The organism is Aeromonas sp. S41-2, from assembly GCF_027705845.1.
In the GTDB taxonomy this organism is placed as follows: domain Bacteria; phylum Pseudomonadota; class Gammaproteobacteria; order Enterobacterales; family Aeromonadaceae; genus Aeromonas; species Aeromonas hydrophila.
In genome coordinates this window covers 1-46172 of the sequence record NZ_JAPDCG010000016.1, presented here as the reverse complement: position 1 = coordinate 46172, position 46172 = coordinate 1, and the positions used below count along the sequence as shown (strand labels likewise).

Annotated in this window: 48 protein-coding genes; 27 read left to right on the top strand and 21 right to left on the bottom strand. The window is 63.0% G+C overall.

Translation table 11 applies throughout. From position 1 onward, the window contains the following. Positions 1-137 precede the first annotated feature (137 nt). Complete coding sequence (locus OKC44_RS21380) at positions 138-2714, bottom strand: bifunctional acetate--CoA ligase family protein/GNAT family N-acetyltransferase (RefSeq protein ID WP_270814993.1); 2577 nt, start codon at positions 2712-2714, stop codon at positions 138-140. Positions 2715-2786: 72 nt separating this feature from the next. Continuing rightward, on the bottom strand, positions 2787-2978 hold the full coding sequence (locus tag OKC44_RS21375) for a hypothetical protein (protein ID WP_270814991.1): 192 nt from the start codon (positions 2976-2978) through the stop codon (positions 2787-2789). 169 nt (positions 2979-3147) lie between these two features. Between OKC44_RS21375 and OKC44_RS21370 the strand changes: the two genes are divergently transcribed. Next, the gene (locus OKC44_RS21370) at positions 3148-4020 is read left to right on the top strand and encodes a substrate-binding periplasmic protein (protein WP_270814990.1); all 873 of its coding nucleotides are present in this window, start codon (positions 3148-3150) and stop codon (positions 4018-4020) included. Here the strand turns inward: OKC44_RS21370 and ilvY are convergent. After that, positions 4009-4902, bottom strand: coding sequence for an HTH-type transcriptional activator IlvY (ilvY, locus tag OKC44_RS21365; RefSeq protein ID WP_016349000.1), 894 nt, complete (start codon positions 4900-4902; stop codon positions 4009-4011). The genes OKC44_RS21370 and ilvY overlap by 12 nt on opposite strands. A gap of 209 nt (positions 4903-5111) precedes the next feature. On the opposite strand from ilvY, the gene ilvC reads away from it, so the two are divergent. Next, the gene (ilvC, locus tag OKC44_RS21360) at positions 5112-6593 is read left to right on the top strand and encodes a ketol-acid reductoisomerase (protein ID WP_029305272.1); all 1482 of its coding nucleotides are present in this window, start codon (positions 5112-5114) and stop codon (positions 6591-6593) included. Between the two features lie 148 nt (positions 6594-6741). Here the strand turns inward: ilvC and pgi are convergent, their stop codons facing one another. Further along, the gene (pgi, locus tag OKC44_RS21355; protein WP_270814986.1) at positions 6742-8391 is read right to left on the bottom strand and encodes a glucose-6-phosphate isomerase; all 1650 of its coding nucleotides are present in this window, start codon (positions 8389-8391) and stop codon (positions 6742-6744) included. Between the two features lie 416 nt (positions 8392-8807). On the opposite strand from pgi, the gene OKC44_RS21350 reads away from it, so the two are divergent. Continuing rightward, a complete protein-coding gene (locus tag OKC44_RS21350) occupies positions 8808-8996 on the top strand; it encodes a holin (protein WP_005323764.1) in 189 nt (62 codons plus the stop codon). A 125-nt stretch (positions 8997-9121) separates the two neighbouring features. Here the strand turns inward: OKC44_RS21350 and OKC44_RS21345 are convergent, their stop codons facing one another. The 4 genes from OKC44_RS21345 to coaBC form a co-directional block, all read right to left on the bottom strand. After that, on the bottom strand, positions 9122-9958 hold the full coding sequence (locus OKC44_RS21345) for a mechanosensitive ion channel domain-containing protein (protein WP_011704177.1): 837 nt from the start codon (positions 9956-9958) through the stop codon (positions 9122-9124). Positions 9959-10144: 186 nt separating this feature from the next. Further along, positions 10145-10741, bottom strand: a complete 597-nt coding sequence (slmA, locus tag OKC44_RS21340) for a nucleoid occlusion factor SlmA (protein ID WP_011704178.1) — start codon at positions 10739-10741, stop codon at positions 10145-10147. A gap of 68 nt (positions 10742-10809) precedes the next feature. Next, the gene (gene dut, locus OKC44_RS21335) at positions 10810-11268 is read right to left on the bottom strand and encodes a dUTP diphosphatase (protein ID WP_016349004.1); all 459 of its coding nucleotides are present in this window, start codon (positions 11266-11268) and stop codon (positions 10810-10812) included. A 40-nt stretch (positions 11269-11308) separates the two neighbouring features. Further along, positions 11309-12511, bottom strand: a complete 1203-nt coding sequence (gene coaBC, locus OKC44_RS21330; protein WP_101616877.1) for a bifunctional phosphopantothenoylcysteine decarboxylase/phosphopantothenate--cysteine ligase CoaBC — start codon at positions 12509-12511, stop codon at positions 11309-11311. Between the two features lie 147 nt (positions 12512-12658). Between coaBC and radC the strand changes: the two genes are divergently transcribed. From radC to OKC44_RS21300, 6 genes are all read left to right on the top strand, one after another. Then, the gene (gene radC / locus OKC44_RS21325; RefSeq protein WP_011704181.1) at positions 12659-13333 is read left to right on the top strand and encodes a RadC family protein; all 675 of its coding nucleotides are present in this window, start codon (positions 12659-12661) and stop codon (positions 13331-13333) included. Positions 13334-13469: 136 nt separating this feature from the next. Beyond that, positions 13470-13706, top strand: coding sequence for a 50S ribosomal protein L28 (gene rpmB / locus OKC44_RS21320; RefSeq protein WP_005307492.1), 237 nt, complete (start codon positions 13470-13472; stop codon positions 13704-13706). 11 nt (positions 13707-13717) lie between these two features. After that, positions 13718-13885 (top strand): 50S ribosomal protein L33, encoded by a 168-nt coding sequence (gene rpmG / locus OKC44_RS21315; RefSeq protein ID WP_005307500.1) that lies wholly within the window; start codon positions 13718-13720, stop codon positions 13883-13885. A gap of 93 nt (positions 13886-13978) precedes the next feature. Beyond that, positions 13979-14434 (top strand): hypothetical protein, encoded by a 456-nt coding sequence (locus OKC44_RS21310; RefSeq protein ID WP_011704182.1) that lies wholly within the window; start codon positions 13979-13981, stop codon positions 14432-14434. A gap of 30 nt (positions 14435-14464) precedes the next feature. Beyond that, on the top strand, positions 14465-15277 hold the full coding sequence (gene mutM, locus OKC44_RS21305; RefSeq protein ID WP_270814982.1) for a bifunctional DNA-formamidopyrimidine glycosylase/DNA-(apurinic or apyrimidinic site) lyase: 813 nt from the start codon (positions 14465-14467) through the stop codon (positions 15275-15277). Positions 15278-15455: 178 nt separating this feature from the next. Next, positions 15456-16337: a VirK/YbjX family protein gene (locus tag OKC44_RS21300; RefSeq protein WP_270814980.1), complete on the top strand. Its 882-nt coding sequence runs from the start codon at positions 15456-15458 to the stop codon at positions 16335-16337. Positions 16338-16390: 53 nt separating this feature from the next. Here OKC44_RS21300 and coaD read toward each other — a convergent pair whose 3' ends face one another. After that, positions 16391-16873: a pantetheine-phosphate adenylyltransferase gene (gene coaD, locus OKC44_RS21295; protein WP_011704185.1), complete on the bottom strand. Its 483-nt coding sequence runs from the start codon at positions 16871-16873 to the stop codon at positions 16391-16393. Positions 16874-17096: 223 nt separating this feature from the next. Between coaD and OKC44_RS21290 the strand changes: the two genes are divergently transcribed. Beyond that, positions 17097-18140 (top strand): glycosyltransferase family 9 protein, encoded by a 1044-nt coding sequence (locus OKC44_RS21290; protein ID WP_017411134.1) that lies wholly within the window; start codon positions 17097-17099, stop codon positions 18138-18140. A 69-nt stretch (positions 18141-18209) separates the two neighbouring features. Here OKC44_RS21290 and OKC44_RS21285 read toward each other — a convergent pair whose 3' ends face one another. Continuing rightward, complete coding sequence (locus tag OKC44_RS21285) at positions 18210-18998, bottom strand: glycosyltransferase family 2 protein (protein ID WP_270814978.1); 789 nt, start codon at positions 18996-18998, stop codon at positions 18210-18212. A gap of 241 nt (positions 18999-19239) precedes the next feature. On the opposite strand from OKC44_RS21285, the gene waaF reads away from it, so the two are divergent. Together waaF and waaA are read left to right on the top strand one after the other, a co-directional pair. Further along, positions 19240-20355 carry a lipopolysaccharide heptosyltransferase II gene (waaF, locus tag OKC44_RS21280; RefSeq protein ID WP_016349010.1) on the top strand — a complete coding sequence of 372 codons (1116 nt, stop codon included), beginning with the start codon at positions 19240-19242 and terminating at the stop codon, positions 20353-20355. A 1-nt stretch (position 20356) separates the two neighbouring features. Beyond that, the gene (waaA, locus tag OKC44_RS21275) at positions 20357-21622 is read left to right on the top strand and encodes a lipid IV(A) 3-deoxy-D-manno-octulosonic acid transferase (RefSeq protein WP_270814975.1); all 1266 of its coding nucleotides are present in this window, start codon (positions 20357-20359) and stop codon (positions 21620-21622) included. A gap of 66 nt (positions 21623-21688) precedes the next feature. Here the strand turns inward: waaA and OKC44_RS21270 are convergent, their stop codons facing one another. From OKC44_RS21270 to OKC44_RS21260, 3 genes are read right to left on the bottom strand one after another with little or no spacing between them, the layout of a single operon-like run. Further along, complete coding sequence (locus OKC44_RS21270) at positions 21689-22945, bottom strand: PTS ascorbate transporter subunit IIC (RefSeq protein WP_011704190.1); 1257 nt, start codon at positions 22943-22945, stop codon at positions 21689-21691. Between the two features lie 60 nt (positions 22946-23005). After that, a complete protein-coding gene (locus tag OKC44_RS21265) occupies positions 23006-23293 on the bottom strand; it encodes a PTS sugar transporter subunit IIB (RefSeq protein WP_016349013.1) in 288 nt (95 codons plus the stop codon). 32 nt (positions 23294-23325) lie between these two features. After that, positions 23326-23769, bottom strand: a complete 444-nt coding sequence (locus tag OKC44_RS21260; RefSeq protein ID WP_270814973.1) for a PTS sugar transporter subunit IIA — start codon at positions 23767-23769, stop codon at positions 23326-23328. 252 nt (positions 23770-24021) lie between these two features. On the opposite strand from OKC44_RS21260, the gene OKC44_RS21255 reads away from it, so the two are divergent. From OKC44_RS21255 to OKC44_RS21240, 4 genes are all read left to right on the top strand, one after another. Further along, a complete protein-coding gene (locus OKC44_RS21255) occupies positions 24022-25044 on the top strand; it encodes a LacI family DNA-binding transcriptional regulator (protein WP_024946139.1) in 1023 nt (340 codons plus the stop codon). Positions 25045-25073: 29 nt separating this feature from the next. Continuing rightward, on the top strand, positions 25074-26054 hold the full coding sequence (gene acuI, locus OKC44_RS21250; RefSeq protein ID WP_270814971.1) for an acrylyl-CoA reductase (NADPH): 981 nt from the start codon (positions 25074-25076) through the stop codon (positions 26052-26054). A 74-nt stretch (positions 26055-26128) separates the two neighbouring features. Further along, positions 26129-26251: a hypothetical protein gene (locus OKC44_RS21245; protein ID WP_016349017.1), complete on the top strand. Its 123-nt coding sequence runs from the start codon at positions 26129-26131 to the stop codon at positions 26249-26251. Between the two features lie 129 nt (positions 26252-26380). Next, on the top strand, positions 26381-26722 hold the full coding sequence (locus OKC44_RS21240) for a DUF2799 domain-containing protein (RefSeq protein WP_011704195.1): 342 nt from the start codon (positions 26381-26383) through the stop codon (positions 26720-26722). 13 nt (positions 26723-26735) lie between these two features. Here the strand turns inward: OKC44_RS21240 and OKC44_RS21235 are convergent, their stop codons facing one another. Further along, a complete protein-coding gene (locus OKC44_RS21235) occupies positions 26736-26906 on the bottom strand; it encodes a hypothetical protein (RefSeq protein ID WP_005307551.1) in 171 nt (56 codons plus the stop codon). Positions 26907-27011: 105 nt separating this feature from the next. After that, on the bottom strand, positions 27012-27446 hold the full coding sequence (locus tag OKC44_RS21230; protein ID WP_042067278.1) for a flagellar basal body-associated FliL family protein: 435 nt from the start codon (positions 27444-27446) through the stop codon (positions 27012-27014). A 145-nt stretch (positions 27447-27591) separates the two neighbouring features. On the opposite strand from OKC44_RS21230, the gene OKC44_RS21225 reads away from it, so the two are divergent. Both OKC44_RS21225 and ubiA read left to right on the top strand, forming a co-directional pair. After that, the gene (locus OKC44_RS21225; RefSeq protein WP_029302639.1) at positions 27592-28128 is read left to right on the top strand and encodes a chorismate--pyruvate lyase family protein; all 537 of its coding nucleotides are present in this window, start codon (positions 27592-27594) and stop codon (positions 28126-28128) included. Continuing rightward, positions 28125-28988 carry a 4-hydroxybenzoate octaprenyltransferase gene (gene ubiA, locus OKC44_RS21220; RefSeq protein WP_270814968.1) on the top strand — a complete coding sequence of 288 codons (864 nt, stop codon included), beginning with the start codon at positions 28125-28127 and terminating at the stop codon, positions 28986-28988. Before OKC44_RS21225 ends, ubiA begins: the two co-directional genes overlap by 4 nt. A 65-nt stretch (positions 28989-29053) precedes the next feature. Here the strand turns inward: ubiA and plsB are convergent, their stop codons facing one another. Further along, the gene (plsB, locus tag OKC44_RS21215; RefSeq protein WP_011704200.1) at positions 29054-31477 is read right to left on the bottom strand and encodes a glycerol-3-phosphate 1-O-acyltransferase PlsB; all 2424 of its coding nucleotides are present in this window, start codon (positions 31475-31477) and stop codon (positions 29054-29056) included. A gap of 204 nt (positions 31478-31681) precedes the next feature. Between plsB and lexA the strand changes: the two genes are divergently transcribed. From lexA to dinF, 4 genes are all read left to right on the top strand, one after another. Next, positions 31682-32305 carry a transcriptional repressor LexA gene (gene lexA, locus OKC44_RS21210; RefSeq protein ID WP_011704201.1) on the top strand — a complete coding sequence of 208 codons (624 nt, stop codon included), beginning with the start codon at positions 31682-31684 and terminating at the stop codon, positions 32303-32305. A gap of 439 nt (positions 32306-32744) precedes the next feature. Next, positions 32745-33032, top strand: coding sequence for a hypothetical protein (locus tag OKC44_RS21205; RefSeq protein ID WP_011704202.1), 288 nt, complete (start codon positions 32745-32747; stop codon positions 33030-33032). Positions 33033-33253: 221 nt separating this feature from the next. After that, on the top strand, positions 33254-33880 hold the full coding sequence (locus OKC44_RS21200; RefSeq protein WP_270814966.1) for an SCO family protein: 627 nt from the start codon (positions 33254-33256) through the stop codon (positions 33878-33880). Positions 33881-33902: 22 nt separating this feature from the next. Beyond that, a complete protein-coding gene (gene dinF, locus OKC44_RS21195; protein ID WP_270814964.1) occupies positions 33903-35288 on the top strand; it encodes an MATE family efflux transporter DinF in 1386 nt (461 codons plus the stop codon). 28 nt (positions 35289-35316) lie between these two features. On the opposite strand, the gene trmL is transcribed toward dinF, so the two are convergent. The 3 genes from trmL to OKC44_RS21180 form a co-directional block, all read right to left on the bottom strand. Then, positions 35317-35787 carry a tRNA (uridine(34)/cytosine(34)/5-carboxymethylaminomethyluridine(34)-2'-O)-methyltransferase TrmL gene (gene trmL, locus OKC44_RS21190; RefSeq protein ID WP_252377627.1) on the bottom strand — a complete coding sequence of 157 codons (471 nt, stop codon included), beginning with the start codon at positions 35785-35787 and terminating at the stop codon, positions 35317-35319. 68 nt (positions 35788-35855) lie between these two features. Beyond that, complete coding sequence (locus tag OKC44_RS21185; protein ID WP_270814962.1) at positions 35856-37211, bottom strand: ATP-binding protein; 1356 nt, start codon at positions 37209-37211, stop codon at positions 35856-35858. After that, entirely contained in the window at positions 37208-37903 is a 696-nt protein-coding gene (locus OKC44_RS21180; RefSeq protein ID WP_073348609.1) for a response regulator, read from the bottom strand. The genes OKC44_RS21185 and OKC44_RS21180 overlap by 4 nt, the downstream gene beginning before the upstream one ends. Positions 37904-37989: 86 nt before the next feature. Here OKC44_RS21180 and fieF point away from each other — a divergent pair, with 86 nt between their 5' ends. From fieF to OKC44_RS21160, 4 genes are all read left to right on the top strand, one after another. Next, complete coding sequence (gene fieF / locus OKC44_RS21175; protein ID WP_016349026.1) at positions 37990-38901, top strand: cation efflux pump FieF; 912 nt, start codon at positions 37990-37992, stop codon at positions 38899-38901. An 8-nt stretch (positions 38902-38909) separates the two neighbouring features. Further along, a complete protein-coding gene (cysE, locus tag OKC44_RS21170; protein WP_011704210.1) occupies positions 38910-39689 on the top strand; it encodes a serine O-acetyltransferase in 780 nt (259 codons plus the stop codon). Positions 39690-39710: 21 nt separating this feature from the next. Next, complete coding sequence (locus tag OKC44_RS21165) at positions 39711-40991, top strand: hypothetical protein (RefSeq protein ID WP_206819118.1); 1281 nt, start codon at positions 39711-39713, stop codon at positions 40989-40991. Positions 40992-41237: 246 nt separating this feature from the next. Further along, positions 41238-41447 carry a cell division protein ZapB gene (locus OKC44_RS21160; RefSeq protein ID WP_016349028.1) on the top strand — a complete coding sequence of 70 codons (210 nt, stop codon included), beginning with the start codon at positions 41238-41240 and terminating at the stop codon, positions 41445-41447. Between the two features lie 72 nt (positions 41448-41519). Here OKC44_RS21160 and elbB read toward each other — a convergent pair whose 3' ends face one another. Continuing rightward, positions 41520-42170, bottom strand: coding sequence for an isoprenoid biosynthesis glyoxalase ElbB (elbB, locus tag OKC44_RS21155; RefSeq protein ID WP_219311883.1), 651 nt, complete (start codon positions 42168-42170; stop codon positions 41520-41522). A 400-nt stretch (positions 42171-42570) separates the two neighbouring features. Between elbB and polA the strand changes: the two genes are divergently transcribed. Beyond that, positions 42571-45324, top strand: a complete 2754-nt coding sequence (polA, locus tag OKC44_RS21150; protein WP_270814957.1) for a DNA polymerase I — start codon at positions 42571-42573, stop codon at positions 45322-45324. Positions 45325-45409: 85 nt separating this feature from the next. Here polA and OKC44_RS21145 read toward each other — a convergent pair whose 3' ends face one another. After that, positions 45410-45952: a gamma carbonic anhydrase family protein gene (locus tag OKC44_RS21145; protein WP_201914990.1), complete on the bottom strand. Its 543-nt coding sequence runs from the start codon at positions 45950-45952 to the stop codon at positions 45410-45412. Positions 45953-46172: the final 220 nt, after the last annotated feature.

The window sequence follows — 46172 nt, the reverse complement described above, 5'->3', positions numbered from 1 at the left end:
CGATGGTAGTGTGGCATTCGCCATGCGAGAGTAGGACACTGCCAGGCACCCAACACGAGAAACCCCGCTCATCTGAGCGGGGTTTTTTATTTTACAAAATCGGCGATTTATGGTCATAAACTGCTGATTTCTCTGCTTTATGCTTGCTCCTGACTGGCGCAGGGCAGTTCCATGTTGACCACCCCATCTTCCAGCTGGATATCGATCTTGAAGCCAAGCCGTTTGGCCAGGTTGATCATGCCGCGGTTGCTGGGCATGGTCATGCCCGACAGCTGGCCAATGCCACGCTCTCTAGCATAGCGCACTATCTTCTCCATCATCAGCTTGCCAAGTCCCAGCCCTTTCAGGTCGGAGCGCACCAGGATGGCAAACTCTGCATCAGACAGGTCCGGGCTGGAAATGGCTCGAACTACCCCCAGGATCTGCTGGTCGAACGGACCATCCTGCCCCACGGCGACAAACGCCATCTCCCGGTCGTAATCGATCTGGGTCATGCGGGCCAGCTCTTCATGTCCCAGCTCCCCCACGTCGGCGAAGAAGCGCTTGTATCTATCTTCATCCGATACCTTGAGTACAAACTGCTTGTGAGCCGGTTCATCCTCCGGCCGGATCGGGCGCAATAGCACATGGCTCTGATCTTTGAGCCAGGCCCCCTCTTCCAGCTCGGTGGGATAGGGGCGGATAGCCAGTCTGCAGCGGCCTTCTTCAGCAGGTTGCAGAGTCAGGCTGGCATCCAGCACCACCATTTCGGCGCCGCAGGCCTGCAGTGGGTGCAGATCCAGTTGCTGGATCTCGGGGAAGGCGAGCAGCAACTCCGACAATTGGCACAACACCTGGCCGAGGGCATCGATATCGAGTTGCTCCGGACTGGCCTGCTCGCGGATCTTGCGGCTCTTGAGCGCTCCAATGATCTGGTAGCGCGCCAGCGCCTGGTTCAGCGGCGGCAGGGCCGCCATCATCTCCTGCGGCTCGGCCCCTGACTCGCCGAGCAGGATAACGGGGCCGAATACGGGGTCTTGTTGCAGTCGGATCCGCAGTTCCAATCCGCCGCTGCGGCGCGCCATGCGCTGCACCAGCAGGCCTTCGATACGGGCGCCGGGATCGTGCTGCCTGACCCGATCCAGAATGGCGTCCGCAGCCTGGGCGACTTCGGCCGAGGTACGCAGGTTGAGCATGACGCCGTGTACTGCCGACTTGTGGAGGATGTCTGGTGAACGCAGCTTGACTGCCACCGGGTAGCCGATCTGCTCCGCGGTGAGGGTTGCCTCGATGGCATCGGAGACGATCCAGGTCGGCAGCGTGGAGAGCCCCGCGGCCTGCAGAATGGGGTGTGCCAGATGGGTGTCGAGGGTGAGCTGTTTGCGTTCCAGCGCTTGTCTGATCAACTGCTGGCACAGCTCTAGGTTGAGCTTGTCACCCTGCAGGGAGGCGGGGGTTTCCATCAGCTGCTTCTGGTTGCGCCGGTATTCCACCATGTGCATAAAGGCGGCGACCGCGCTCTCCGGGGTGCGGTAGGTGGGGAAGCCTGCCTCGCTGAACAGACGACGCCCCTCCTGGGCCGAATATTCTCCCGCCCAGTTGGTCAGGATATTGAAGCGTCTGGCCCTGGGGTGCTGTTTGACGTAGTCGATCAGGCTGCGCGCCAAGGCGGCGCCACGGGCGGTGAGCGAAGGGGCATGGATGAGCAGGATGGCGTCAGCCTCATCCCCTTGCAGCAGGTCGTCGAGAGCCTGCTGATAGTCATTGATGTCGGCATCGCTGCCGATGTCGCGAGGCGGCATCGCCAGCTTGCCGCCCCGCTCCAGCAACTTGTCGATCGCCATGTTGGCCAAGCCACGGCCATTGGAAATGATGGCGAGCCGCTCTCCCTTGAGAGTCAGGGAGTGACTCAGGGTCTCGACGGCGGCAAACAGTTCGTGGGTATCCCGCACCCGCAGCATGCCGGCCCTGCGGATGGCGGCGTCATAGACGTTGTCGAGCCCGTTGTCCGGCTCATGGCGGCCGCTCTTGAGCACCAGGATGGGCTTGTTGCGGGCGGCGGCACGGGCGGCCGAGAGAAAATGGCGGGCGTCCTGCAGCTTGTCCATGTAGAGCAGGATGGCGCGAGTTACGCTGTCGCGAGAGAGCTGATCCAGCAGCTGGCCGAAGTTGATGTCGCAGTGATCGCCAAGGGAGATGAAGGCCGAGAAGCCGAGTTCATGCTGTTTGGCCCAATCCAGGATGGTGGTGCTGACGGCGGCCGACTGGGAGAGAAAGGCAACCTGACCAGGCTTGGCGGCAATCGGCGAGAAGCTGGCATTGATGCCTTGACCCGGCAGCAGCATCCCCATGCTGTTGGGGCCGAGCAGGCGGATGCCGTATTGCCGGCTGAGCTGTTGCAGCTGCTCCCGCTCCGGCGCAGTGAAGTCTGCCGCCAGTATGATGGCGGCGCCCGTCCCCCGTTTGCCAAGCGCTTCGATGAGGGTCAATACCCGTTCCCGCCGGGTACAGACGATGGCGAGATCCGGGGCCAGCGGCAGGCTGTCGATATCGGCATAGGCCAGCACGCCGGCAATGGCCTTGCTGTGTGGGCTGACTGGCAGGATGGGGCCCTTGAACTGGCCGGCGAGCAGGTGTCTTATCACCACGTGACCCGCCTTCTGCGGGTCGGTCGAGGCACCGATGACGGCGATTGACTGGGGTTTGAAGAGCCGATCCAGGCCGCTTGGTTTCATGGGCACTCCCGTGGGTGGCGGATGGTGCCAGTGTAATACGCTTTCAGCGCCGGTTCTGTGACCGGTTGCGGATCACTGCCTGGTCAGGGCGCTGGCTCGCAGGTAAAACCTCAGCTCACCCTGGATCTGGCGTACCGCTGCCAGATGGCGCTCCTGCAGATAGATATCCTGCTCCTGATCGAGCTGTGTTTGCGGTACGCCCAGGCTCTGCAGGTACTCATCGAACAGCAGCGAGCTGTTGATTTCGATCAGATGGGGCATCATGGCGCGGCTCCTTGTTCTATTCAGGCTGAGCATTCAGTCTAGTCGGTGAATCGCTCCTCAGACTGACCATTGTCAGATTTGACACGAAGTGGCTCACACATCTGCGGCGTCCTGCATCAAGGGGGCCAGGCCTGAGGTTATAGTGAATGGATGGCGGGGGAGGTGCGCGATGATCAGGAGCTGGTTGTGTTGCGTCATGTTGTTGGCCGGCAGCGTGCTGGCGGGAGAGGTGCCCATCAGGGCCTGGAACCTGCTGCTGGACCATCCCAATCCCGCTGTGGCTGGTCTGCTGCGGCTCTCGCTCGATCTGACCGTGCCGGAATACGGTCCCTATCGGCTGATTGCCAGCCCGCCGATGGAGCAGGGACGGGCGGTCAAGGAGTTGCAAAGCGGCGAGCTGGTGCAGATCGGGGTGTTTGCTCCCGACGAGGAGCGCGAACGTACCCTGCTGGCTATCCATGTTCCGCTGGCAAAAGGGCTGCTGGGCTGGCGGGTATGCCTCATCCGGCAGGGGGATGAGGGGCGGTTCGCCAACATACGATCGCTGGCCGACTGGCAGCAGGCCGGGCTTCGCATCGGCCAGCACAGATCCTGGCCTGATACCCGTCTGCTCAAGGAGAACGGCCTCAACGTGGTGGTTGGCAGCCTCTACGATGCCCTGTTCAACATGCTGCGCAAGCAGCGCTTCGACTGCTTCCTGCGCTCGGTCATCGAGATCGAGGAGGAGCTCAAGCAACACCCTGAGCTGGCCATCGAGCCGCACCTGGTGTTTCGCTATCCGCTGGCGCTGCTGTTCTTCGTCTCGCCCAAGTACCCGGAACTGGCCAAGCGCATCGAGCTGGGTCTGCAGCGAGCCCGTCAGTCCGGTGACTATGAGCGGGTATTCGAGGCGGGTTTTGGCAGCACCATCCGGCGGCTGCAGCTCGATCGGCGGGTGATGCTGGAGCTGAGCAACCCCGATCTGCCGCCCGGCAGCCGCACCATGATGCAGGATCCCTCGCTCATCTATGCTCCGGCGCTGCCCGCCGTGTCAGCGCAGTGAGCCCTGGCCCCGCGCCGTATCCCAGAAGGCACGGATCAGCGGCTCTTCCAGCCGCTTCTTGAGCACGGCGATGCCGACATCGAACGGCTTGAGCGCCGGCTTGGGTTCGACGATGCGCACCTTTTCGCCCATGGGGCTGTGGTCGATCACCGCCGCTGGCACCAGCCCCACCCCGAAGCCGAGCGCCACCATGGCGACAATCCCCTCGTTGCCCGCCACCTCCGCATAGATGTTGGGGGCGATCCCCTTGTTGCGCAGCCACTGATCGCAGCGTTTGCGGGCCAGCCCCTGCTCCGAGAGGATCAGCGGCAGCCGTTCCCAGTCTGGCTCTCCCTGGGAGAACCACTGGCTCTGCTGCGGTGCGGTGCGGGGGGCGATAAACACCAGCGGCACCTGCTGCAGGCTGGCAAACTCCAGCTTGGAGGAGAGGGCATCGGGGCGGGCGGCGATGGCCAGATCGGCCTCGTCGGCCAGGATTTTGTCCACCGCCAGCGCCGGGTCGCCGGTCTCCAGCTTGATCTCCAGCTGGGGATAACGGCGGCGAAAGCGCTCAAGTACTTCGGGCAGCAGGAAGTAGCTGGCGGTGACGGAGCAGAACACTCGCAGCCGACCCTGCAGCGGCTCGTCGCTGCGCTTGAGTTCCTGCTTGAGCTGGCGCCACTCCTGCAGCAGGGCTCCGCCGAATTCGCGCAGCTTCTCGCCCGCCGGGGTGAGCCGCACCGAGCGGTTGTCCCGCTCGAACAGCACGCAGCCGGTCTCCTGCTCCAGCCGCTGGATGGCGCGGCTGAGGGTGGAGGGGCTGACCGCCATGGCATCGGCGCTCTTGCCGAAGTGGAGGGAGTCGGCGAGGTGGAGAAACAGCTCGAGATTGCGAAGGTCCATCTTTCAACTCCTGGTGCGGCATCTCTACTCGAGAGCCTGGGCATCTGCCATCTGGCGCTAGATCCTGCCGGCGATGATGAAGGGTTAACGTTTCAATTATTGCAACGTACTGTTCCGAATATATCAGTTCAGGCAATAAGTGTCCCGCGCTATAGTGGTTTCGACAACGCCGCCATCCGGCATGGAATCAATCGAACGGAGCAATCACCATGGCTAACTATTTCAACACCTTGAACCTGCGTCAGCAGTTGGCCCAGCTGGGCAAGTGTCGTTTCATGCAGCGCGAAGAGTTCGCGGACGGCTGCAACGTGCTGAAGGGCAAGAAGGTGGTGATTGTGGGCTGTGGTGCCCAGGGTCTGAACCAGGGCCTGAACATGCGCGACTCCGGGCTGGATATCTCCTACGCCCTGCGCAAGGCCGCCATCACAGAGAAGCGCGCCTCCTGGCAGAAGGCCACCGACAACGGCTTCGCGGTCGGCACCTATGAAGAGCTGATCCCGACCGCCGATCTGGTGCTGAACCTGACCCCGGACAAGCAGCACTCCGACGTGGTGAAAACCGTGATGCCGCTGATGAAGCAGGGCGCCGCGCTGGGCTACTCCCACGGTTTCAACGTGGTGGAAGAGGGTCAGCAGATCCGCTCCGACATCACGGTCGTGATGGTGGCGCCGAAGTGCCCGGGTACCGAAGTGCGTGAAGAGTACAAACGCGGTTTCGGCGTACCGACCCTGATCGCCGTTCACCCGGAGAACGACCCCAAGGGTGAAGGCATGGCCATCGCCAAGGCGTGGGCCTCTGCCACCGGTGGCGACCGTGCCGGGGTGCTGGAGTCCTCCTTCGTGGCGGAAGTGAAATCTGACCTGATGGGCGAGCAGACCATCCTCTGCGGCATGCTGCAGGCCGGTTCCCTGCTCTGCTACGACAAGCTGGTTGCCGAAGGGACCGACAAGGCCTATGCCGGCAAGTTGATCCAGTTCGGTTGGGAGACCATCACCGAAGCCCTGAAGCAGGGGGGTATCAGCCTGATGATGGACCGTCTGTCCAACCCGGCCAAGCTGCGCGCCTTCGAACTCTCCGAGCAGCTCAAGACCCTGATGCGCCCGCTGTTCGAGAAGCACATGGACGACATCATCGCCGGTGAGTTCTCCCGCGGCATGATGGCCGACTGGGCCGAAGACGATGCCAAGCTGTTCGGCTGGCGCGAAGAGACCGGCAAGTCCGCCTTCGAAAACGCGCCGGCGTTTGCAGGCAAGATTGCCGAGCAGGAGTACTTCGACAATGGCGTGGTGATGGTGGCCATGGTCAAGGCGGGTGTCGAGCTGGCGTTCGAAACCATGGTGGCCTCCGGCATCTATGAAGAGTCTGCCTACTACGAATCCCTGCACGAGCTGCCGCTGATCGCCAACACCGTTGCCCGCAAGCGTCTGTACGAGATGAACGTGGTCATCTCCGACACCGCCGAGTACGGCAACTACCTGTTCGCCAACGCTGCCGTGCCGTTGCTGCGCGAGCACTTCATGCCGACCCTGAAAGCGGGCGACCTGGGTGCCAGCAAGGCGGATGAGCAGAGCGTCGACAACCTGGCACTGCTGGCAGCTAATGAGGCGACCCGCAACCACCCCATCGAAGCGATCGGTCAAGTACTGCGCGGTTATATGAAAGACATGAAACGCATCGCCGTCGGCGGTTAAGCCGGCATAAGGCAGGATGATGAAGGGGCGGGGGTGACGATCCCCGTCGCCGGCCGGGCTGGACACCCGACCGGCCCGCCAGAAAACCCGGCCATAAAAAAGCCCCGCTCATCGAGCGGGGCTTTTGCATTCAGAAAGGCCGGCTAAATCAGGCTTTCCACGCTTTCCAGGTGTTGATCAGACCGTTGGTGGAGCAGTCGTGGCTGGTGACAGCCGCATCGGTGTTAAGCTCCGGCAGGATCTTGTTGGCCAGCTGCTTGCCCAGCTCCACGCCCCACTGGTCGAAGCTGAAGATGTTCCAGATTGCGCCCTGTACGAAGATCTTGTGCTCGTACATGGCAATCAAAGAGCCAAGCGTTTTCGGGGTCAGGCTCTTGAACAGGATGGAGTTGGTCGGGCGGTTGCCTTCGAACACCTTGAACGGCACCAGATCCTTGACCTGCTCCAGGGTTTTGCCAGCCGCCAGGAACTCGGCTTCGACCTGTTCCTTGCTCTTGCCGAAGGCCAGCGCCTCGGTCTGGGCGAAGAAGTTGGCCAGCAGTTTCGGGTGGTGGTCGCCGATCGGGTTGTGGCTGATGGCCGGTGCCAGGAAGTCACAGGGGATCAGCTTGGTGCCCTGGTGGATCAGCTGGTAGAAGGCGTGCTGGCCGTTGGTACCCGGCTCACCCCAGATGATGGGGCCGGTCTGGTAGTCAACCGGCTTGCCGTTGCGATCCACGTACTTGCCGTTGGACTCCATGTTGCCCTGCTGGAAGTAGGCAGGGAAGCGGTGCATGTACTGATCGTACGGCAGGATGGCTTCGGACTCGGCACCGTAGAAGTTGTTGTACCACAGGCCGATCAGCGCCAGCAGCACCGGCACGTTCTGCTCATAGGAGGCAGTGGCGAAGTGCATGTCCATCTCGAAGGCGCCTTGCAGCAGGGCTTCGAAGTTTTCGAAACCGACGGAGAGGGCGATGGGCATGCCGATGGCAGACCAGGAGGAGTAGCGGCCGCCAACCCAGTCCCAGAACTCGAACATGTTGTTGGTGTCGATGCCGAACTCGGCCACGGCCTTGCCGTTGGTGGAGAGCGCAGCGAAGTGCTTGGCAACGTGAGCCTTGTCACCGGCGATCTTGATGAACCAATCGCGGGCGGTCAGGGCGTTGGTCATGGTCTCCTGAGTGGTGAAGGTCTTGGAGGCCACCAGGAACAGGGTGGTTTCCGGATCGATCTTCTTCAGGGTCTCGGCGATATGGGTGCCATCGACGTTGGAGACGAAGTGCATCTGCAGGTGGTTTTTGTAAGGGCGCAGTGCCTCGGTGATCATCACCGGGCCCAGATCGGAGCCACCGATGCCGATGTTGACCACGTGCTGGATCGCCTTGCCGGTGTAGCCTTTCCACTCGCCGGAGATGATCTTCTCGCAGAAGCCTGTCATCTTGGCCAGTACGGCATTCACTTCCGGCATCACATCCTTGCCGTCGCACTCGATGGGGCGATCGGAGCGGTTGCGCAGGGCCACGTGCAGTACGGAGCGGCCTTCGGTCATGTTGATCTTTTCGCCATTGAACATGGCATCGATCGCGCTGCGAAGATCGGTCTCTTTGGCCAGATCAACCAGCAACTTGAGGGTTTCTTCGGTGATCAGGTTCTTCGAGTAATCGACCAGGATGTCTCCGCCGAAGGTAAGGGAAAACTTGTCAAAGCGCTTCGGGTCCTGCGCGAACAGATCCTTGAGCCGGGTCTCTTTGTTCGCTGCAAAGTGGGCTTCCAGTGCCTGCCAGGCCTGGGTCTGGGTTGGATTGATGTTTTTCATAGGATTATCAGTCTTCCAAGTTGTGTATGAACCTTGCAGGCAAGGCTCCCGCCAAACCTTATTATTCGAGCATTATACCGGGCCAGCTGCGCCGCCCGTGTAACAGAGCTTTACCAATTGTCTGCCATCGACCGAGTTTACAACCAAAACGCTGCGATTATGAGTCACTGATGGCAGCCGGATCTTGCGTTTGCGCATACTTGGTCGGGCTTGCCGCCGCTGAAAGGGCTTTCAGGGCGAGGGCATGCTGCGAGTGGGGTGGCAGTTTGGCCTGGCAGCCAAAAGAGTATTCGACAGGCGCCTTTTTGCTCATTTCATGCGCAGGCGCAAGTTGTTGGTACTGGAGGCTGGCTAGCATATGAGCGAATGGACGAGATCTCCCAGGGATGGCCATTGTCTGGAATGAGGAGATCGCTATGAAAGCTGTGTTGTCCCTGTTTGCTCTGAGCCTGATCGCCACCGGCCTCATCGGCCTGCTGACCATGGTACTGACCAGTGCGGCGCCTACCTTGCCGTTACGGGTGCTGGCGGTGATCGGTGCCGTGCTGGGAGGCTATGTGCTGGTGCAACCGCTGCTCAACCGGGTGGCTCGTCGGCTGGTGTAAGTCGACGTCCCCGGCATGCTGAACACAAAGTCCGGCCCAGGGTGGCCGGATTTTTTATGCCCGTCAGGGGATCGGAAACGACAATGCCAGCCCGGAGGCTGGCATTGTGACATTCAGGAGGGGACTCAGGCCTGCGGCTTTTGCATGTGCATGACCATCTGCGGGAAGGGGATCTCGATGCCTTCGGCATCGAAGGTGAGCTTCACCTTCTCGTGGAAGTCGAACCAGACTCCCCAGTAGTCGCCGGTCTTGACCCAGGGGCGCACCACGATATTGACCGAGGAGTCGGCCAGCGCGGCGACGGCGATGGTGGCGGCCGGCTCCTTGAGGATGCGCGGCTCTTCGCTGACCAGCCGTTCCAGGATCTGCTTGGCCTTGCGCAGATCCGAGCCATAGCCGATGCCGAAGGTCATGTCGACCCGGCGGGTATCCATGCGCGAGTAGTTGACGATGGTGCCGTTGAGGATGGCGGAGTTGGGCACCACCACCATTTTGTTGTCACCGGAGGTGAGGGTGGTGGTGAACAGCTGAACGGATTGCACCACGCCATTGGTGCCTGCCACCTCGATGAACTCACCTGCCTTAATGGGGCGGAAGATGATGAGCAGGAAGCCGGCGGCGAAGTTGGAGAGCGAGCCTTGCAGCGCCAGACCGATGGCCAGACCGGCGGCACCGATAATGGCGACGAAGGAGGCGGTCTGCACCCCGACCCGGCCCAGCGCGGCGATCACCACGAACACCAGGATGGCGTACTTGAGGATGCTGCCGACGAAGTGGGTGACAGTGGTGTCCAACTTGCGGGCCTGCATCACCTTGACCACGGCGCTGCTGATGAGGTTGGCGGCGATATAGCCGACCAGCAGGGTGATCAGGGCGGCCGCGATGTTGACGGCATACTCGATCAGCAGGCCCTGGTTGTTGACCAGCCAGGTCTGCGCTTCGGTGATGATTTCGGGTTCCATAGGGTGTCCTGTCAGGCGATAAAAGGTTTATGACGCATGAATCTAACACTGGAATGCGACAATCCGGGTCGCATCTGGTGCTCATCGTCTCTTTTGTGCCACAAAAAACAAGGGAGGCCAAGGCCTCCCTCTTTACTGCAACCCGTCTGGAGCGGCGTGGCCGCTACTGATTGCAAATTGGGCTGGTCAGCTCTGCAGCAGCTGGCTGCGGATAAACTGCCACTGATCTTCAAAGCCGGCGGTGGGCTTGATTTTGAACTCGGAGCGGACGAACTGGCTGATGCGTCCCTCGGTGTAGGCCAGCAGCAGGTTGGCCAGCATGGTCTCGTCGAGCTGGAAGCCCTGGCCTTCACGCAGCCGCTTTTCCCGCAGCACCTGCTTGATCTGGGTCTCCAGCTTGTCAAACAGGACGCTGATGCGATCCCGCAGCCGGTCGTGCTCGCCCAAGAGGGCATCGCCATTGAGGATGCGGGTGATGCCGGGATTGCGCTCGGCGAACACCAGCAGCAGCTGCAGTATGTGGTGGCAGCGGGCCATGGTGTCCTTCTCTTCGGCCATGATCAGGTTGACCCGTGACAGCAGGGAATCCTCGATAAAGTCGATCAGCCCCTCGAACATTCGCGCCTTGCTGGGAAAATGTCGATAGAGCGCGGCCTCGGATACCCCCACCTCGGCCGCCAGACGGGCCGTGGTGATGCGCTGGCCAGGGCTGGTCTCCAGCATGTGGGCGAGCGCCTGCAGGATCTGATCGCGCCGACTCTGTTTCTGATTACTGCTTGCCATGGATTCCCCTAAAAAAACAATGGCCTGATTCTGTTATTAGGCACCGCCGCACGGGCAGGTGTGGTCTGTTATTGGCGACCAGAAGAACCAAAACCGCCTTCACCCCGTTCGCTCTGATTGAACTCATCGACCAGTTGGAAGCTGGCCTGAACTACCGGCATGATCACCAGCTGGGCGATGCGCTCGCCGGGCTGCATGGTGAAGCTGTCATTGCCACGGTTCCACACCGAGACCATCAGCTGGCCCTGGTAGTCGGAATCGATGAGGCCGACCAGGTTGCCCAGCACGATGCCGTGCTTATGACCGAGGCCGGAGCGGGGCAGGATGGTGGCACACAGGCCCGGATCCTGAATGTGGATGGCCAGCCCGGTCGGCACTAGCGTGGTATCACCCGGGGCCAGGGTCAGCGGGGCATCCAGCAGGGCGCGCAGATCCATGCCGGCGGAACCCGGTGTGGCGTAGGCGGGCAGCGGGTACTCGGTGCCGATGCGGGCATCCAGAATCTTCAGTTCAATTTGTGTTGTCATAAATCGTTTTTAATGGAGTGGAGGTGGTCGATTGACTGGCTCAGTGCCGGTAGTGGTCTGCAATCAGGGCGATGAGATGACGAGCCAGCGTCAGCTTATCGGCCAGGGGCAGGGGTGCTTGACCCCCTTGCCAGAACACGGTCAGGGCGTTGTCATCGGCGTTGAAGCCCTGGCCCGCACGAGATACGTCGTTGGCGGCGATCATGTCCAGCCGCTTACGCTGCAGTTTGTCGAGGGCGTATTGTTCCACATCCACGGTTTCTGCGGCAAATCCGACGGTGAAGGGCTTGTCTGACAAAGCCCCCACGGCGGCGATGATGTCGGGGTTCTTGACCAATGTCAGCTGCATCTGGTCGTTGTCACCGGTCTTCTTGATCTTCTGGTTGGCCACCTGCGCGGGGCGGTAGTCGGCGACGGCGGCGCAGCCGATGAAGAGGTCGCACTCGCCGACCCGGCTCATCACCGCCTGATGCATCTGCTCGGCACTTTCCACGTCGACACGGGTGACGCCCGCCGGGGGGGCCAGTGCCACCGGGCCGCTCACCAGCGTCACCTCGGCGCCCGCTTCACGGGCGGCGCGGGCGATGGCGTAGCCCATCTTGCCGGAGCTGTGGTTACTGATGTAGCGCACGGGATCGAGCGCCTCGCGGGTCGGCCCGGCGGTGAGCAGCAGCCTGACCCCGGCCAGCAGTGGCTCGGCGGCGAGTTGCTGGCAGCAGCGTTCAACTAGTTCGAGGGGATCCAGCATCCGGCCCGGGCCCACGTCACCGCAGGCCTGGCTGCCGGAATCCGGCCCCCACAGCAGGATGCCGCGGCTGGCCAGAGTCTTGAGGTTGGCCTGGGTGGCGGCGTTGAGGTACATCTGCTGGTTCATGGCGGGCGCCAGTGCCACCGGTGCCGGGGTGGCCAGGCAGAGGGTGGTCAGCAGCTCGTCGGCCATGCCGGCGGCCATGCGGGCCATCAGGTTGGCGCTGGCCGGGGCGATCAGCACCAGATCGGCCCACTTGGCCAGCTCGATGTGGCCCATGCCCGCCTCGGCGGCGGGATCCAGCAGACTGTCGGCCACCGGGTGGCCGGAGACGGCCTGCAGGGTCAGCGGGGTGATGAACTCCTTGGCGGAACGGGTCATCACCACCCGTACCTCGGCCCCCTGATCTTTCAGGCGGCGTACCAGCTCGGCACTCTTGTAGGCGGCGATCCCGCCGCTGACACCCAACAGGATGCGTTTATCGGCCAATCTCATCTGCTGCTTCTCTTCCGGCTCACTCTGACTGGTCGGCTAAGATACCACAGGCAGCGGACGACGACAGAGGCTGACATGGGGGACTTGTGGTCGGGCTCCCGCGATTTTTTGCTATGTTTTCTCTCAATAGGCATGAGGGAGAGACAAATGAGCATCAAGGAGTGGCCGGAAGATGAACGCCCGCGCGAGAAGCTGCTGCGTCAGGGGCCTGGCGGTTTGTCCGACGCCGAGCTGCTGGCGATCTTCCTGCGTACCGGGGTCAGCGGTCTGAGTGCGGTCGATCTCTCCCGCCATCTGTTGCAGCAATTTGGTTCGTTGCGGGCGTTGCTTGGCGCCGAACAGCGGGCTTTTTGCGCGGCGCACGGCCTTGGACCGGCCAAATATGCCCAGCTGCAGGCCGTGCTAGAGATGGGCAAGCGCCATCTGGCCGAGCAGTTGCAAAGGGGCGATCCACTCACCTCGCCCCAGTTGACCCGGGACTATCTGCAGGCTCAGCTGCGGGATCGACCGCGGGAGGTGTTTGCCCTGTTGCTGCTCGACAACCAGCACCGAGTGATTCAATTCGTTGAACTTTTTTACGGCACCCTCGACTCGGCGAGCGTCTGGCCCAGAGAAATCGTGCAGATCGCACTCAAACATAATGCAGCCGCCGTGATTCTGGCGCATAATCACCCGTCCGGCGTCGCCGAGCCCAGTCGGGCCGACCGCCAGATCACGGATCGGATCACGGCCGCCTTGGCCCTGATCGATATCAGAGTGCTGGATCACTTGGTGATCGGTGACGGCATCACGGTTTCTTTCGCCGAGCGCGGTTGGTTATGACTGTGCTCTGGCGCCGTATTAGTTGATCTTTGATCACGGATGCTGTATAAAATGCCGCCTTCTGTTTGCCCCGCAATCGAAGGCCAGCGGGGCAGATATTTGCTCGAGCAATGAAGTAAGATTTGGAGAGACTGACATGTCTAGAGTATGCCAAGTAACCGGCAAGCGCCCGGCAGTTGGTAACAACCGTTCGCACGCTAACAACGCTACCAAGCGTCGTTTCCTGCCGAACCTGCACACTCACCGTTTTTGGGTTGAGAGTGAAAAACGCTTCGTAAGCCTGCGCGTATCCGCAAAAGGCATGCGTATCATCGACAAGCGTGGCGTTGAAGTGGTTCTGGCTGAACTGCGCGCCAGCGGTGTTAAGGTATAAGGAATTAGATCATGGCTAAAGGTATTCGCGAGAAAATTCGCCTGAACTCCAGCGCCGGTACTGGTCACTTCTATACCACTACCAAGAACAAGCGCACCATGCCCGAAAAAATGGAGATCAAAAAGTTTGATCCCGTTGTTCGTCAGCATGTGATCTACAAGGAAGGCAAAATCAAGTAATTGCTTGATGCTGCATTCCCAAAAACCCGGCCTAGTGCCGGGTTTTTTTATGGCCGAAATTCAGTACACTGCCGGTTCTAAGGGAGGCTTGTCATGTTCAAACTGAGCCGCAAAGGCTGGAACAACGTGATCATCGTGGTGGTGCTGATCGTGATCACCCTGTTGCACCGGCTGGAGCTGGCCCAGCAGGAGAACAGCGCCAAACGGGCGCGTCCGCTGCTGCCTGACAGCGCTGTGGTGCTCACCTGGCAGGGGCCGAGCTGGCAGATCGAACGGATCGGGCAGGGCTGGCGCAGCGGGCCGGATCTGGGACTCAGCAGTGCCCAGCTGGCGGCGCACATCGAGGCCTGGCAGGGCTGGTTGCTGCCGCCCGGCGAATCCGTGCGCGGCAACCCGGTTACCCTCAAGATCTGGGTCGCCGGCCAGACCGATCCCATCGAGGTGGGCCTCTATCAGGACAGCGGCAAGTTTGCCGCCCTGCTGCCGCCCTCGACCTGGCTCAGCCTGAGCCAGGAGCAGTACCGCAGCCTGCTGCGTCCCGCTCCCTAACCCCTTTTTCAGCGTCAGCACGAGGATCCCATGCCTGAATTACCGGAAGTCGAAGTCAGCCGCCAGGGTATCTCGCCCTGGCTTACCGGCATCAAGGTCACCCGAGTGGTGGTGCGGGACGGCCGTCTGCGCTGGCCGGTGCCGGGGGAAATCCAGGAGCTGGTGGATCTCACCATCCACCGGGTCAGCCGCCGCGCCAAGTACCTGCTGCTGGAGACCGACTTTGGCACCGCCATCCTCCATCTGGGCATGTCGGGCAGCCTGCGGGTGCTGGACATCGGCACCCCGGCCGAGAAGCACGATCACGTGGACATCGAGCTGGCCAACGGCAAGCTGCTGCGGCTCAACGATCCGCGTCGCTTCGGCGCACTGCTGTGGACCCGCGAGCCGGCCGAGGCGCACGCGCTGCTGGCCAAGCTGGGGCCGGAGCCGCTCACCGATGCGTTCAATGCTGATTACCTGCGTGAGCGCGCCAAGGGGCGCAGCACCCCCATCAAGACCTTCCTGATGGACAACCATGTGGTGGTCGGGGTGGGCAATATTTACGCCAACGAGGCGCTCTACGCCGCCGGCATTCACCCCAAGCGGGCGGCGGGCAACATCAGCGCCGAGCGCTTGGGCACCCTGGTGGCCGAGATCAAGCGGGTGCTGGCCGAAGCGATTCGGCAGGGTGGCACCACCCTCAAGGATTTCACCAGCGCAGACGGCAAACCGGGCTATTTTGTGCAGCAGCTGCAGGTGTACGGGCGGGGCGGCCAGCCCTGTTTTCACTGCCACACCCTGCTCAGTGAAATCCGGCTGGGGCAGCGTACCACCGTGTTCTGTTCCCACTGCCAGCGCTGAATCGCGGTTTTTTTGGCCTGAAATGGCCAAGTTGTAAGAGAGTATTTCCAGTCTGTTGAAGATTTGCTCGCCTGTCACTACTATCTCGACCGTTCAGGCGGTTTGAGAAAATAAAATGACAGCTAAATCAATAGACTGGGACCATTTGTCCCGGCAGGGGCACTATTGTGCCCAAAAAATGGCGCGCTTCCTCTATCCCGATGACAGCGCCCGCAAAACCTTCAATCGCGCCAAGTTCGTGCTGCGCAGCCTGCTCTATCGGCAGCAGCTGAGCCGGGTGTTCGAGCTGTTTCAGGCCGAACCGCTCAAGGCCCTGCCTGCCCACTATCCCGAGCTGCTCGACAAACCGATGCGGCCCTATCGTTTTGCCGGCTCCACTGCGACCGAGCGGGCCGAGATGCTGGAAAATCACTACCGGCTGATGCTGGCCCGCTACCCGGATCTGATCGACCCGCTCTATCTGGGGGATGGCATCGAGCTCGGCCGTTATCCCGAGAGCGGCTGCCGCATCGTGCTGCGCCACGACGGCACCTTCCGCCGCGAGGCGGAGCTCGCCCTCTCCATCGTCGACCCGCAGGGCAAGCGGCTCTACAGCTGCGCCTTCTCGCTGGCCGGCACTCCCAACCGACTGGCTCTGGTGATCGGTTCGGTACAGGGGCCGGAGCCCTGCATCGAGCAGGCGCAGGACAAGGTGCGTGCGTTGACCAAGGAGGGCCACGGTCTGCGGCCCAAGTCGCTGGTGGTGATGCTGGTGATGCAGCTGGCCGAGGCGATGCAGGCCGAGCATATCTCGGCGGTGCGGATGAAGGCCCACATCTATCAGGCCCGGCGTTACAGCAAGAAGAAGAAAGCCTGTCTGCAGGCGGACTATGACGAGCTGTGGCAGGAGTTTGGCGCCATCGATCTGGATGACAACTTCGTACGGCTGCAGCCCGCTCAGCGCAAGCCGCTGGAGGAGATCGCCTCCAAGAAGCGGGCCATGTACCGGCGCCGTTACGAGTGGCTCGATCAGCTGACCCTGGCGAGTCAGCAACTGCTGGGCCCGCGCCTGGCGGGCTGAGCCGTACAGGCCCCAGCAGCAAACAGGCTACCCTCGGGTAGCCTGTTTCGTTGTTACTTGGTCTGTTTGGCCTTGATGGCGGCGGCCACGGCAGGGTCGACGAACTGGCGGATGTCGCCGCCGTGCAGGGCGACCTCCTTCACCAGGGTGGAGGAGATGAAAGAGTTCTCCTCGGCCGGGGTAAGGAATACGCTCTCCAGCTCCGGCATCAGGCGACGGTTCATGTTGGCCAGCTGGAATTCGTACTCGAAGTCGGAGACGGCGCGCAGACCGCGGATCAGCACGTTGGCCTGCTGCTCCCTGGCGAAATCCACCAAGAGGCCGGAGAAACCGACCACCTTAACGTTGGGCAGGTGGGCGGTCACCTGGCGAGCCAGCTGCACCCGCTCGTCCAGATCGAACAGCGGCCGCTTGCTCGGGCTGTTGGCCACCCCGACTACCACTTCATCAAACAGTTTGGCGGCCCGGCCGATGAGGTCGGTGTGGCCGTTGGTGACGGGATCGAAGGTGCCGGGATAGATTACCTTGTTGGTCATGCTGCTGATTCCTGCAACCGGGAAATTTGGTCGCATTATAGGGTCTGTTGTGGGATTGGTGCGACCGCCTTGGGGCGAGTTTTGGCGCCCCAAGGCCGGCTTTGCCGATCCAAATCGGGGTCATCGGGTCTCTTCGCTTGAGAATAGCGATACATCAGGCAAGAATACCCGCACCGCGCATCAAGCCTCCTTGCATTGGTGACAGGGAGCAAAGGGATTTTTTATGAAACGTATTCTGGTAGTCCGCAATGACAAGATTGGTGACTTCATGCTGGCCTGGCCGAGCTTTGCCATGCTCAAGCGCTCCATGGAGTGTCATGTGACTGCCCTGGTTCCTGCCTACACGGCGCCGTTGGCCCGCCTCTGCCCCTGGATTGACGAGATCATCCTGGATCCGGGCTCACGGGCCGACAAGGAACAGCAACGCGCCTTGCAGGCGCGCATCAAGGCCGCCGCCTTCGATGCCTCCATCTGCCTCTTCTCCAACTCCCGCAACGCCATGCTGGTGTGGAAGGCGCACATTCCCTACCGGTTGGCACCGGCCACCAAGCTGGCTCAGGTGCTCTACAACCAGCGCCTGATCCAGCGCCGCTCCCGCTCCCAGAAGCCGGAGTACGAATACAACCTGGATCTGGTGCGCCGCTTCCTTGCCGACCAGCAGGTGAGCGCGGTGGAGCCGCAGGGCCCCTACCTCAGCTTCGATGCGAAGAGCCTGCAACAGGTGCGCGAGCAGGTCGCCGCCCGCCTGCGGCTCGATGCCGGTCGCCCCTGGCTGATGGTGCATGCCGGCAGCGGTGGCTCGGCCAACAACCTCTCCATCGAGCAGTACGCCCGCCTCATCATCAAGCTCAACCAGGCCTGTCCCGAGCTGCAGTGCATCCTGACCGCGGGGCCGGGGGAGGAGAAGATCGCCGAACAGCTGGCGGCCGAGCTGCTGGCCCACGGCGGCAACGGCTGGATCTACCGCTCCGACGAGGGGTTGCCCAAGTTCTGCCAGGTGATGGCTAACGCCGCCCTGTTCGTGGCGGGCAGCACCGGGCCGCTGCACATCGCTGCGGCGCTGGATGTGCCCACCATCGGCTTCTTCCCGGCCCACCGTTCGGCGACGCCGCTGCGCTGGCGTCCGCTCAACAGCGAAGGGCGCCACCTGGCGTTCAGCCCGCCGGAAGACAGCGATCACCCGGAAGACATGAGCCAGCTCGATCCCAAGACCATGGCGGCGGCGATCGCCCGCTGGGCGCCGCCGTTCTGGCGCGCTGAACACTGATACCGGATGATGTAAATGCAGACAGGGCCCTTGAAGGGCCCTGTCTCGTATGAGGGGGAGTGCTGCGGCTTACTGGTCAGCCTGATCCGGAGCCTGCGGCTGCTGGCGGATCCAGAGGTCGGCGTATTTGACGAAGGTGGAGTGGGCCGACAGGATGGCCAGCAAGAGCCCCTGCTTGCCATCGAGGAAGCCGGCCTTGAGCAGGTACATCTTGAGGAAGCAGCCCAGCGCGTGCACCAGCCCCTGGCCGAGGGAGCCCTTCTTGCCGCGGGCGGTGCGCTGATCGGCCCAGGCGCGGGCATAGCCGGCGGACTTGACCAGGTAGTGCTCCAGATCCCGATAGGTGAAGTGGAGCAGGTCGCCGTGCAGGTTGACGATCTTCATGTTGGCGCGCACTTCCACCTTCTCGTGCACCAGCACCTCGTTGTAGCTGGTGAGCGCCTTGGGATAGAGGCGCAGCACCCGGTCCGGATACCAGCCGCTGTGGCGGATGAAGCGGCCGAACACCCAGGAGAGGCGCGGGATCGAGTAGATGGTGTCGCTGGCCGGGTTGGCCATGACGGCGGCGATGGCGGTTTTCAGCTCGGGGGTGAGCCGCTCGTCCGCATCCAGCCACAGCACCCAGTCGCATTGCACGTGGGACTGGGCGAGGCGGCGCTGGCGACCGAAGCCCGGCCACACCGGATTGACGAAGAAGCGGGCGCCGAATTCGGCGGCGATGGCCGGGGTCTCGTCCTGGCTGCCGGAGTCCATGATGACGATCTCGTCGACCAGCCCGTCGAGGGAGGCGAGGCAGGGGCGCAGGTTTTCGGCTTCATTCTTGACGATAAGGACAGCCGCCAGAGTCGGTTTGTTCACGGATTAAAGGCTCTTGTTGGCGCCCGGCTGGCGGGCCATGCTCAAATTGGCGCCCATTCTAGCCTAAAAAGGCAGGCGGAGCATGGTTCCGGCTGCCGGGGCTGCGTCAGTTTCAAATGGGATGCTTTTTGGCATGAGAGCGGGTGGTGCGGGGATCTTCTGTTATTTCTCGGGCCATTCTTGGGGCATAATCTCGGCCAGCAACGATTAACCGCAGGGCTTGGCCCAAGAGACGCGCGAGATGAAAATATTGGTGATCGGCCCCTCCTGGGTCGGCGACATGGTGATGTCCCAGAGCCTCTACAAGGCGATCAAGGCCAATCACCCCGACAGCGAGCTGCACGTGATGGCGCCCGCCTGGTGTGGTGCCCTGCTGGAGCGGATGCCGGAGGTGGATAAAGCCATCCCGATGCCGCTTGGCCACGGCGACTTCAAGCTGGGGGCCCGCCGCCGGCTCGGCAAGCAGCTGGCGGCCGAGAAGTACGATCAGGCCATCATCCAGCCCAACTCCATGAAGTCGGCGCTGATCCCCTGGTTTGCCCGCATCCCGGTGCGCACCGGCTGGAAGGGGGAGCACCGCTTCGGTCTGCTCAACGACATGCGCAGCAATAAGTCTGCCTTTCCGCTGATGGTGGAGGCCTACCTGGCGCTGGCCTATCCCAAGGCACAGATGAAGAGCCGGGCCGACATCCCGACGATTCCCCAGCCGGCCCTCAACGTCGATCTCATCAACCAGGAGAAGGCGCTGGAGCGGCTCGGACTGGATCGCGCCCGCCCGGTGCTGGTGCTCTGCCCGGGGGCCGAGTTCGGCCCGGCCAAGCGCTGGCCGGAGGGCCACTACGCCGTGGTGGCGCAAAAACACCTCGACGAGGGCTGGCAGGTGTGGATCTTCGGCTCCGCCAAGGACGCGGCGGTGGCCAACACCATCCGCGATCGGATCAACCCGCTGTCGCGCCCCAACTGCCACGTGCTGGCGGGCAAGACCAATCTGTACGAAGCGATCGACCTGATGGCGCTGGCCGGGCGGGTGATCGCCAACGACTCCGGCCTGATGCACGTCGCCGCCGCCCTCAACCGGCCGCTGATCGGGGTCTATGGTTCCACTTCGCCGCTCTATACCCCGCCACTGGCGGACCGGGTCGAGATCGTCCACACCGACATTGAGTGCCGCCCCTGCTTCAAGCGCACCTGCAAGTTCGGCCACCTCAAGTGCCTGATCGAGCTGATGCCGGAGCAGGTCATCGAGGCTGGCCGCCGGCTGGAGTGCAGCGAGACGCCGGCCCCGCCGCTGGCGCTGCCGCCCGGCGAACCGCCCCGTTTCGTCGCCGAGCCGGGCAAGCGCGGGGAGCCGCACTAGCATGGGCTATCGGCTGCTCTACAACCTGCTGATCCATCTGGGCTTGCCGCTGGCGCTGCTGGCGCTCTACAAGCCGAAGAAGGGCAAGCCCGGCTTTGGCAAGCGCTGGGCCGAGCACCTGGGGCGGACGCCCGCCACCGGGCAGGAAGCGCCGCTCTGGATCCATGCGGTGAGCGTGGGGGAGACGCTGGCCATGAGTCCCTTCATCCGCGCCCTCAAGGCCGAGCGGCCTGATCTGCCGATCCTGCTCACCACCACCACTCGCACCGGCGCCGAGCAGGCCGCCAGGCTGGGGGATCTGGTGGAGCACCGCTACGCCCCGCTCGACTACCCCTGGGCGGTGGCGGCGTTCCTCAATGCAGTCAAACCGCGCGCGCTCTGGGTGATGGAAACCGAACTGTGGCCGAACTGGCTGGCCGCCTGCGAGGCGCGCCACCTGCCGGTGACCATCATCAATGCCCGCCTCTCGGAGCGATCCTGCCAGCGCTATGGCCGCTTTCAGGGGGCGTTCGATGCCCTCAGCCGGCCGCTGACCCACCTGCTCTGCCAGCACCAGGACGACGCGGATCGCTTCCATCGGCTGGGGCTGGGGCGCGAGCGGCTGGCGGTGACCGGTTCCATCAAGTTCGACATCCAGCTCGATGAGCAGGTGCAGGCCAGGGGCCGTGCCCTGCGCCAACTGCTGGGGGAGGAGCGGCCGGTCTGGATCGCTGCCAGCACCCATCAGGGGGAGGATGAGCAGGTGCTGGCCGCCTTTGATCTGCTGCTCAAGCACCATCCCACTGCGCTGCTCATTCTGGTGCCGCGCCACCCCGAACGGTTCGAGCGGGTGGCCGCGCAGTGCGCCCCCTACGGCTGCGTGCGGCGCACGGCGGGCAGTGCGGTCGGCGAGCGCGACAAGATCTATCTGGGCGATACCATGGGCGAGCTGCCGCTGATGCTGGCGGCGGCCGACGTGGCCTTCGTCGGCGGCAGCCTGGTCAAGGTGGGCGGCCACAACCTGCTGGAGCCGGCTGCGCTGGGTAAACCCTGTCTGAGCGGCCCCGCCTACTTCAACTTCAGCGACATCACCCGCCAGCTGGTGGCCCAGGGGGGCGCCGCCGTGGTGGCCGATGCCGCCGAGCTGGGGGAGCAGGTGAGTGTGCTGCTGGCCGACGAGAGCCGACGCCGGGAGATGGGCGAGCAGGCCCGCGCCGTGGTGCTGCGCAACCAGGGGGCGCTGGCGCGCACCTTGTCTCACTGCCTCGCCAGCCTGGAGAATGACTGAATCCGGGCTGGCGGACATAAAAAAACGGAGCGCATGGCGCTCCGTTTTTGTTTTGGCGAGGCTGGCTCAGCGCACGATCAGGCCGAGCAGGATCCCCACCACGCCGAAGTCGGCATCGCTGAAGGTGGTGTTGGCAAAGCCGAGATCCCCCAGCACCGGCAGCAGGAATACCGGCAGGAAGGTGATCAGCAGGCCGTTGGCGAAGGCCCCCAGCAGGGCGCCGCGACGGCCGCCGGTGGCGTTGCCGAATACCCCGGCTGCCGCGCCGACGAAGAAGTGTGGCACGACGCCCGGAATGATGACGGTGAGCCCCAGCAGGTAGAGCAGCACCATGCCCACCAGACCGGCGGCGAAGCTCGACAGGAAGCCGATCAGCACCGCATTGGGGGCGTAGGGGAAGACGATGGGGCAGTCCAGCGCCGGCTTGGCGTTGGGCACCAGCTTGTCGGAGATCCCCTTGAAGGCCGGCACGATCTCGGCGATGACCATCCGCACCCCCTGCAGGATCACGTAGACACCGGCGGCGAAGGTGATGGACTGCATCAGGGAGAACATGAACCAGTGCTTGCCCTTGGCGACGCTGGCGACGAACTCGGGCCCGGCGAAGGCGGAGGTGATGAGGAAGATGATGCCCATGGTGAAGGAGATGGCCACCGGGGTATCGCGCAGGAACAGCAGGCTCTTGGGCACCTGCACCTCTTCGCTGCTGTGGGCCTTGTTGCCGAACTTGGCGCCGATCCAGCCGGCCAGCACGTAGGAGCAGGTGGAGAAGTGGCCGAGCGCCACGTCATCGGAGCCGGTGATCTGCTTCATGTAGGGGTGGGCGAGGGCCGGGAACAGCACCATGGTCACGCCGACCACCAGGCTGCCCACCGCGATGAGCGGGATGCCGCTCATGCCGCCGGCGGAGAGGATGGCCGCCACCATCATCGACATGAACAGGGTGTGGTGACCGGTCAGGAAGATGAATTTCCACGGGGTGAGCCGGGCGATCAGGATGTTCACCAGCATGGCGAAGAACATGATCATCGCCATCTCCTTGCCGAACGACTGCTGGGCGATGGAGACGATGGCCTCGTTGTTGGGCACCACCCCCTTGATGCCGAAGGCGTGCTGGAAGATGGTGGCGAAGTCGCCCAGCGAGTTCACCACCAGGGTGGCGCCGGCCCCCAGGATGACGAAGCCCATGATGGTCTTGACCGTGCCCTTGATGCACTCGGTCACCGGTTTCTTCTGGGCGATCAGGCCGATGAGGGCGATCAGGCCGACCAGCACGGCCGGCTCCGACAGCACGTCAAACATCAGAAAATTGAAAAATTCCATGGTCAGCTCCAAGCAGATGGAAGCGGCGGCTCACCGGCCGCCCAGACAGTCGCAAAGGGGTTAGAGTGCGCCCAGCTCGCGCAGGGCGATGGCGAGTTTTTCTTTCATGGCGGCCTTGTCGACCATGTTGTCCAGCGACACCAGCCGGCCGTCGACCCCCATGCTGACCAGCTGTTCGGCGATGTCGCGGGTGGCGACAAAGATCTCGGCGCTCTCGCTGCCGGCGGAGGCGAGATCCCGGTGATCCACCTCGGCCGTCACGGCCAGCTCCTTGAGAATGCTCTTGATGCTCATCTCCATCATCAGGCTGGTGCCCAGGCCGTGTCCGCATACAACCAGAATCTTCATGTTCTCTTCCTCTGTCGGGCGCAGGGCGCCACTCAATAACGCGCCAGGATGCGCAAGATGTCGTCTTTGCTGGTGGCCGCCATGATGGCCGCCACGTCTTCTTCATTCATGAACAGCTCGGCCAGCTGGGCGATGGTCTCCACGTGGGAGTCGCTGTCGCTGGCGGCCAGGGTGACCAGCAGCCGGACCGGGTCGTTGCCCTCGGAGCCGAAGTTGACCCCCTCCTTCAGCACGGTCAGCGCCAGTCCCAGCCGGTTGACGCCGTCTTCCGGGCGGGCGTGGGGCATGGCCAGGCCCGGGCCCAGCACGTAGTAGGGGCCGAGCTCCTCGTGGGAGCGATAGAGCGCCGCCACATAGGAGGACTCGATGGTGCCGTTGGCCAGCAGGGGGGCGGTGGCCAGCTCGATGGCGTGGCGCCAGTCGCGGGCCCCCGCTTCGATGGAAATGACCTCCTCGGTCAGCAATTGGGTCAGCATGGCAATGTCCGGGCTGGATAAGATGGCGCCAATCTAGCGATCTTGCCGGCTGATAACTGTGAGCCTGATCGCGAAAGTTAGCGCTACCAGATAGCGCTAACATCGATCTGTGATAGCGCTATCATTTCTCTCATGGAAGGGATTCATCTTGCCCCTTCTCTGGCTCAAAGGAGGTAAAATCCGGTTTGAGCAAATAGTCAGTGCCCCGCTTTTGCCTTAAAGTGAGCACCCGTATGCCGAGGAAGGGAAAGGATGTCAGAAGCGAAGAAACGCCGTAGCACGGGTCGGGTGACCCTCAACGATGTGGCCCAGCTGGCCGGCGTGGGGGCCATGACGGTGTCGCGCGCCCTGCGCACCCCCGAGCTGGTGTCCGACAAGATGCGCGAGCGCATCGAGGCGGCGGTGGACGAACTCGGCTATATCCCCAATCGGGCGGCGGGGGCGCTGGCGTCCGCCACCTCCCAGACCATAGTGGTGATCGTGCCCAGCCTGACCGAGTGTGGCTGCGGCGAGGTGATCGCCGGGCTGCAGCAGACGCTGCGGGGCGAGGGCTACCAGATCATGCTGGGGGATGCCCAGCATCTCAAACAGCAGGAGGAGAGCCTGCTGACCAGCTTTCTGCAGCACAACCCGGCGGCCGTGGTGCTGTTTGGCAGCGATCCCGGCGAGACCATCCGCCAGCGACTGCAGGCGGCCCGCCTGCCGGTGGTGGAGGTGGGGGCCATGGCCCGCAGCCCCATCGACATGAATGTCGGGGTCTCCAACTTCGATGCCGGCTACCAGCTGACCCGCCACCTGATCGAGCGTGGCTACCGCAATATCGGCTTTCTCTGCGCCCGCCAGGAGCAGTGGATGCTGCAGCAGCGCATGCAGGGCTGGCAGAAGGCGCTGCTGGACAACTACCTCTCCCCCGACGCCATCATCAACACCTCGGAGCGACCCAGCTTCAGCACGGGGGCGGCCATGCTGGGGGAGTTCCTGCTGCGCTGGCCCGAACTGGATGCGCTGGTCTGCGTCAACGACGAGCTGGCGGCCGGGGTGCTGTTCGAATGCCAGCGCCGCCACCTGAACGTGCCGGGCAAGCTCGCCATCGCCGGTTTCGACGATCTGGACGTGGCGCGGGCCTGCTATCCGGCCCTCACCTCGGTCCGCATCCCCTATCAGCGGATGGGGCAGGAGGCGGCCGATCTCATCCTGCGTCAGCTGGCCGGTGAACCCGTCATGGGCTCGGCGCTGACCCTCGATTTCCAGCTGCAGAAGCGGCAAAGCAGCTGACCCCTTTCACACTCATCAAAGAGGCAACCATGTTCAAGGCTCTGTTACTGGAAAACCAAGACGGCAAGACGGTGCCGACCCTGACCCGGCTGGACGAGAGCCAGCTGCCGGCCGGCGAGGTGCGGGTGGCGGTGAGCCACAGCTCCCTCAACTACAAGGACGGGCTGGCCATCACCGGCAAGGGCAAGATAGTGCGCCAGTGGCCGCTGGTGCCCGGCATCGACTTCGCCGGCACAGTGCTGGAATCTGCCGACGACCGCTATCAGCCGGGCGACCGGGTGGTGCTGACTGGCTGGGGCGTGGGGGAAGGTCACTGGGGCGGCATGGCTGAACAGGCGCGGGTCAAGGCCGACTGGCTGGTGCCGCTGCCGGCCGGGCTGGATGAGCGGCAGGCCATGTGCATCGGCACCGCCGGTCTGACCGCCATGCTCTGCGTGCTGGCGCTGGAAGAGGCGGGAGTGACCCCGCAGAGCGGCGAGATCCTGGTGACCGGCGCCGCTGGCGGGGTGGGCTCCACCGCCGTCGCCTTGCTGGCCGCACTGGGTTATCAGGTGGCGGCCCTGACCGGCCGTCCCGCGGAGCAGGGCGAGCTGCTGACGGCGCTCGGCGCCAGTCGCATAGTGCCGCGCAGCGAGCTGCTGGAGCCCGCCAAGCCGCTGGAGAAGCAGCTGTGGGCCGGGGCGGTCGATACCGTCGGCAGTCAGGTGCTGGCCAAGCTGCTGGCCCAGATGAACTACGGCGGCGCCGTGGCGGCCTGCGGGCTGGCGGGTGGCTTCGATCTGCCCACCAGCGTGATGCCCTTCATCCTGCGCAACGTGCGGTTGCAGGGGGTCGATTCGGTGATGTGCCCGCTGGCGCGCCGCCAACTGGCGTGGCAGCGACTGGCGCGGGATCTGCCCGCCAGCTTCTTTGCGCAGGCGGTCACCGAGATCGGGCTGGAGCAGGTGGCGGAGGCCGCCGAAGCCATCACCCAAGGGCAAATCGCGGGGCGCACCCTGGTCAAACTTTGATCCAGCCCTGACTGGCGAGCCCCATTTTTCTGGATAGACTTTGAGTGCGGGTGCACTATCCAAGGAGAATGAGCATGGGTGGACACAAGCCGGATTACGATCTCGATGACGATTGGGAGCCGGAATCCTGGGAAGAAGAGCTGGATGAATGGGAAGACGAGAGCTGGCAGGATGATGACCCTCTCGACGACCAGTAATCCGCGCATTGAATACACAGGCGGGCCTCGGGCCCGCCTGTTTTTTTGGGCGGCTCACAGGAATGGGGAGAGGTGCTTGGAGGGGGCTGCGGCTCTGGCTAGAATGAACTGCCCAAACGACACTCAAGGATGATTATGCGACTCTCGGTGATAGTGTTTGCCGTTCTGCTCGGGGGCTGCGCCTCCCATTCGGACGATCCGTGCGAGAAGGTGTGGAGCGAGGTGGGGGAGGCCGATGGCAAGCTGGGCTTTACCGCCGAGCGGGTCGAGTTTCATCAGGCCCAGTGCGGCGAGAAGGTGGATGCCGAGCTGTGGAAACAGGGGCATCAGAAGGGACTGGCCTGGTATTGCCGGCCGGAGCACCTCTATCTGGCGGGCCGTTCCGGTGGCGAGTATCGCGGGGTCTGCCCCAATGACGTCCAGGCGCGCCGGCTGTTCGAGCAGGGCCGCCAGGGCTGGACCGATCAGTAGCCGGGCTGGCGGCTCAGGCTTCTTTCTCTTTCAACCGCAGCGGCTGACACAGATAGCTCTTGTCGTTGGCGCTGCGGGCACACTTGCCGCAGACGAACTTGGGTTTGCGCACGATTTTGCGCAGGGTCTTGAGATCGGCCGGGATCTCGCTGCGACGCCATTCACACAGGGTCTTGTTGCCCATCTCGACTACCTCGACAACTCGGTGGGCCCTAGTGTAATCAATTTTCATTTCTAAAACAGCGAGCGGGCCCGGATGATCTCGCGGCCCGCTCGTGGTGACGGGAGATTACTGATAGAGGAACTTGGTAAAGATCAGCTCGCGCACCGCCTTCTTGCCGGTTTCCTTCACCAGCAGCTCGTTGGCCCGGGTCTGGCACTCCTTGCGCAGGTCTTCGCGACTGACCAGCGACTTGATCTGGTCGGCACTCTTGCTGCCCATCAGCCGGATGATGGCGTCACGAATGAGGGGGTCATGCTGCTCCAGCAGCTTGAGGTCGGCCTCGTTCTCGGCCATCAGCTCCACCGTCACCCGGACGTAGCCGAGGGTTTTGCCATCGCTCAGGTAGTTGGTGATGATGTCGGGATCCAGCAGGTGATAGAAGAAACCCGGCTTGGCGGCGGCAGCTTCCCCTTCTGCAGGGGCTTCCCCCCCTCCGGAGGCATAGGCCTGTAGTGCACCGCAGCTTAGCAACAACACCAGCAGAAATTTGAATAGCTTCATAGGGATGGCTCATCAGCAAGAGATACCCCATTTTTGATGCTGCCATCGGGGCCGTCAAGCACGGATGTTCTTACAATTCTCGATTGATTTACGGATAATAAACCGGATTTTAACCTGATAACGGAAATCTCCGGATGGTGAAGCTGTGAAGTCCGAGTTGACTGTTCCCCTTGCCCGGCTCGTGCCCTGGCAGACGCCCGCGCAGTGCGAGCCGCCCGAGGCCTTGCTGCCCTGGTTGCTGGAGGCCGATTCCATGACCCGGCGCCTGCGCCGCCACAATCGCCATTTCTCGGTACAACTGTTTGGCAATCGCAGCGTCGCCCTCGATGCCGACGAGCAGCAGCTGGTGGTCGCCGAGCAGCCCATGGGGCTGTGCCGCGAGGTGATCCTGCACGGCGATCATGGACCGGCCGTGCTGGGCTGGACCCTGTTTGCCGAAGCCGCCCTGCAAGAGAGCGGCCTGCGCGAGCTGGGTGAGCAACCCCTGGGTGAACGCATCTTTGGTGACGAGCCTGCCCGGCGCGATCACCTGCAACTGGCCTGTTTCGAGATTGCGAGCAATCCCTGGTGTCCGGCCGGCATCGTCTGGGGACGTCGTTCCCGTCTGTTTCTGGGGCAATGGCCACTGCTGGTCCATGAACTCTTCTTGCCCTCTCTGTCATGCAACAAGGAGCTGGAGTGAATCTGTTAACCAAGGAGCGGGGACTGGCCTACGTGCAGTTGGCCCGCATCGACAAGCCCATCGGTACCCTGCTGCTGCTGTGGCCGACCCTGTGGGCGCTGTGGCTGGCGGCCGACGGCCTGCCGGATCTCTGGACCCTGCTGGTGTTCGTGGTGGGGGTGTTTCTGATGCGCTCCGCCGGTTGCGTCATCAACGACTATGCGGATCGCAACTTCGACGGTCACGTGAAGCGCACCGCCGGCCGGCCGCTGCCCATGGGCAAGGTCAAGCCGCGGGAGGTGCTGGCGCTGTTTGCGGTGCTGGCGATCATCTCGTTCGCCCTGGTGCTGACCATGAACCCGCTCACCATCGGCCTGTCGTTCGCGGCCCTGCTGCTGGCGGTCTGCTACCCCTTCATGAAGCGCTACATCCCGATCCCCCAGCTGGTGCTCGGCATGGCCTTCTCCTGGTCGATTCCCATGGCCTATGCGGCCCAGGCCAACGCCTTGCCGGCGGTGGCCTGGCTGGTGTTTCTCGCCAACCTGCTGTGGACCATCGCCTACGACACCCAGTATGCCATGGTGGACCGGGACGACGACCTCAAGCTCGGCCTCAAGTCGAGCGCCATCCTGTTTGGCCGCCACGACAAGCGGATCATCGGTGCGCTGCAGTTGCTGACCCTGCTGATCCTGCTGCTGGTGGGGCAGTTGAGCGAGCTGAGTTCCAGCTACTACTGGTCGCTGCTGGCGGCGGCGGCGCTGTTCGTCTATCAGCAGCGGCTGATCCGCGAGCGGCAGCGGGAGGCCTGCTTCCAGGCGTTTCTCAACAACAACTACGTGGGGGCGCTGATCTTTGCCGGGGTAGTGATCAACTACCTGTGAGCCAGCCCTTGTCATGAAAAAAGGCCGCATGTTGCGGCCTTTTTTATGCTGTCGTGCGAGCGGGGTCAGAGCCGGTTGCCGGCCTGGATGGTGCGGCGGATCTTGGTACTCAGCAGCGGCACTATGTTGTCGGCCAGCGCCTGGAAGCGGCCCAGATCCGGCTTGCAGCCCGGGTCGAGGTAGCCTTCGCTGCGCAGGGTGTGGATCAGGGTGCTGAACAGCTTCTGGTCGAAGAACTCGGGGGCGTTGATGCCGTGCAGGGTGCCGAGGCGTTCCGCCATCATCAGGCCGTCCGCCTCCAGCTGCTCGGCCTCGATGCGGGGCTGGGCCAGCACCCGGGTCAGCACGATGGCGTAGCGTTGCAGGGTCTCCTGAATGCTCTCGGCCAAGAGCAGCAGGCGGGTCTGGTTGACCGGATTGACCCAGAAGCCGCCGTCGCGGGCCTCGATCAATTGCTGGCGCTGCAGTTCGGCCAGCAGGGCATCGACCAGCTCCGGCAGCTCGTCCTCTTCATAGCGCAGGAACAGCTCGGTCTTGAGCAGCGGGTAGATGTCGATGCAGCGGGCAACGATTTCGCTGCGGGAGATCCCCTCACAGCGCTCGATCAGGGCCGCCACCAGGGAGGGCATGGCGAACAGATGGAGGATGTTGTTGCGGTAGTAGGTCAGCAGGATCGCCTGATAGCGGTCCAGGCTGACGATCTGGCCCAGCTTGTCCTCGCTTACCTCAAACTTGTTGAGCTCCATCGCCTGATCCAGCAGGGTCTTGGCATCCTCGTCCGGGATGGTGCTGTGCGGGCTGTAGGGCACCTGCTTGAGCAGATCCAGATAAGTGTTGAGCTGGGCCTGCAGTTCGTCGCGGGTCAGCGCATGGCGCTCGGCGGCCAGCAGCGCCAGCGCGCTCAGGGTCAGGCCATTGACGGCGGCGGCCCCGTTGATGCGGGTCATCAGCAGCTCGGCCAGCTGGTTGACAGTAGGCGCCATCCACTCGGGACGCTCCTCCTCGCCGATGTGCTCCTTCCAGCTGGGCACGTGCTCGTTGAGGTAATTGTTGAGGGTCAGCGGCTCACCGAAGTTGACGAAGCCACGGCCGTAGTTGCGCAGCTTGCGCAGGATGCCGAGCACCTGCAGGAAGCTCTCTTTCTCCTTGCGGCTGCCCTTGAGCTCGTTGTGGTAGGTGTTCACCTCCATCACGTGCTCGTAGCCCAGATAGACGGGCACCAGGGTCACCGGTCTGTCCAGCCCGCGCATCATGGCCTGCAGGGTCATCGCCAGCATGCCGGTCTTGGGTGGCAGCAGGCGGCCGGTACGCGAACGCCCGCCCTCGGTGAAGAACTCCACCGAATAGCCTTTGGCAAACAGCAGGTTGAGGTATTCGCGAAATACCGTGCTGTAGAGCGGATTGCCCTTGAAGGTGCGGCGGATGAAGAAGGCGCCGCCGTGGCGGAAGATCGGGCCCGCCGGCCAGAAGTTGAGGTTGATGCCCGCCGCGATGTGGGGCGGCACCATGCCCTGGTGGTAGATGACGTAGGAGAGCAGCAGGTAGTCCATGTGGCTGCGATGACAGGGTACATAGACGATCTCGTGCCCTTCCTGGGCCAGCTGACGCACCTTCTCGGCGCCGTTGACCGAGAGGCCGCGGTAGAGCTTGTTCCACAGCCAGCCGAGGAAGCTCTCACCGAGCCGAATCAGCCGGTAGGAGAAGTCGGAGGCGATCTCGTCCATGTAGCCGTGGGCCCGTTTCTGGGCTTTCTCCAGGCTGATCCCCTCGCGCTGGGCCTCCTCCTCGATGGCCTGCTGAATGACGTTCGAATCGAGCAGCTGTTTGAACAGCAGGTTGCGGTTGGGCAGCTTGGGGCCGGTAGCGGCCAGCTGCTGGCGGCTGAAGTGGGTGCGGGCGACCCGCGCCAGCTTGTGGGCGATGGCCTCGTCGGTGCCGTGCTTGTCCGCCATGTGACGCAGGGAGAGCGGCGGGGAGAAGCGCACCAGGTTCTCGCGCCCTTTGAGGATCACGATCAGCGCTTTCTTGAGGCGGTTTGGCGCCAGGCTGCTGATGATGTTCCAGCCGGAGGCTTCCTCGCCTTCCCGACCGGGGGCGCGGCCCCAGAACAGGGTGACGGGCACCACCTGGATATCCAGCGCCGGATCCTGCTTGTGCAGATCCAGCAGCTGGTGGAACTCCTGCAGGAAGGGCAGCGGCTTGCTGCGCTTGCCGAACAGGGGAGGCGGACGGTCCAGACAGACATAACGGGGCAGCAACTGGCCGTTCAGCTCCAGCGGGGTGAAGGGGCCGGGCAGGCCGAGATCCTCGCAGCACTGTTGCAGGGTCATCAGGTCGGTGATCGAGCTGGTCTTCAGGGCGTAGACGATGGGTCTGGCCGGATCCAGCTTGAGCTCGGTGATGGGGTTTTCCGGCAGGCTCTTGTGATTGACCAAGCCGCTGACCGGCCATTGCAAGATGGCTCTGGAAATGTTCTGTCCAAGGGACATGTGCGTCTGCTCTCCAAAAAAATGCGGCGTGAGCATAGCAAATCACCGACTGCTTGTCGCCGAGAGGTACGATGAGTCGGCTGCGCGGGATCAAATCTGCAGCAAATGAGTGCCGGGTCGCGACAAATGTCAGCTGCGCCTTGCCTTGGCCACTGCACTGTATATACTGCCAGTGTGCTGTATAAAAAGACAGGTGCCCATGCTATGAAACCCCTTACTCCCCGCCAGGCCGAAGTGCTGGAGTTGATCAAGGCGAACATGAACGAAACCGGCATGCCGCCGACTCGCGCCGAGATAGCCCAGAAGCTTGGTTTCAAGTCGGCCAATGCGGCCGAGGAACATCTGAAGGCCCTGGCCAAAAAGGGGGTCATCGAGATCATGCCGGGCACGTCCCGCGGCATCCGCCTGTTGCTCGAAGAGGAAGAGCCGCTGGAAGAGAGCGGTCTGCCGCTGATTGGCAAGGTGGCCGCCGGTGAGCCCATCCTGGCGCAGGAACATATCGAGAGCCACTACCAGGTGGATCCGGCCCTGTTCCACCCGCGGGCCGACTTCCTGCTGCGGGTACAGGGCATGAGCATGAAGAACATCGGCATTCTGGATGGCGATCTGCTGGCGGTACACAAGACCCAGGAGGTGCGCAACGGCCAGGTGGTGGTGGCGCGGCTCGACGAGGATGTCACCGTCAAGCGCTTCCAGCGCAAGGGCAGCCAGGTGTGGCTGCTGCCGGAGAACGAAGAGCTCTCCCCCATCGAGGTGGATCTCTCCTGTCAGCAGCTCACCATCGAGGGGCTGGCGGTCGGCGTCATTCGCAATGCCGACTGGATGTAATCCCTGCCACGAAACGGCCTCCTGCGGGAGGCCGTTTCGTTTCTGTACTCCTTTCCCCATGATTTCAATCAGATCCTGATACCCGCCACTTTTGTCTGCGGGCGGTGACCGCAGGCGATTCATTTCAGATATATCATTTGGTAAGGCGGACTCGTTGGCTTGAGCCGCCCCCGCTGCTCGCCATGACGCGCGTTATCCAGATCGCTGGTAGCAGGAACCCGGAGGGCAGCCGGAAAAAACAACAGCCTCGTGCGGTGTGCAGCGCACACCTGGCAAAGAGGCGTTTGCGGGATAGAAGGGAGAGTGGTCAGCAGGGCGCCGGCAGTCGGCACCGCAGCGGCACACTCGCGCAGTCGACACGCGGCAGTCATCGACTCATTCACCCCGGCGGTGATGGGCGGTGCCGGTTGGCGTGACCTGTTGATCGAGGAGGACAGGTATGGCTTCAAGCTCGCCATGGGATCCGGGTCTGGCATCGCCCGTTTCTTCCATCACCCGTTTCATCAAGGGTAACCGGATGACCCGTTTCTATGCCCTCTGGGTACACCACAAGGGCGCCTGCTGGACCATCTGGCTGGGGTGCCCCAAGGACAAGATTGTCCGGCTGGTGCGCCTGTTTCACAGCCATCATGACGGTGGGCTGGCCGACGCCCCCTGGACCGCCCCCGTCATCCCGCTACGGGCACAATCCAGACGCCCGCATGAGCGGCGCCGACAACAGCCCTGAGCGTCACTGCTTCTTGTACAGCCCCACCTTATGGTGGGGCTGCTGTTTTGGGCGGGTTGGGGCCGGCATCACCGGCCCTTGCGTCATCTTCTGACGGAAGTTGGCCAGTGAACGGGCATCCGGTACAAGGGGGTGACCGGTGTGGCGCCGGCTGGGTTACAATGGCTCTTCCATTCGGGCCCGGTTGGCGGGTGTGTCGAAGTGAAAGGGTCTGTTCTCTTATGGTTAAACCGCGTTACCCCTTGCTGTTTCTGCTGCTGGTTGGGGGCATGATGGCCGGATTTTACTGGAACCAGCCCTCCCTGCCCGAGCATGCCGACTACTACCCGGCGGGGCGGGACATCAATCCGTTCGCCTTCACCGATCAGGATGGTCAGCCGTTCGTCCCCGCCAGCCTGACCGGCCACTGGACCTTTCTGTTCGTCGGCTACACCTTCTGTCCCGACATCTGCCCAACCACCCTGGCGGATCTGCGTGCCGTCTACCCCGAGCTGAAAAAGATCGCCCCGAGCAGCCAGGTGGTGTTCATTTCGGCGGATCCGCAGCGGGACGACGTGGCCCGTCTCAAGACCTATACCGCCTTCTTCAATCCGGAGTTCAAGGCGGCGACCGGCCCCCACGACAAGTTGTTCCCCTTCGTGCGCAATCTGGGGCTCATCTACTCCATCGCCGACCAGGGTGAGAAGGATTACCTGATCGACCACTCCGCCTCCATCGTGCTGATCAATCCGGCTGGCAAGCTGGAGGCCGTGTTTCGCCCCCGTCTGAGCGAGGGCAGTGTGCCCAGGGTCGTCATGGCGAGCATGGTGTCGGACTTTGCCAAGATAGTGCGGCTGGACGACGCATGATGAGCAACGGACTCCCTCCGACATGTTGACCCCCGTCTGGTGGCGGGACGGGCGGCGCCACCGCGCCGTGTTTGCCCTGGCCCTGCCCATGGTGTTTTCCAATGTCACCACTCCGCTGCTGGGGCTGGTGGATACCTGGGTGATCGGTCATCTCGGTCAGGCCTGGTTCCTTGGCGGCGTGTCGGTCGGCGCCACCCTCATCAATCTGCTGTTCTGGCTTCTTGGCTTCCTGCGGATGTCCACCACCGGCCTGACCGCCCAGGCTCACGGTGCCAGCAGCCCGGCCGGCCAGCTCGACACCCTGGCCCGTGCGCTGGGGCTCGCCGTCGGGCTGGGAGTGATATTGCTGCTGCTGTTGCTGCCGTTGATCCCCACTCTCATCGCCCTCAGCGGTGGCTCCGCCGAGGTGCAGCACTATGCCGCCGAGTATGTTTCGGTGCGAGTCTGGAGCGCCCCGGCGGCGCTCTGCAACCTGGTGATCATGGGCTGGCTGCTGGGCATGCAGGATGCGCGCAGCCCCATGCTGCTGCTGATCTTCACCAATCTGGTCAACATGGGGCTCGATGCCTGGTTCGTGCTGGGGCTGGGTTGGCAGGTGAAAGGGGTCGCCGCGGCCTCGCTGCTGGCGGACTACAGCGCACTCGGATTGGGGCTCTGGCTGGTGAGCCGTCACCTGCGCCGGCTGGCCGCATCGGCGTGGCAGGGTGCCTGGCAGCGCTGGCGTCAGTGGCCCGCGTTGCTGCGACTGCTGGCCCTGAACCGGGATATCTTCATCCGCTCCCTCTGCCTGCAACTCTGTTTCGCCTTCATGACCCTGCAGGGGGCCAGGCTGGGGGATGTGGCGGTGGCGGCCAATGCGGTGCTGCTCAACTTCCTGATGCTGATCTCCTACGGGCTGGATGGCTTCGCCTACGCGGTGGAGGCCATGGTGGGCCGCGCCATCGGGCGGCGGGATCGGCAGGGACTGCGGGAGGCCATCGTGCTCAATCTCGGTTGGGCGCTGCTGATCGCTCTGACGTTCAGCCTGCTGTTTGCGGTGGGCGGCAGCCGGCTGATCGCGCACATCACCGATCTGCCGGCGGTGATCGCCGCCGCCAACGCGCAGCTACCCTGGCTCATCGCCATGCCGCTGCTGGCGGTCTGGTGCTTTCTGCTGGACGGGGTCTTCATCGGTGCGACCCGAGCCAGGGAGATGCGCAACAGCATGCTGGTGGCGGCACTGTGCGGCTTCTTCCCGGTCTGGTGGCTCTGTCAGGGCTGGGGCGTGGCGGCCTTGTGGGCCGCGATGGCGGCCCTGATGGCGGGGCGGGGGTTGACGCTGGGCTGGCTCTGCTGGCAGCTGGAGCGCGATGGCCGGCTGCTGCACTCAGCCCATGGGGTGGGAGCGGCGCAGCAGACCTCTTCCTGACGTCAGCGCCTGCCTGGATCTGTCGGGTTTACTCCTGCAGCGAGCCGGCGTAGCCCAGCTGGCGCCAGCTTTCGTAGACGAACACCGCCACCGCATTGGCGAGGTTCATGCTGCGGCTCTGGGGCAGCATGGGGATGCGCAGCCGCTGCTCGAACGGCAGGCTCTCGATGATCTCGATGGGCAGGCCGCGGCTCTCGGGCCCGAACAGCAGGGCATCGCCCGCGGCAAACTGCACTGCCGAATGGGCGGTGCGCCCCTTGGTGGTGCAGGCGAATACCCGCGCCGGCGCCACCGCCTTCAGAAAGGCCTCGAAGTTCGGCCAGCGCTTCACCTCGGCAAACTCGTGGTAGTCGAGCCCTGCCCGTTTCACCCGCTTGTCATCCCACTCAAACCCCAGCGGCTCTATCAGGTGCAGTCGATAGCCGGTGTTGGCGCAGAGGCGGATGATGTTGCCGGTGTTGGGCGGAATTTCCGGTTGGTAGAGCACGATGTCGAGCATGACGGCGTCCTGATGGGGCGAAAAGGGCGCCAGCATACCCAGCGCCCGTACGGATGAAAAGAGCCTGCTCAGCTGATGGGCAGGCGGATGGTGATGGTCAGCCCGGCCGGTTGATTGCTGCTGGCGCGGATGGTGCCGCCGTGGCGCGCAATGGCCTCCGCGGCGATGGCCAGCCCCAGCCCGGTGCCGCCGGTCTTGGCGTTGCGGGCATCGTCCACCCGAAAGAAGGGCAGGAACAGCTGGGCCTGCTGCTCCACCGGCACGCCGGGGCCGTCGTCGCGGATGGTCATCACCCACTCCAGACCCTCCCGATACCAGTCCACCTTGATGAACTCGCGGGCGTATTTGAGCGCGTTGCGCAGTGGATTCTCCAGTGCCCGGGCCAGCAGATCGGGCCACATCCGCAGCGATTCAGCCGGCAGCGGCGGCAGCCTGAGCTGCTTGCCGCTCTGGTTCGCCTCGAACATGGCATCGTCCAGGATGGGCTCCAGCAGCTCGGCCAGCGGCATCACCACCGGCGCTTCCACATGCTGCTGTACCCGCGACAGGTCGAGCAGGTCGCCGATCAGCTTGTCGAGCCGGCCGATCTCCGATTCGATCCGTACCAGCTCGTTGCTGTCCCCCTGTTTGCGGCGGATCAGCGCCTGCGCCAGCTGGATGCGGGTGAGCGGGCTGCGCAGTTCGTGGGAGATGTCGGAGAGCAGCTGCTTCTGCTTCTGGATCATGTTCTTGAGGGTATCGACCATGTGGCTGACGTGATCCGCCAGCTGGCCGATCTCGTCCCGCCGCCCCAGGTTGGGGATCTGTGCCTCCAGATTGCCCTCCGCCAGCTGGGAGACCGACTGCTGTAGCTGCAGGATGGGGCGGGTCAGCCGCCAGGCCAGCAGCAGACAGAGCGGGGTGCTGACCAGCATGGCGATGCCGAGGATCTGGATCGGGTGATCCAGGATCTGGATGAACAGGAACAGATAGGAGTTCTCGACGTTGAGGCCGAAGTAGATGTGGTAGAGCTGGCCGTGATGCGTCATCTGGAAGGGGCCGGCGATGGCCCGCTTGTGTTCGCTGCCCAGCATGGGCTTGGCCGGGTTGTCCGAGTCGAGCATGAAACGGATCACGAACTTGCTCAGGCGGGTGCTGGACTGCATCTGTCCCTTGGCATCGCGCAAATAGATGTTGTCGACCGGCAGCAGACCGGCGGCATCGATGGCCTGGGCCAGATCGAAATCCTGATTGGGGTCAGCCCCCTTCTGCAGCGCCTTCAGGTTGTTGTTGAGGCGGGTGATCTCGTGGGCCGGCAGCGGAATGATGTTGCGGGGATCCAGGGTCGGCAGGATCACCACGGCGGCCACCACCAGCAACAGCATGAACCAGAACCAGAGGAAGATCTGGGTGGAGAGACCGTTGAAGGTGCGGGCGGTTCTCATGCCTGTTCCAGCCACAGATAACCTCTGCCGCGCACCGTCTTGAAGCGGGGCTGGCCATCGGTACGCTCAGGCAGCTTCTTGCGCAGGTTGCTCAGGTGCATGTCGATGGCGCGATCGAAGGGCTCCAGCTTCTTGCCGAGCACCAGCTCGGAGAGCTGGCTCTTGCTGACGATCTGGCCCGGGTTGCGCAGCAGGCACTCCAGCAGGCCGAATTCGGTGGCGGTCAGCTCCAGCAGTTCGCCGTGGCAGCTGGCCTGCTGCAGGCCGGGTTGCAGCACCAGATCCATGAAGCGCACCTCTTCCGAGCTGCCACCGCGCTGGGGCTGGGTGCCCTGGGTACGGCGCAGGATGGCGCGCACCCGGGCCAGCAGTTCCCGATCGTCGAACGGCTTGGCGAGGTAGTCATCGGCCCCGGCCTCCAGCCCGTTGACCCGATCCTGGCTGTCGCCGCGGGCGGTCAGCATCAGCACCGGAGTGTCGTGGTTCTTGCGCAGCCGGGCCAGCATGGCGAAGCCGTTGAGCTTGGGCATCATCACGTCCAGCAGCACCAGGTTGAAGTGCTGTTCGGCCAGCCGTTGCAAGCCCTCTTCGCCATCCTCGGCGACGGTCACCTGGAAGCCTTCCAGGGTCAGAATTTCGGTGAGCAACTGGGTCAGCTCGAGATCGTCGTCGACCAGGAGTATTTTGTGCATCTGAAGTCATTCCGCTGATTTTTCGCGCCAATCCGGCGTCGGGGTCAGGGTATAATAGATTTTTAACCGCAAGAGGAAAGCCGGTTTTGAGCCATCAACAATATTCCCGCTGGGTGACGCTGGCCAGCATGGCCGCCGTCACGACCGCCACCCTGCTGATCACCGGCAAGCTGATCGCCTGGCTGATGACCGACTCCTCGAGCCTGCTGGCCTCCCTCACCGACTCCTTCATGGACGTGAGCGCCTCCATTATCAACCTGCTGGCGATCCGCTATGCCCTGTCACCGGCCGACGACGAACACCGCTTCGGCCACGGCAAGGCGGAGTCGCTGGCCGGGCTGATCCAGGCGGCCTTTATCTCCGGTTCCGCCCTGCTGCTGGTGATGCACGGCATCTCCTCCCTGCTCAAGCAGGCGCCGCTGGAGCGGCTCGAGGCGGGTCTGTGGGTCAGCGGTGGCTCCATCGTGTTGACCCTGCTGCTGGTCAGCTTCCAGAGCCTGGTGATCCGCAAGACCAACAGCGTGGCCATCAAGGCCGACATGCTGCACTACCGCTCCGACCTGCTGCTCAACGGCGGCGTGCTGCTGGCACTGGTGCTGGCGGGGCAGGGCTGGTACTGGGCCGACGGCCTGTTTGCCATCCTGATCGGGTTGTTCCTGCTGTGGGGGGCGCTGCACATCGGCTATGAATCGGTGCAGGCGCTGCTCGATCGTCAGTTGCCAGCCGAGGAACAAGCGAGAATAATGGCCCTCTGCTGTGACGTCGAAGGTGTACACGGGGTGCATGATCTGCGCACCCGCCAATCCGGTCCGACCCGTTTCGTGCAGTTGCATCTGGAACTGGACGATCAGCTCCCTCTGGTCAAGGCCCATCAGATTGCCGATGAAGCCGAACTGGCGGTTCGTCAGGCGTTCGAGCGCATGGATGTCATCATTCATATGGACCCCATCTCCGTGGTGCACAAGGAACAGCAAGGCACTCCCTCAGAACAACAGTAGGCTGCAACATGGATGATCTGGTTGCCAGAACCTGGCAAAAAATTCAGCAAGAAGCGGCGAGCATGGCGACCGAAGAGCCCATGCTGGCCAGCTTCTTCCACTCCACCATTCTCAATCACAAGAACCTGCGTTCGGCCCTCAGCTTCCAGCTGGCCAACAAGCTCGACAGCGCCACCATGCCCGCCATCGCCCTGCGCGAGGTGATCGAGCTGGCCCTGCGCAGCGAGCCCGAGCTGCTGGCGGTCGTGGCGGCCGACATCTGTGCGGTGCAGGAGCGCGACCCGGCGGTTGATCTCTTCTCCACCCCGCTGCTCTACCTCAAGGGCTTCCATGCCCTGCAGGGCTACCGGGTCGCCAACTGGCTGTGGCGCCAGGGGCGTCGTTCGCTGGCGCTTTACCTGCAGAACCAGATTTCCGTGGTGTTCGGGGTGGACGTGCACCCGGCCGCCCGCATCGGCAAGGGCATCATGTTTGACCATGCCACCGGCATCGTGGTGGGCGAGACGGCGGTGATCGAGGACGATGTCTCCATCCTGCAGAGCGTTACCCTGGGTGGTACCGGCAAAGAGAGTGGCGATCGTCACCCCAAGATCCGGGAAGGGGTGATGATAGGGGCGGGCGCCAAGGTGCTCGGCAACATCGAGGTGGGCATGGGAGCCAAGATTGGCGCCGGCAGCGTGGTGATCAACCCGGTGCCGCCGCACACCACGGTGGCGGGCGTACCCGCCAAGATCGTGGGGCGTCCGGAGTGCGACAAGCCTTCGCTGGACATGGATCAGTGTCTCTGATCCCCTGACCGAGGTGCATCGATGGCCAAGCGCTGGTCGGGTTATCTGATCCTGGGGATGTGGCTGCTCAACCTGCTGCACCTCTATCTGGGATTCTCCCCCTGGCCGGCGGCCATCGCGGCCTGGGGGGCCTCGCTGCTCACCTGGCCCTGGCTGGTGGGGGCGGCGCGGCGCCAGGCGCTGGCCCTGTACGGGGCGGCGCTGGCACTGCTGATCTTCTCCTGCTGGCGGGGGGCGAGCCTCACCGCCGGTGACTGGTTGCTGCCCAACATCAACATGCTCACCATGTTTGCGGCGGTGAGCACCCTCAATCTCGCCACCTCGGGTCTCTTGACCGGCACCACCTCATGGCAAGGACGCAAGGGGCTGTGGAGCACCATGGCCAGCCTCAACCTGCTGGGGGCCGTCATCAACCTCTCTGTGCTGTTCATCATCGGTGATCGGCTGGAGCGTAACGGCACCCTTGAGCGGCGTCAGGTGCTGGTGCTGAGCCGGATCTTCTGCGCGGCGGCCTTCTGGTCCCCCTTCTTCGTCGCCATGGCGGTGGCGCTCACCTATGCGCCTGGCCTGCAGCTGTCGCGCATCCTGCCGTTCGGGGTGGTGGCGACCCTGCTGGCGATGGGGCTGACCGCCTGGCAGGTGGAGCGGCTGGGGGGGGCGGACTTTGCCGGCTATCCGCTGCGGCTGCAGACTCTGGGATTGCCGGTGGCACTGGCCCTGCTGGTGCTGCTGATCAAGCAGATCTGGCCGGATCTCGGCATCCTGGCGGTGATCGCCCTGGTGGCGCCGCTGCTGGCCTTTGCCTTCATGCCGAGCGTGGGGCGCGGCCCGGCTCTCAAGCGGCAGGTGGTGGAACGCTTCCCCGCCATCGGTGGCCAACTGGTGCTGTTTCTGGGGGCGGGTCTGCTGGCCGCCGGCATCAACAGTGCGTTGTCGGTGCTCGAGCTGGGTGGCGGCCACGGTTTGCCCTTCTTCCATCACTTCGGTTGGCTGGAGTCTTCGCTCACCCTGTTGCTGATCCTGCTGGTGGCCATCGTCGGAGTGCACCCGCTCATCAGCATCTCAGGATTGGCGCCGCTGCTCTGGCCGCTCTCGCCAGACCCCAGCCTACTCGGCATGTGCTTCCTGCTGGGTTGGGGGCTGGCTACCGGTACCAGTCCGCTCTCCGGCTCCAACCTGGCGCTGGCCTCCCGCTACAACCTGAGTGCCGGGGCGATTCTGCGCGGCAACCTGCTCTACGGCCTGCTGATGTACGGGGTCGCCTGTCTGCTGCTGGGGGCCTATATCGCCCTGCACGCCTGATGATGCGGGCTCTCGGCAAGGGCGTGCAGGGCGGTTGCGCAGGGGCTAGGTGGCGACTTGTGCGGGGCCGGCCGTGGCCCGGGCGCAGGATGCGAGAAAAATAGACGCATATTTAGGCAATACATCCATGGAAGGCGCATTTTACAGCGCACCGGCTTGTTTGTGCCGATAGGCTCGGGGTATGCTGGCTTCACGCGCTTGAATCGCCCTCTGTGGGGCATCGCAATTGAACATACAGGTATGCATATGTCACTAGAAGTCCTTGAGCAACTCGAATCCAAAGTACAATCCGCCGTCGACAACATCTCCCTGCTGAAGATGGAGCTGGACGAGCTGAAAGAGCAGAACAACAAGCTGCAAGACGAGAACCATCAACTGCGCAACGAGCACGTCGCCTGGCAAGAGCGTCTGCGTGCCCTGCTGGGCAAGATGGACCAGATGGGCGAAAGCATCTGAGTCATCGCCATCCGCGAGAATTGAAAACGGGCCGCTCCATGAGCGGCCCGTTTGTTTAGGTCAGTCTGGCAATCAGAGTGCCAGCAGCTGTTTGACTGTCTTCTCGATGCCGTCCGCCGCTTCCACTATGTTGTTGGCCAGCATGTAGGCGGGGGTGGAGATCACCTTGCGCTCCTGATCCACCACGAACTCGTTGACCGGGCAGTTGAGGTGGCTGCCTCCCATCGCCTCGATGGCGTTGGCGGTGCCCTCGTCATGGCCTATGGTGGCCAGGGTGCCGGCGCCGTAGATGAGCGGGATCATGGCCGGTGCGATGCAGATGTAGGCGGCCGGCTTGCCGGCCCTGGCGAAGCTCTGGCACGCCTTCAGCACATCCGGCTGGATTTGGCACTCGGCCCCCTTGATGGCGAAGTCGCACAGGTTCTTGGCGGCGCCAAAGCCGCCTGGTACCAGCAGGGCATCGTAGTCGGCTGCATCCAGCTTGGCCACGTCCCTTATCTGGCCACGGCAGAGGCGGGCCGCTTCGACCAGCACGTTGCGGTGCTCGCCTTCACTCACTTCCCCGGTCAGGTGGTTGATGACATGGAGCTGTGGAACATTGGGAGCGAAGCACTGGACTGCAGCGCCCTGCCTGGCCAGCGCCAGCAGACTGATGACGGCCTCGTGGATTTCGGCCCCGTCAAAGACGCCACAGCCACTCAAGATCACGGCCACTTTTTTCATGACAGACTCCTCGTTGTTGAAAATGTGAGCCAGAATGGATTGTTGTACTTTTGTATGGTTATCGTTCGTCCTCAGCTGGTCAAGTCATCTTGCTGTGCTAGGATTGTTTCGTTTTGGATCCTGCCGTACTTACTCCCTTAAATTTTTTTCCACATTGATCGAGATCATTCAAGTCGTCTCGCGATCGGTTTTTACATGTGCAACCAATTGTTATTTATTGGTTTTTATATTTTTGTGCACAGTTTTATCACTGTGGTTCATACTGCCCCCCATTTTTGAGCACAGAGTTATCCACAGATTGATGGCCTGTGAGGATCCGCCGACAGGGTCTTTGCCCCTCTTGGTGTGAGGGGGGCCCTGTGGCATCCTAGCGGCTGTTTATCTCTGGCAGGACGATTTCATGGCCCCTAGCAATCCCCTTATTCTGGTCGACGGCTCTTCATATCTTTACCGCGCCTTCTTTGCCTCCCAGCAGGCCGATCTGCGCACCTCGACCGGTTTGCCGAGCGGCGCCGTCCGTGTCATGGCCAACATGATGCGTAGCCTGCGCAAGCAGTACCCCGACTGCCACGTGGCCGTGGTGTTCGATGCCAAGGGCAAGACCTTCCGCGACGACATCTATCCCGAATACAAGGCCAACCGGGCCAGCATGCCGGACGATCTGCGCAGCCAGGTTGCCCCCATCCACCAGATGATCAAGGCGATGGGTTTCCCCTTCCTGATGGTGGAAGGCGTTGAAGCCGACGATGTGATCGGCACCCTGGCCCGTCAGGCGACCGAGAAGCAGCTGCCGGTGCTGATCAGCACTGGCGACAAGGACATGGCGCAGCTGGTCTCCGACCATGTCACCCTGATCGACACCATGAAGGACGTGAAGACCGATCGGGAAGGGGTGATCGAGAAGTTCGGCGTACCGCCCGAGCTCATCATCGACTACCTGGCCCTGATGGGGGACAAGGTGGACAACATCCCCGGCATGACCGGCGTCGGCGAGAAGACCGCACTGGCCCTGCTGCAGGGGATCGGCAGCATCGACGAGATCGCCGCCAACCTCGACAAGGTGGCAGCGCTCGGTTTCCGTGGCTCCAAGGCGTTCGCCGACAAGTTCCGCGAGCAGGAAGAGCAGGTGCGCCTCTCCTACGTGCTGGCCACCATCAAGACCGACGTGGCGCTGGAGCAGAGTCTGGAAGAGTTGCAGCTCGGTCCCATCGACAAGGAGGCTCTGCTGGCGGTCTATCGCGAGTACGAGCTGCGCAACCTGATCAAAGAGCTGGAATCCGGCGGCGCGGAGGAGAGCGGCGCCGAGGGTGATGATGAAGGCGCCGCCCCGGTAGCCGCCATCGAAACCGACTATCGCTGCATCCTGGACGAGGCCGAATTCGATGAATGGCTGGCCCGTCTGCAGGCGGCGCCGCTATTTGCCTTCGATACCGAGACCACCAGTCTCGACTATATGGAAGCGCGCGTCGTGGGCGTCTCCTTTGCCATCGAGCCGGGCAAGGCGGCCTACGTGCCCTTCGGCCACGACTATCTGGGGGCGCCGGTACAGCTGACCGAGGCCGTGGTGCTCGGCAAGCTCAAGCCGCTGCTGGAAGATCCGGCCCGCCTCAAGGTGGGGCAGAACCTCAAGTACGATCGCAATGTGCTGCTCAATCACGGTATCGAGCTGCAGGGCATTGCCTACGACACCATGCTCGAATCCTATGTGCTCAACTCCACCGCCAGCCGCCACGACATGGATTCCCTGGCCCGCAGATATCTGAACGCCGAGACCATCTCGTTCGAGGATATCGCCGGCAAGGGGGTGAAACAGCTCACCTTCAACCAGATCGAGCTGGAGCAGGCTGCCCCCTATGCGGCGGAAGATGCCGACATCACCCTGCGTCTGCATCAGGCGCTGTGGGGTCAGCTGGAGGCTGTGCCGGGTCTCGCCAAGGTATTCAGCGAGATCGAACTGCCGCTGCTGCCAGTGCTGGCGCGGATGGAGTTGCTCGGCACCACCATCGATCCCAAGCTGCTGCATCAGCAGAGCCAGGAGATTGAGCTGCGGTTGACGGAGCTGGAGAAACAGGCCCACGAGCTGGCCGGGCAGGAGTTCAACCTCTCCTCGCCCAAGCAGCTTGGGGAGATCCTCTTCACCAAGCTGGGCCTGCCGATCATCAAAAAGACTCCGAAGGGTGCGCCATCCACCGCAGAAGAGGTGCTGGCCGAGCTGGCGGAGACCTACGAGCTGCCGCGCCTTCTGATGGAGCATCGCGGTCTGGCCAAGCTCAAGTCCACCTACACCGACAAGTTACCGCTGATGATCAAGCCCCGAACCGGGCGGGTGCACACCTCCTATCATCAGGCGGTAGCGGCTACGGGCCGTTTGTCATCATCTGATCCCAACCTGCAGAACATCCCGGTGCGCAACGAGCAAGGGCGCCGGATCCGTCAGGCCTTCATCCCGAGCGCCGGTTACAAGCTGGTGGCGGCGGACTACTCCCAGATCGAGCTGCGCATCATGGCGCACCTCTCCGGTGACAAGGGGTTGTTGACCGCCTTTGCCGAGGGCAAGGACATCCACAAGGCGACTGCCGCCGAGGTATTCGGTGTAGCGCTCGATGCGGTCACCACCGACATGCGCCGCAGCGCCAAGGCGATCAACTTCGGTCTTATCTACGGCATGAGTGCCTTTGGTCTGGCCAAGCAGCTGGGGATCGGTCGTGCCGAAGCGCAGAAGTACATGGATCTCTACTTCGAGCGCTACCCGGGCGTGCTGGAGTATATGGAGCGCACCCGCCAGCAGGCGGAAGCCCAGGGGTATGTCGAGACCCTGTTTGGTCGTCGCCTCTATCTGCCGGATATCAAGTCCCGCAACGCCGGTCTGCGCAAGGCCGCCGAGCGGGCCGCCATCAACGCCCCGATGCAGGGCACGGCCGCCGATATCATCAAGCGCGCCATGATCAACGTGGACAGCTGGATCCGCGGTATCGAGGATGAGTCGATCCGCATGCTGATGCAGGTACACGATGAACTGGTGTTCGAGATCCGCGAAGAGAAGCTGGAGGAGTACACCGCCATCATCAAGGAGAAGATGTCGGCCGCAGCCGAACTGCATGTGCCGCTGCTGGTGGAGGCGGGTACCGGTGACAACTGGGATCAGGCCCACTGATTTCCGGTCAGCCGTTCTGCACGGCTATATAGCTATATAAGAAGCGAAGCCCGGCATCATGCCGGGCTTCCTGTTTCTGCCTGCCCTATGAGGTCTCTTGCAGATACTCATCCTTGAGCAGCACATAGTTGTCGGCCGAGGTCTTGAGGAAGGCGATCTCGGCGGGCTTGAGTGGGCGAGCCTGTTTGACGGGATTCCCTATATATAGAAAGCCCGACTCGAGTCGCTTGCCCGGTGGCACCAGCGAACCTGCGCCGATCATCACATCATCTTCAACCACGACGCCATCAAGCAGAATGGCACCCATGCCGACCAGCACCCGGTTGCCGATGGTGCAGCCGTGCAGCATCGCCTTATGGCCGACCGTGACATCCTCACCGATCAGCAGCGGATAGCCGGTCGGGTTGCTGGTGCTCTTGCGGGTCAGGTGCAATACGGTGCCGTCCTGAATATTGCTGCGGGCGCCGATGCGGATATGGTTCACATCCCCCCGTGCCGCCACCATGGGCCAGATGCTGGCATCATCGGCCAGTTCGATATCGCCCACCAGTGTCGCGCAGGGATCTACATACACCCGTTTGCCCAGTTGCGGGCGTTTTCCCTTATAGGGTCTCAGTCGCAAGTCCATCTTGGCCTCCTTGTTTTCGGCCATTCTAGCAATCTGGAACCGGTTTCTGTGGATAAGTTTGTATAAAAGCTGTGGTTGGATATGAATAATTAAAAAAGTGCAGTTTTTTGCAATTTTATTGCCGATGAGGGGTTGCCAGAAAGAATCCGTTCCCTATAATGCGCCTCCATCGACACGGCAAGCGGCAACGCAAACAGCCGGGTCGGTCGCCTCGAAAAGC

What these genes read in the sequence shown, in the direction of transcription:
- OKC44_RS21380 (WP_270814993.1), bottom strand. Translation starts at nt 2,714, where the DNA reads ATGAAACCAAGCGGCCTGGATCGGCTCTTCAAACCCCAGTCAATCGCC.
- OKC44_RS21375 (WP_270814991.1), bottom strand. Translation starts at nt 2,978, where the DNA reads ATGATGCCCCATCTGATCGAAATCAACAGCTCGCTGCTGTTCGATGAG.
- OKC44_RS21370 (WP_270814990.1), top strand. Translation starts at nt 3,148, where the DNA reads ATGATCAGGAGCTGGTTGTGTTGCGTCATGTTGTTGGCCGGCAGCGTG.
- ilvY (WP_016349000.1), bottom strand. Translation starts at nt 4,902, where the DNA reads ATGGACCTTCGCAATCTCGAGCTGTTTCTCCACCTCGCCGACTCCCTC.
- ilvC (WP_029305272.1), top strand. Translation starts at nt 5,112, where the DNA reads ATGGCTAACTATTTCAACACCTTGAACCTGCGTCAGCAGTTGGCCCAG.
- pgi (WP_270814986.1), bottom strand. Translation starts at nt 8,391, where the DNA reads ATGAAAAACATCAATCCAACCCAGACCCAGGCCTGGCAGGCACTGGAA.
- OKC44_RS21350 (WP_005323764.1), top strand. Translation starts at nt 8,808, where the DNA reads ATGAAAGCTGTGTTGTCCCTGTTTGCTCTGAGCCTGATCGCCACCGGC.
- OKC44_RS21345 (WP_011704177.1), bottom strand. Translation starts at nt 9,958, where the DNA reads ATGGAACCCGAAATCATCACCGAAGCGCAGACCTGGCTGGTCAACAAC.
- slmA (WP_011704178.1), bottom strand. Translation starts at nt 10,741, where the DNA reads ATGGCAAGCAGTAATCAGAAACAGAGTCGGCGCGATCAGATCCTGCAG.
- dut (WP_016349004.1), bottom strand. Translation starts at nt 11,268, where the DNA reads ATGACAACACAAATTGAACTGAAGATTCTGGATGCCCGCATCGGCACC.
- coaBC (WP_101616877.1), bottom strand. Translation starts at nt 12,511, where the DNA reads ATGAGATTGGCCGATAAACGCATCCTGTTGGGTGTCAGCGGCGGGATC.
- radC (WP_011704181.1), top strand. Translation starts at nt 12,659, where the DNA reads ATGAGCATCAAGGAGTGGCCGGAAGATGAACGCCCGCGCGAGAAGCTG.
- rpmB (WP_005307492.1), top strand. Translation starts at nt 13,470, where the DNA reads ATGTCTAGAGTATGCCAAGTAACCGGCAAGCGCCCGGCAGTTGGTAAC.
- rpmG (WP_005307500.1), top strand. Translation starts at nt 13,718, where the DNA reads ATGGCTAAAGGTATTCGCGAGAAAATTCGCCTGAACTCCAGCGCCGGT.
- OKC44_RS21310 (WP_011704182.1), top strand. Translation starts at nt 13,979, where the DNA reads ATGTTCAAACTGAGCCGCAAAGGCTGGAACAACGTGATCATCGTGGTG.
- mutM (WP_270814982.1), top strand. Translation starts at nt 14,465, where the DNA reads ATGCCTGAATTACCGGAAGTCGAAGTCAGCCGCCAGGGTATCTCGCCC.
- OKC44_RS21300 (WP_270814980.1), top strand. Translation starts at nt 15,456, where the DNA reads ATGGCGCGCTTCCTCTATCCCGATGACAGCGCCCGCAAAACCTTCAAT.
- coaD (WP_011704185.1), bottom strand. Translation starts at nt 16,873, where the DNA reads ATGACCAACAAGGTAATCTATCCCGGCACCTTCGATCCCGTCACCAAC.
- OKC44_RS21290 (WP_017411134.1), top strand. Translation starts at nt 17,097, where the DNA reads ATGAAACGTATTCTGGTAGTCCGCAATGACAAGATTGGTGACTTCATG.
- waaF (WP_016349010.1), top strand. Translation starts at nt 19,240, where the DNA reads ATGAAAATATTGGTGATCGGCCCCTCCTGGGTCGGCGACATGGTGATG.
- waaA (WP_270814975.1), top strand. Translation starts at nt 20,357, where the DNA reads ATGGGCTATCGGCTGCTCTACAACCTGCTGATCCATCTGGGCTTGCCG.
- OKC44_RS21270 (WP_011704190.1), bottom strand. Translation starts at nt 22,945, where the DNA reads ATGGAATTTTTCAATTTTCTGATGTTTGACGTGCTGTCGGAGCCGGCC.
- OKC44_RS21265 (WP_016349013.1), bottom strand. Translation starts at nt 23,293, where the DNA reads ATGAAGATTCTGGTTGTATGCGGACACGGCCTGGGCACCAGCCTGATG.
- OKC44_RS21260 (WP_270814973.1), bottom strand. Translation starts at nt 23,769, where the DNA reads ATGCTGACCCAATTGCTGACCGAGGAGGTCATTTCCATCGAAGCGGGG.
- OKC44_RS21255 (WP_024946139.1), top strand. Translation starts at nt 24,022, where the DNA reads ATGTCAGAAGCGAAGAAACGCCGTAGCACGGGTCGGGTGACCCTCAAC.
- acuI (WP_270814971.1), top strand. Translation starts at nt 25,074, where the DNA reads ATGTTCAAGGCTCTGTTACTGGAAAACCAAGACGGCAAGACGGTGCCG.
- OKC44_RS21245 (WP_016349017.1), top strand. Translation starts at nt 26,129, where the DNA reads ATGGGTGGACACAAGCCGGATTACGATCTCGATGACGATTGGGAGCCG.
- OKC44_RS21240 (WP_011704195.1), top strand. Translation starts at nt 26,381, where the DNA reads ATGATTATGCGACTCTCGGTGATAGTGTTTGCCGTTCTGCTCGGGGGC.
- OKC44_RS21235 (WP_005307551.1), bottom strand. Translation starts at nt 26,906, where the DNA reads ATGGGCAACAAGACCCTGTGTGAATGGCGTCGCAGCGAGATCCCGGCC.
- OKC44_RS21230 (WP_042067278.1), bottom strand. Translation starts at nt 27,446, where the DNA reads ATGAAGCTATTCAAATTTCTGCTGGTGTTGTTGCTAAGCTGCGGTGCA.
- plsB (WP_011704200.1), bottom strand. Translation starts at nt 31,477, where the DNA reads ATGTCCCTTGGACAGAACATTTCCAGAGCCATCTTGCAATGGCCGGTC.
- lexA (WP_011704201.1), top strand. Translation starts at nt 31,682, where the DNA reads ATGAAACCCCTTACTCCCCGCCAGGCCGAAGTGCTGGAGTTGATCAAG.
- OKC44_RS21205 (WP_011704202.1), top strand. Translation starts at nt 32,745, where the DNA reads ATGGCTTCAAGCTCGCCATGGGATCCGGGTCTGGCATCGCCCGTTTCT.
- OKC44_RS21200 (WP_270814966.1), top strand. Translation starts at nt 33,254, where the DNA reads ATGGTTAAACCGCGTTACCCCTTGCTGTTTCTGCTGCTGGTTGGGGGC.
- dinF (WP_270814964.1), top strand. Translation starts at nt 33,903, where the DNA reads ATGTTGACCCCCGTCTGGTGGCGGGACGGGCGGCGCCACCGCGCCGTG.
- trmL (WP_252377627.1), bottom strand. Translation starts at nt 35,787, where the DNA reads ATGCTCGACATCGTGCTCTACCAACCGGAAATTCCGCCCAACACCGGC.
- OKC44_RS21185 (WP_270814962.1), bottom strand. Translation starts at nt 37,211, where the DNA reads ATGAGAACCGCCCGCACCTTCAACGGTCTCTCCACCCAGATCTTCCTC.
- OKC44_RS21180 (WP_073348609.1), bottom strand. Translation starts at nt 37,903, where the DNA reads ATGCACAAAATACTCCTGGTCGACGACGATCTCGAGCTGACCCAGTTG.
- cysE (WP_011704210.1), top strand. Translation starts at nt 38,910, where the DNA reads ATGGATGATCTGGTTGCCAGAACCTGGCAAAAAATTCAGCAAGAAGCG.
- OKC44_RS21165 (WP_206819118.1), top strand. Translation starts at nt 39,711, where the DNA reads ATGGCCAAGCGCTGGTCGGGTTATCTGATCCTGGGGATGTGGCTGCTC.
- OKC44_RS21160 (WP_016349028.1), top strand. Translation starts at nt 41,238, where the DNA reads ATGTCACTAGAAGTCCTTGAGCAACTCGAATCCAAAGTACAATCCGCC.
- elbB (WP_219311883.1), bottom strand. Translation starts at nt 42,170, where the DNA reads ATGAAAAAAGTGGCCGTGATCTTGAGTGGCTGTGGCGTCTTTGACGGG.
- polA (WP_270814957.1), top strand. Translation starts at nt 42,571, where the DNA reads ATGGCCCCTAGCAATCCCCTTATTCTGGTCGACGGCTCTTCATATCTT.
- OKC44_RS21145 (WP_201914990.1), bottom strand. Translation starts at nt 45,952, where the DNA reads ATGGACTTGCGACTGAGACCCTATAAGGGAAAACGCCCGCAACTGGGC.